At 68.3% G+C, this 57,671-nt stretch carries 44 protein-coding genes, 1 tRNA gene and 2 pseudogenes (1 of these 47 running past the window's edge); 11 read left to right on the top strand and 36 right to left on the bottom strand.

From position 1 onward, the window contains the following. On the top strand, positions 1-85 hold the end of the coding sequence (locus RN02_RS29735) for an SDR family NAD(P)-dependent oxidoreductase (protein ID WP_043318941.1). The gene continues 659 nt to the left of window position 1, outside the view; the window shows 85 of its 744 coding nt (coding positions 660-744); its start codon lies beyond the left edge, outside the window; its stop codon occupies positions 83-85. A gap of 89 nt (positions 86-174) precedes the next feature. Here the strand turns inward: RN02_RS29735 and RN02_RS29730 are convergent, their stop codons facing one another. Genes RN02_RS29730 through RN02_RS29715 form a run of 4 tightly spaced genes read right to left on the bottom strand, consistent with a single transcriptional unit; the run spans position 175 to position 5,307 of the window. Further along, positions 175-396 carry a formate dehydrogenase subunit delta gene (locus tag RN02_RS29730; RefSeq protein ID WP_043266557.1) on the bottom strand — a complete coding sequence of 74 codons (222 nt, stop codon included), beginning with the start codon at positions 394-396 and terminating at the stop codon, positions 175-177. Then, complete coding sequence (fdhF, locus tag RN02_RS29725) at positions 393-3,272, bottom strand: formate dehydrogenase subunit alpha (RefSeq protein ID WP_043318939.1); 2,880 nt, start codon at positions 3,270-3,272, stop codon at positions 393-395. Before fdhF ends, RN02_RS29730 begins: the two co-directional genes overlap by 4 nt. Continuing rightward, entirely contained in the window at positions 3,269-4,831 is a 1,563-nt protein-coding gene (locus tag RN02_RS29720; protein WP_043318937.1) for an NADH-ubiquinone oxidoreductase-F iron-sulfur binding region domain-containing protein, read from the bottom strand. The genes fdhF and RN02_RS29720 overlap by 4 nt, the downstream gene beginning before the upstream one ends. Continuing rightward, a complete protein-coding gene (locus RN02_RS29715) occupies positions 4,825-5,307 on the bottom strand; it encodes a formate dehydrogenase subunit gamma (RefSeq protein ID WP_009619595.1) in 483 nt (160 codons plus the stop codon). The genes RN02_RS29720 and RN02_RS29715 overlap by 7 nt, the downstream gene beginning before the upstream one ends. A 518-nt stretch (positions 5,308-5,825) precedes the next feature. On the opposite strand from RN02_RS29715, the gene RN02_RS29710 reads away from it, so the two are divergent. Together RN02_RS29710 and RN02_RS29705 are read left to right on the top strand one after the other, a co-directional pair. Then, entirely contained in the window at positions 5,826-7,013 is a 1,188-nt protein-coding gene (locus RN02_RS29710) for an acyl-CoA dehydrogenase family protein (protein WP_043318935.1), read from the top strand. A gap of 8 nt (positions 7,014-7,021) precedes the next feature. Beyond that, positions 7,022-8,119, top strand: a complete 1,098-nt coding sequence (locus tag RN02_RS29705) for a sigma-54 interaction domain-containing protein (protein WP_043318933.1) — start codon at positions 7,022-7,024, stop codon at positions 8,117-8,119. Positions 8,120-8,837: 718 nt separating this feature from the next. Here the strand turns inward: RN02_RS29705 and RN02_RS29700 are convergent. From RN02_RS29700 to RN02_RS29620, 18 genes are all read right to left on the bottom strand, one after another. After that, positions 8,838-9,851: an aldo/keto reductase gene (locus RN02_RS29700; RefSeq protein ID WP_043318931.1), complete on the bottom strand. Its 1,014-nt coding sequence runs from the start codon at positions 9,849-9,851 to the stop codon at positions 8,838-8,840. Positions 9,852-9,872: 21 nt separating this feature from the next. Then, on the bottom strand, positions 9,873-11,690 hold the full coding sequence (locus RN02_RS29695) for an ABC transporter ATP-binding protein (RefSeq protein ID WP_043318929.1): 1,818 nt from the start codon (positions 11,688-11,690) through the stop codon (positions 9,873-9,875). A gap of 15 nt (positions 11,691-11,705) precedes the next feature. Continuing rightward, complete coding sequence (locus RN02_RS34505) at positions 11,706-11,837, bottom strand: hypothetical protein (protein ID WP_256204820.1); 132 nt, start codon at positions 11,835-11,837, stop codon at positions 11,706-11,708. Continuing rightward, positions 11,830-13,293 carry an MFS transporter gene (locus RN02_RS29690; RefSeq protein ID WP_052267944.1) on the bottom strand — a complete coding sequence of 488 codons (1,464 nt, stop codon included), beginning with the start codon at positions 13,291-13,293 and terminating at the stop codon, positions 11,830-11,832. The genes RN02_RS34505 and RN02_RS29690 overlap by 8 nt, the downstream gene beginning before the upstream one ends. 11 nt (positions 13,294-13,304) lie before the next feature. Next, the gene (locus RN02_RS29685; RefSeq protein WP_043318985.1) at positions 13,305-14,507 is read right to left on the bottom strand and encodes an acyl-CoA dehydrogenase family protein; all 1,203 of its coding nucleotides are present in this window, start codon (positions 14,505-14,507) and stop codon (positions 13,305-13,307) included. Between the two features lie 26 nt (positions 14,508-14,533). Then, entirely contained in the window at positions 14,534-15,937 is a 1,404-nt protein-coding gene (locus RN02_RS29680) for an LLM class flavin-dependent oxidoreductase (protein ID WP_043318928.1), read from the bottom strand. After that, the gene (locus tag RN02_RS29675) at positions 15,915-17,576 is read right to left on the bottom strand and encodes a dipeptide ABC transporter ATP-binding protein (RefSeq protein WP_043318926.1); all 1,662 of its coding nucleotides are present in this window, start codon (positions 17,574-17,576) and stop codon (positions 15,915-15,917) included. The genes RN02_RS29680 and RN02_RS29675 overlap by 23 nt, the downstream gene beginning before the upstream one ends. Next, a complete protein-coding gene (locus RN02_RS29670; protein ID WP_043318923.1) occupies positions 17,573-18,460 on the bottom strand; it encodes an ABC transporter permease in 888 nt (295 codons plus the stop codon). The genes RN02_RS29675 and RN02_RS29670 overlap by 4 nt, the downstream gene beginning before the upstream one ends. 13 nt (positions 18,461-18,473) lie before the next feature. After that, positions 18,474-19,532: an NADP(H)-dependent aldo-keto reductase gene (locus tag RN02_RS29665; RefSeq protein ID WP_043318921.1), complete on the bottom strand. Its 1,059-nt coding sequence runs from the start codon at positions 19,530-19,532 to the stop codon at positions 18,474-18,476. Positions 19,533-19,552: 20 nt separating this feature from the next. Continuing rightward, the gene (locus RN02_RS29660; protein ID WP_043318920.1) at positions 19,553-20,899 is read right to left on the bottom strand and encodes an LLM class flavin-dependent oxidoreductase; all 1,347 of its coding nucleotides are present in this window, start codon (positions 20,897-20,899) and stop codon (positions 19,553-19,555) included. Next, positions 20,896-22,272, bottom strand: coding sequence for an acyl-CoA dehydrogenase family protein (locus tag RN02_RS29655; RefSeq protein ID WP_152623844.1), 1,377 nt, complete (start codon positions 22,270-22,272; stop codon positions 20,896-20,898). Before RN02_RS29655 ends, RN02_RS29660 begins: the two co-directional genes overlap by 4 nt. A gap of 2 nt (positions 22,273-22,274) precedes the next feature. Continuing rightward, positions 22,275-23,207: an ABC transporter permease gene (locus RN02_RS29650; RefSeq protein ID WP_009619626.1), complete on the bottom strand. Its 933-nt coding sequence runs from the start codon at positions 23,205-23,207 to the stop codon at positions 22,275-22,277. Then, positions 23,204-24,925, bottom strand: a complete 1,722-nt coding sequence (locus tag RN02_RS29645; protein WP_043318917.1) for an ABC transporter substrate-binding protein — start codon at positions 24,923-24,925, stop codon at positions 23,204-23,206. The genes RN02_RS29650 and RN02_RS29645 overlap by 4 nt, the downstream gene beginning before the upstream one ends. Positions 24,926-25,055: 130 nt before the next feature. After that, complete coding sequence (locus RN02_RS29640) at positions 25,056-27,119, bottom strand: TonB-dependent receptor family protein (RefSeq protein ID WP_082033923.1); 2,064 nt, start codon at positions 27,117-27,119, stop codon at positions 25,056-25,058. Positions 27,120-27,806: 687 nt separating this feature from the next. After that, positions 27,807-29,519, bottom strand: a complete 1,713-nt coding sequence (locus RN02_RS29635; RefSeq protein WP_043318916.1) for a dipeptide ABC transporter ATP-binding protein — start codon at positions 29,517-29,519, stop codon at positions 27,807-27,809. Continuing rightward, positions 29,519-30,376, bottom strand: coding sequence for an ABC transporter permease (locus tag RN02_RS29630; RefSeq protein WP_043318913.1), 858 nt, complete (start codon positions 30,374-30,376; stop codon positions 29,519-29,521). The genes RN02_RS29635 and RN02_RS29630 overlap by 1 nt, the downstream gene beginning before the upstream one ends. Then, positions 30,373-31,356: an ABC transporter permease gene (locus RN02_RS29625; RefSeq protein ID WP_043318912.1), complete on the bottom strand. Its 984-nt coding sequence runs from the start codon at positions 31,354-31,356 to the stop codon at positions 30,373-30,375. The genes RN02_RS29630 and RN02_RS29625 overlap by 4 nt, the downstream gene beginning before the upstream one ends. Then, entirely contained in the window at positions 31,353-32,942 is a 1,590-nt protein-coding gene (locus tag RN02_RS29620; RefSeq protein ID WP_043318979.1) for an ABC transporter substrate-binding protein, read from the bottom strand. The genes RN02_RS29625 and RN02_RS29620 overlap by 4 nt, the downstream gene beginning before the upstream one ends. Positions 32,943-33,389: 447 nt before the next feature. On the opposite strand from RN02_RS29620, the gene RN02_RS29610 reads away from it, so the two are divergent. Continuing rightward, on the top strand, positions 33,390-35,489 hold the full coding sequence (locus RN02_RS29610; RefSeq protein ID WP_052267936.1) for a TonB-dependent receptor family protein: 2,100 nt from the start codon (positions 33,390-33,392) through the stop codon (positions 35,487-35,489). 37 nt (positions 35,490-35,526) lie between these two features. Here the strand turns inward: RN02_RS29610 and RN02_RS29605 are convergent, their stop codons facing one another. Together RN02_RS29605 and RN02_RS29600 are read right to left on the bottom strand one after the other, a co-directional pair. Continuing rightward, positions 35,527-36,087, bottom strand: coding sequence for a TetR/AcrR family transcriptional regulator (locus RN02_RS29605; RefSeq protein WP_009619641.1), 561 nt, complete (start codon positions 36,085-36,087; stop codon positions 35,527-35,529). 113 nt (positions 36,088-36,200) lie between these two features. Continuing rightward, positions 36,201-37,385: an acetyl-CoA C-acyltransferase family protein gene (locus RN02_RS29600; RefSeq protein WP_043318908.1), complete on the bottom strand. Its 1,185-nt coding sequence runs from the start codon at positions 37,383-37,385 to the stop codon at positions 36,201-36,203. A 101-nt stretch (positions 37,386-37,486) separates the two neighbouring features. On the opposite strand from RN02_RS29600, the gene RN02_RS29595 reads away from it, so the two are divergent. Continuing rightward, complete coding sequence (locus tag RN02_RS29595; protein WP_052267933.1) at positions 37,487-38,545, top strand: AraC family transcriptional regulator; 1,059 nt, start codon at positions 37,487-37,489, stop codon at positions 38,543-38,545. A 29-nt stretch (positions 38,546-38,574) separates the two neighbouring features. Beyond that, positions 38,575-38,811: pseudogene (locus RN02_RS29590) on the top strand (CAP domain-containing protein); the annotation flags it as partial. Positions 38,812-39,234: 423 nt separating this feature from the next. Here the strand turns inward: RN02_RS29590 and RN02_RS29585 are convergent. From RN02_RS29585 to RN02_RS29560, 6 genes are all read right to left on the bottom strand, one after another. After that, positions 39,235-39,630 carry an NUDIX hydrolase gene (locus RN02_RS29585; protein WP_052267932.1) on the bottom strand — a complete coding sequence of 132 codons (396 nt, stop codon included), beginning with the start codon at positions 39,628-39,630 and terminating at the stop codon, positions 39,235-39,237. 403 nt (positions 39,631-40,033) lie between these two features. Continuing rightward, positions 40,034-41,650: a gamma-glutamyltransferase family protein gene (locus RN02_RS29580; protein WP_043318905.1), complete on the bottom strand. Its 1,617-nt coding sequence runs from the start codon at positions 41,648-41,650 to the stop codon at positions 40,034-40,036. Between the two features lie 16 nt (positions 41,651-41,666). Then, positions 41,667-42,446 (bottom strand): amino acid ABC transporter ATP-binding protein, encoded by a 780-nt coding sequence (locus tag RN02_RS29575; protein WP_043318903.1) that lies wholly within the window; start codon positions 42,444-42,446, stop codon positions 41,667-41,669. A 1-nt stretch (position 42,447) separates the two neighbouring features. Then, a complete protein-coding gene (locus RN02_RS29570) occupies positions 42,448-43,218 on the bottom strand; it encodes an amino acid ABC transporter permease (protein ID WP_009619669.1) in 771 nt (256 codons plus the stop codon). Between the two features lie 16 nt (positions 43,219-43,234). Continuing rightward, positions 43,235-44,044, bottom strand: a complete 810-nt coding sequence (locus RN02_RS29565; RefSeq protein ID WP_043318901.1) for an ABC transporter substrate-binding protein — start codon at positions 44,042-44,044, stop codon at positions 43,235-43,237. Positions 44,045-44,104: 60 nt separating this feature from the next. Beyond that, on the bottom strand, positions 44,105-44,773 hold the full coding sequence (locus RN02_RS29560) for a GntR family transcriptional regulator (protein WP_043318899.1): 669 nt from the start codon (positions 44,771-44,773) through the stop codon (positions 44,105-44,107). A gap of 538 nt (positions 44,774-45,311) precedes the next feature. Here RN02_RS29560 and gacA point away from each other — a divergent pair. From gacA to RN02_RS29535, 5 genes and pseudogenes are all read left to right on the top strand, one after another. Further along, on the top strand, positions 45,312-45,956 hold the full coding sequence (gene gacA / locus RN02_RS29555) for a response regulator transcription factor GacA (protein WP_009619673.1): 645 nt from the start codon (positions 45,312-45,314) through the stop codon (positions 45,954-45,956). Continuing rightward, complete coding sequence (gene uvrC, locus RN02_RS29550) at positions 45,957-47,783, top strand: excinuclease ABC subunit UvrC (protein ID WP_043318897.1); 1,827 nt, start codon at positions 45,957-45,959, stop codon at positions 47,781-47,783. It abuts the gene before it with no gap. Positions 47,784-47,817: 34 nt separating this feature from the next. After that, entirely contained in the window at positions 47,818-48,378 is a 561-nt protein-coding gene (gene pgsA, locus RN02_RS29545) for a CDP-diacylglycerol--glycerol-3-phosphate 3-phosphatidyltransferase (protein WP_009619678.1), read from the top strand. 65 nt (positions 48,379-48,443) lie between these two features. Then, positions 48,444-48,519 (top strand) — tRNA-Gly (locus tag RN02_RS29540). 226 nt (positions 48,520-48,745) lie between these two features. Then, positions 48,746-49,963, top strand: a pseudogene (locus RN02_RS29535) (tyrosine-type recombinase/integrase); the annotation flags it as partial. A gap of 206 nt (positions 49,964-50,169) precedes the next feature. Here RN02_RS29535 and RN02_RS29530 read toward each other — a convergent pair. The 6 genes from RN02_RS29530 to RN02_RS29510 form a co-directional block, all read right to left on the bottom strand. Continuing rightward, positions 50,170-50,835 carry a hypothetical protein gene (locus RN02_RS29530; protein ID WP_152623841.1) on the bottom strand — a complete coding sequence of 222 codons (666 nt, stop codon included), beginning with the start codon at positions 50,833-50,835 and terminating at the stop codon, positions 50,170-50,172. 106 nt (positions 50,836-50,941) lie between these two features. Further along, positions 50,942-52,144, bottom strand: coding sequence for a T6SS immunity protein Tli4 family protein (locus RN02_RS33595; RefSeq protein WP_152623840.1), 1,203 nt, complete (start codon positions 52,142-52,144; stop codon positions 50,942-50,944). A 101-nt stretch (positions 52,145-52,245) separates the two neighbouring features. Beyond that, positions 52,246-53,445 carry a T6SS immunity protein Tli4 family protein gene (locus RN02_RS32920; RefSeq protein WP_152623839.1) on the bottom strand — a complete coding sequence of 400 codons (1,200 nt, stop codon included), beginning with the start codon at positions 53,443-53,445 and terminating at the stop codon, positions 52,246-52,248. Between the two features lie 31 nt (positions 53,446-53,476). Continuing rightward, entirely contained in the window at positions 53,477-54,673 is a 1,197-nt protein-coding gene (locus tag RN02_RS33590; protein WP_152623838.1) for a T6SS immunity protein Tli4 family protein, read from the bottom strand. Continuing rightward, on the bottom strand, positions 54,673-56,382 hold the full coding sequence (locus RN02_RS32915; protein WP_082033921.1) for an esterase/lipase family protein: 1,710 nt from the start codon (positions 56,380-56,382) through the stop codon (positions 54,673-54,675). The genes RN02_RS33590 and RN02_RS32915 overlap by 1 nt, the downstream gene beginning before the upstream one ends. Next, positions 56,379-57,671 (bottom strand): DUF2345 domain-containing protein (locus tag RN02_RS29510; protein ID WP_152623837.1); only part of this gene is annotated, 1,293 nt, incomplete at its 5' end. The genes RN02_RS32915 and RN02_RS29510, both read right to left, overlap by 4 nt.

The following is a 57,671-nucleotide window of genomic DNA, read 5'->3' as shown; positions in this document are numbered from 1 at the left end:
TGCGATCCTCTTCATGCTCTCGGACCAGGCCCGCGGCATCCACGGCCAGGACCTGGTCGTCGACAATGGCTACACCCTGCGCTGAAACCCGGCTGCGCCGCCCCGCGCGGCGCAGGCCGCTCAGGGCTCCTGCGGCCAGCGGCCGGGGGCAGTATCGTAGTCTGGCCGTCTCCGCTAGGCGCTCTCCGCCGGCTCCTTCAGCGCTTCCTGCACCAGCGGGTGCAGGTCGGCCTCGGGATGCTGCGCCAGCCAGGCCGCCAGGTCGCGGCGCATGGCCGGCGTCCAGAAGCTCTGCAGGTGCTGGCGCACGCCGCGCACGGCCAGTTCGCGGTCGGCTTCGCTGGCGAAGTACTGGCCGATCTGGTTGGCCATCTTGACCAGGTTGTCGATGCTCATCGGCGCACCTCGGCTTTCTCGGCGTGGCGGCGTTCCTTCAGCAGGCGGCGCTGTTCGTCGCTGAACGCCTGGTAGCGCTTCTGCCATTCCGAGGGCTGGAAGACGCGCACCACTTCCACCGCGGTGACCTTGTATTCCGGGCAGTTGGTGGCCCAGTCGGAGTTGTCGGTGGTGATCACGTTGGCGCCGGACTCGGGGAAGTGGAAGGTGGTGTAGACCACCCCCGGCGCCACCCGCTCGCTGACCTTGGCGCGCAGCACCGTCTGCCCGGCGCGGCTACCCACGCCGACCCAGTCGCCGTCGGCGATGCCGCGGCTCTCGGCGTCGCTGGGGTGGATCTCCAGGCGGTCCTCGGGGTGCCAGGCGACGTTGCCGGTGCGCCGCGTCTGGGCGCCGACGTTGTACTGGCTGAGGATGCGTCCGGTGGTCAGCAGCAGCGGGTAGCGGTTGTTGACCTTCTCGTCGGTGGGCACGTAGCCGGTGAGCATGAAGCGCCCCTTGCCGCGCACGAACTGGTCGATGTGCATGGTCGGGGTGCCGTCGGGCGCGGCGTCGTTGCACGGCCACTGCAGGCTGCCGTGGCGGTCCAGCTCGGCGTAGCTGACGCGGGCGAAGGTGGGCGTCAGGCGAGCGATCTCGTCCATGATCTCGGACGGGTGGCGGTAGTTCATCGGGTAGCCCAGGGCGTTGGACAGCGCCATGGTCGCTTCCCAGTCGGCCTTGCCGCCCAGCGGCTCCATCACCTTGCGCACCCGCGAGATGCGCCGCTCGGCGTTGGTGAAGGTGCCGTCCTTTTCCAGGAAGGAGCTGCCCGGCAGGAACACGTGGGCGAACTTGGCGGTTTCGTTGAGGAAGATGTCCTGCACCACCACGCATTCCATGGCCGACAGGGCGGCGGTGACGTGCTGGGTGTTGGGGTCGCTCTGGGCGATGTCCTCGCCCTGGCAGTACAGTGCCTTGAAGCTGCCGTCCAGGGCCGCCTCGAACATGTTGGGGATGCGCAGGCCCGGGTCGGGCTGCAGGGTGACGTTCCAGGCCTGCTCGAACTGGCTGCGCACCTCGGCGTTGGAGATGTGCCGGTAGCCGGGCAGCTCGTGGGGGAAGGAGCCCATGTCGCAGGAGCCCTGGACGTTGTTCTGCCCGCGCAGCGGGTTCACCCCCACGCCTTCGCGGCCGACGTTGCCGGTGGCCATTGCCAGGTTGGCGATGCCCATCACCGCGGTGCTGCCCTGGCTGTGCTCGGTGACGCCCAGGCCGTAGTAGATGGCTGCGTTGCCGCCGGTGGCGTAGAGCCGCGCGGCGGCGCGGATCAGTTCGGCGGGCACGCCGCACACCGGGCCGAGCGCCTCGGGGGCGTTCTGCAGCTGGCTGACGAAGTCGCGCCAGTGGGCGAAGTCCGCCGCCTCGCAGCGCTGCTCGACGAAGCGCTGGTTCACCAGGCCCTCGGTGACGATGACGTGGGCCAGGGCGTTGAGCATGGCCACGTTGGTGCCCGGGCGCAGCTGCAGGTGCAGTTCGGCGCGGGCGTGGGGCGAATCCACCAGGTCGATGCGCCGCGGGTCGATGACGATCAGCCGCGCGCCCTGGCGCAGGCGGCGCTTGAGCTGGGAGCCGAACACCGGGTGGGCGTCGGTGGGGTTGGCGCCCATCACCAGGATGACGTCGGCCTGCATCACCGAGTCGAAGCTCTGGGTGCCGGCGGACTCGCCGAGGGTCTGTTTCAGGCCGTAGCCGGTGGGCGAGTGGCAGACGCGGGCGCAGGTGTCGACGTTGTTGTTGCCGAAGGCGGCGCGCACCAGCTTCTGCACCAGGTAGGTCTCTTCGTTGGTGCAGCGGCTGGAGGTGATGCCGCCGATGGAGTCGCGCCCGTACTTGAGCTGGATGCGGCGGAATTCGCCGGCTGCGTGGTTGAGCGCTTCTTCCCAGCTGACCTCCTGCCAGGGATCGCTGATGCGCTGGCGGATCATCGGCTTGGTGATGCGCTCGGGGTGGGTGGCGTAGCCCCAGGCGAAGCGGCCCTTGACGCAGGCGTGGCCGTGGTTGGCCTGGCCGTTGCGGGCCGGGACCATGCGCACAAGTTGCTCGCCCTTGAGTTCGGCGCGGAACGAGCAGCCCACGCCGCAGTAGGCGCAGGTGGTGACGACGCTGCGCTCCGGCTGGCCCAGCTGCACCACGCTTTTTTCCATCAGCGTGGCGGTGGGGCAGGCCTGCACGCAGGCGCCGCAGGACACGCACTCGGAGTCGAGGAAGTCGTCGCCGCCGGCCGCCGCCACCCGCGAGTCGAAGCCGCGGCCGGCGATGGTCAGGGCGAAGGTGCCCTGGATTTCCTCGCAGGCGCGCACGCAGCGGTTGCAGACGATGCACTTGCTCGGGTCGTAGTCGAAGTAGGGGTTGGAGACGTCCTTGGCCTCGCTCAGGTGGTTGGCCCCGGTGTAGCCGTAGCGCACTTCGCGCAGGCCCACCTGGCCGGCCACGGTCTGCAGCTCGCAGTTGCCGTTGGCCGGGCAGGTCAGGCAGTCCAGCGGGTGGTCGGAGATGTACAGCTCCATGACGTTGCGCCGCAGCGTCGCCAGCTTCGGCGTCTGCGTGCGCACCACCATGCCCTCGGCCACCGGCGTGGTGCAGGAGGCGGGGTAGCCGCGCATGCCGTCGATTTCCACCAGGCACATGCGGCAGGAGCCGAAGGCTTCCAGGCTGTCGGTGGCGCAGAGCTTGGGAATGCTGGTGCCCAGCAGCGCGGCGGCGCGCATCACCGAGGTGCCGGCGGGCACGCTGATCTCGCGGCCGTCGATGCTCAGGCTGACCTGCGCCTCGCTGTCGCGGGGCGGGGTGCCGAGGTCGACGATGTCGGTGGAGGGATCGAAGAGGTTGATCACTGGTCGGCCTCCGTGTGCGCTAGACCGAAGTCGGCGGGGAAGTGCTTGAGGGCGCTGGTCACCGGGTAGGAAGTCATTCCGCCCAGGGCGCAGAGCGAGCCGTATTGCATGGTGTCGCAGAGGTCCACGAGCAGCCGCGCCTGTTCCTCGCGGGCGCCGAGGTCGGTGGCGGCGATCAGCCGGTCCACCACCTCCACGCCGCGGGTGGAGCCGAGCCGGCAGGGCGTGCACTTGCCGCAGGATTCCTCGGCGCAGAACTGCAGGGCGAAGCGGGCCATGCGCGCCATGTCCAGGCTGTCGTCGGCCACCACCACGCCGCCGTGGCCGAGCATGGCGCCCATGGCGGCGAAGGCCTCGTAGTCCAGCGGGGTGTCGAACTGCGCCGGCGGCACCCAGGCGCCCAGCGGGCCGCCCACCTGCGCCGCCTTCAGCGGGCGGCCGCTGGCGGTGCCGCCGCCGTAGCCTTCCACCAGCTCGCGCAGGCTCAGGCCGAAGGCGCGTTCCACCAGGCCGCCGTGGCGCACATTGCCGGCCAGCTGGAAGGGCATGGTGCCCAGCGAGCGGCCCATGCCGAAGTCGCGGTAGAACGGCGCGCCACGGGTCAGGATCACCGGCACCGAGGCCAGGGTGAGCACGTTGTGCACCAGCGTCGGCTGGCCGAACAGGCCCTGCAGGGCCGGCAGCGGCGGCTTGGCGCGGACCACGCCGCGCTTGCCCTCAAGTGAGTCGAGCAGGGCGGTTTCCTCGCCGCAGATGTAGGCGCCGGCGCCCACCCGCACCTGCAGGTCGAAGGCGCGGCCGCTGCCCAGCACGTCGGCGCCCAGGTAGCCGGCCTCGCGGGCGATGGCCAGGGCCTGCTCCAGGGTGTCGATGGCGTCCGGGTATTCCGAGCGCACGTAGATGTAGCCGAGGCTGGCGCCCACGGCGAGGCCGGCGATGGCCATGCCCTCGACCAGCAGGAAGGGGTCGCCCTCCATCAGCATGCGGTCGGCGAAGGTGCCGGAGTCGCCTTCGTCGGCGTTGCACACCACGTATTTCGGCGTGGCCGGGGCCTCGCGCACGGTGCGCCACTTGATGCCGGCGGGGAAGGCCGCGCCGCCGCGGCCGCGCAGGCCGGAGTCGAGCACCGCGGCGACCACCTCGGTGCCGTCCAGGGCGATGGCCCGCGCCAGGCCCTCGAAGCCGCCGTGGGCGCGGTAGTCCTCCAGGGACAGCGGCCGGGTGATGCCGGCGCGGGCGAACAGCAGGCGCTGCTGGCTCTTCAGGTAGGGGATGTCCTCCACCGGCCCCAGGGCCAGCGGGTGAGGGGTGGCGTCGGCGGCCAGGGCGTCGAGCAGGGCGGGCACGTCCTGCTCGCTGAGCGGGCCGAAGCCCAGGCGGCGGCCGTCGGCGTCTTCCACCTCCAGCAGCGGTTCCAGCCAGTAGAGGCCGCGGGAGCTGGTGCGGCGCAGTTCCAGCGGCAGTTGCCGGCGCTCGGCCTCGCGGGCCAGGGCGGCGGCCACTTGTTCCGCGCCCACGGCGCGGGCGACGGAGTCGCGGGGGAGGAAGAGCTTCAGCATGCGCCATCCTCCAGGCAGCCGTTGACCAGCTCGCGCAGGCGCTCGGCGGTGAGCCGCGCGTGCAGCCGGCCGTCCAGCTCCAGGGCCGGCGAGCAGGCGCAGGCGCCCAGGCAGTACACCGGGCGCAGGCTGATGTTGCCGTCGGCGCTGGTGCCGTGGTCGTCCAGCGCCAGCTGCTCGCGCAGCTGCGCGGCCAGGCGCTCGGCGCCCATGCTCTGGCAGGACTCGGCGCGGCACAGGCGCAGGGTATGGCGCGCCGGCGGCGCGGTGCGGAAGTCGTGGTAGAAGCTGATCACCCCGCGCACCTCGGCCTGGCTGAGGTTGAGGGCATGGGCGATTTCCGCGACGGCGAGGTCGGGAACGTACCCGCAGCCGTCCTGGATGGCGTGGAGGATCGGCAGCAGGGCGCCGGGGGTGTCCTTCTCGCGTGCCAGCACGTCGTGGATCAGGGGCAGGTGAAGCGTCTCATCAGGCATACAGCGTACCTCGGCATCGCGGACCGGCCTGCCTTGGCGGCAAACCTCCGGTGTCTTCGGCTGCGGCGTACCGTCCACGTCACGGCGGCGTGGTCACCCGGTCGCCCTCCCTGCCGCCGGCCGGGTGTCTTGACGCACCGGTCCGGGGGCATCCTGCAAGCTTGCCATCCTGCTCGCCCGGGGTTTGCACCCAAGCGACCCGGCGCATCCTGAAACCGACCTGCGCCCTGGCCCGGCGTCTTCCCTATTAGCGGGTTTAGCTGGTGTGCAGGCGCGGCGCCAGGGGTTGCCGATCGGCGGAAGCGCCGGGGCAACAGCGAATCAACAGTTGTTGCTCAGATAACAACAAGCCGCCCGCGCCAGGCCGCGCAAACCGGCCCGGCGGCCGCTGGAATGGTTATTGCTCGGCCCTGCGTGCAGTTCAATTTCGCCGGCCGGGCCCATGGCGGCCGCGGCCGAAGGTTCATTGCCGGGGCGGCGCCCGCCTGAAGGCCGCCCCGACCGACGAGGGATCCCGTGTGAGCGCCAACCAGCAAAGCCGCATCCTCAACCCTTTGCAGATCGCCCGCCAGCTGGCCGCCGGTTTTGCCGAGAACGCCGCCGAACGCGACGAGCGCGGCGGCACGCCCAAGGCCGAGCGCGACGCCATCCGCCACAGCGGCCTGCTGGCCCTGAGCATTCCCGGCGCCTTCGGCGGCCATGGCGCGGACTGGTCGCTGACCCTGGAGGTGGTCCGCGAGTTCGCCCGGGCCGACAGTTCGGTGGCCCACGTGTTCGGCTTCCACCACCTGATGCTGGCCACCGTGCGCCTGTTCTCGCGCCCGGAGCAGTGGCAGCCGTGGTTCGAGCTGACCGCGCGCAAGAACTGGTTCTGGGGCAATGCCCTGAACCCGCTGGACACCCGCACCCAGGTGAAGTGGTTCGACGGCTGGTGCGAGTTCTCCGGCAAGAAGAGCTTCTGTTCCGGCGCCAACGACTCGGAGATGCTGATCGCCTCGGCGGTGGACGAAAGCGCCGGCGGCAAGCTGCTGATCGCCGCGCTGCCCAGCGGCCGCAGCGGCATCGGCGTGCACGACGACTGGGACAACATGGGCCAGCGCCAGACCGACAGCGGCAGCGTGACCTTCGAGCGGGTGCGCGTGGAGCGCTCCGAGCTGCTGCTGGACCCGGGCCCGCTGAGCACGCCTTTCGCCTGCCTGCGCCCGCTGCTGGCGCAGCTGATCTTCGCCCACATGTTCCTCGGCATCGCCGAAGGCGCCTTCGAGGAATTCCGCGGCTACACCCTCAAGGAGGCGCGGCCCTGGTTCCGCTCCAGCGCCGAAAGCATCAGCGAGGACCCGTACGTGCTGCGCCACTACGGCGACTTCTGGGTCGGCCTGGAGGGCGTGCGCCTGCTGGTGGAGCGTGCCGCCGCACAGTTCGACGCGGCCTGGAGCAAGGAGCAGCGCCTGGGCGCCGAGGAGCGCGCGGAGCTGGCCATCGCCATCGGCACCGCCAAGGTCGCCGCCACCCGCGTGGGCCTGGAACTCTGTAGCCGCCTCTTCGAAGTCACCGGCGCCCGCGCCACCCACGCGGCGCTGCGGCTGGACCGGCACTGGCGCAACCTGCGCACCCAGAGCCTGCACGACCCCCTCGATTACCGCGTCCAGGAGCTTGGCGCCTGGGCGCTCAACCGGCAGCGACCTTCGCCCACGTTCTACTCGTAAGGAAGCCCATGCAACTGCTGACCCTCCCACCCAACCCGACACTGGCCACCTCGATCCGGGCAACCGCACAGGTCTTCGAAGACCCGAAATCGCAGGCGCTTCTCTCCCATTTGCAACAGGTCGCCCCCAGCGAGGCCAGCGTCCTGATCATCGGCGAGACCGGCACGGGAAAGGAGCTGGTCGCACGTCACATCCACAATTTGAGCGGCCGGCGCGACCGGCCCTTCGTCGCGGTGAACTGCGGGGCCTTCTCCGAATCCCTGGTGGAGGCCGAGCTGTTCGGCCACGAGAAGGGCGCCTTCACCGGCGCCCTCAGCGCCAAGCCCGGCTGGTTCGAGGCAGCCAACGGCGGCACCCTGTTCCTCGACGAGATCGGTGATTTGCCGATGCCCATCCAGGTCAAGCTGCTGCGCGTGCTGCAGGAGCGCGAAGTGGTGCGCCTGGGCTCGCGCAGGGGCATCCCGATCGACGTGCGGGTGCTGGCGGCCACCAACGTGCAACTGGAGAAGGCGATCAACGCCGGGCATTTCCGCGAGGACCTGTACTACCGCCTCAACGTCGTCACCCTGCAACTGCCTGCGCTGCGCGAACGGCGCGGTGACATCCTGCCGCTGGTGCGGCACTTCATCGGCACCTACGGGCGCAAGCTCGGCTTCGAGGCGGTCGACCTGAGCGACGCGGCGGCGCGCAAGCTGGCGGAGTACGATTGGCCGGGCAACATCCGCGAGCTGGAGAACGTCATCCACCACACCCTGCTAGTCTGCCAGGGCGGCCGCATCGAGGCCGACGACCTGCGCCTGCCGGGGCTGCGCCCGGAACGCCTGGAGGGCGCGGCCGGCGCCGACGAGCCGCTGGAAGCGCAGCTGGAACGCGCCTTCCTGCGCCTGTTCCGCGAGCGCGGCGGCGATGTGCACGGCCAGGTGGAAAGCCTGCTGGTGCGCGAGGCTTACCAGTTCTGCCATGCCAACCAGGTGCACACCTCCGACCTGCTGGGGCTCAGCCGCAACATCGTCAGGGCCCGGCTGATCGCCGCCGGCGAACTGGTGGTGAACAAGCGCCGCACGCCGGCGCCGTTGGCCAGCCGTATCGTGCGGCTGTCGATCTGAGCCGGGTGGGGGCGGGGAAGAGTCGCCGAGCGGACCTTGTCTGCGCCGTTCCCCTGTAGGAGCGAGCTTGCTCGCGAACGGGGCTTCCCGTGGCTTCGGTGCTAGGACCAAGAGCACCCTCTCCCCAGCCCTCGGCTGCGCGCCCCGCCCTGAAGGGAGAGGGGGCTTGTCCATGCCGAGAAAGGATTTGGTGTCAGCCGGCAACTCGGTACAAGCCGGCTAACGCGGAAATACCAGCGCACGCCGAACGGTCCCCTCTCCCTTCAGGGAGAGGGTTAGGGAGAGGGGCGGAGTCAGCCCGATGCACCGGCACAACCGGGAAACGCCTGTAGCGCTCTCCGTAGGATGGGTATTGCTTCGTGCGATACCCATCCTACGAAGCTACTCATACGGGCGGGCACGGCTCGTAGGAGCGAGCTTGCTCGCGAACGAGGCTTCCTGGGGCTTCGGTGCCAGCCAAGAGCGCCCTCTCCCCAGCCCTCTCCCTGAAGGGAGAGGGGGCTTGTCTGTGCCAGCGGAAAGCATGGCTTCAGCCGGAAACCACCGGCGTGTCCGGCTAACTCCAGACTACCCAGCTCTGCCGAACGGTCCCCTCTCCCTTCAGGGAGAGGGTTAGGGAGAGGGGCGGAGTCAGCCCGATACACCGGCACAACCGGGAAGCACCGTTCGCGAGCAAGCTCGCTCCTACGAAAAGCGCTTCGGCGCCGCTGGCGTCCCGTCATTCCCCGCGCGGGCGGCGGCCGGGGACGAAGTGGGTCGGGTCGTTGTAGCCCGGCGTGGAGGCGTGGCCGGGGGTGACCAGGGCGTCGACGAAGGCTTCGTCCTCGGCGTCCAGGCGCACGTCCAGCGCCTTCAGGTAGTCCTGCCACTGCTCCTCGGTGCGCGGACCGACGATGGCCGCGCTGACCAGGGCGTTGTTCAGCACCCAGGCGATGGCGAATTGCACCACGCCGACGCCACGCGCCTCGGCGTGGGCCTTCAGCTTCTGCGCGATCTCCAGGGACTCCGCGCGCCATTCGGTCTCCAGGATGCGCTTGTCCTGGCGCCCGGCGCGGCTGTCGGCGGCCGGCTCCACGCCCGGCAGGTACTTGCCGCTGAGCACGCCGCGGGCCAGCGGGCTGTAGGGCACCACGCCCAGGCCGTGGAATTCGGCGGCGGTGAACTGCTCGGTCTCGGCCTGGCGGTTCACCAGGTTGTACAGCGGCTGGCTGGCGATGGGCTGGGGCACGCCCAGGCGCTCGGCCAGGTGGACCACCTCGGCGATGCGCCAGCCGCGGTAGTTGGACAGCCCCCAGTGGCGCACCTTGCCCTGGGCGATGGCGTCGCCGATGGCCGCGACCGTTTCCTCCAGCGGCGTCTGCGGGTCCTCGCGGTGCAGGTAGTAGAGGTCCAGGTAGTCGGTGCCCAGGCGTTTCAGGCTGGCGTCCAGGGCCGCGGCGATGTGCTTGCGGCCCAGGCCGCGGCGGTTCGGCCAGGCGTCCGCCGGGCCCATGCCGACCTTGGAGGCCAGCACCCAGTCGTCGCGGCGCGCGGCGATGGCCTGGCCGACGATTTCCTCCGAGCGCCCGTCGTTGTACACGTCGGCGGTGTCGATGAAATTGATCCCGCGCTCCAGCGCCTGGTCGATGATGCGCCTCGAGGCGGCGACATCGGTCTGGCCGCCGAACATCATGCTGCCCAGCGCCAGGGGGGAGACCTGCAGGCCGGAGCGGCCCAGGGTTCGGTAGTTCATGTCGCTCTCCGGTTGGGAAATTCAGACCGCCTCGGCCTCTTCCTGGAACAGCCCGTCGGACTGCCGGCTCCACAGGCGGTAGTACTGGCCGCGCTTCTTCAGCAGCTCCTGGTGGCTGCCGTCCTCGACCACGCGGCCCTTGTCGAAGACGATGATGCGGTCAAGGTGCGCCACCGTCGACAGGCGGTGGGCCACCACGATCACGGTCTTGCCCTGCATGATGCTGTCCAACTGGTCCTGGATGAAGCGCTCGGTGATGGAATCCAGGCTGGAAGTGGCCTCGTCCATCACCAGGATGGGCGCGTTCTTCAGCAGTACCCGGGCGATGGCGATGCGTTGTCGCTGGCCGCCGGACAGCTTGACGCCGCGCTCGCCCACCAGGGAATCGTAGCCGTGCTCCATGCGTTCGATGAAGGCGCTGGCGCCGGCGCCGTGGATGGCCGCGGCCAGTTCCTCGGCGCTGGCCTCCAGGCGCCCGTAATGGATGTTCTCGCGGATGCTGCGGTGGAACAGCCCCGGCTCCTGGGGGATCAGGCCGATCTGCCGGTGCAGCGAGTGCTGCGTCACCTCGCGGATGTCCTGGCCGTCGATCAGCACCTGGCCGCCGTCGACGTCGTACAGGCGCAGCAGCAGGTTGAGCAGGGTGGACTTGCCGGAGCCGGAGAAGCCCACCAGGCCGACGCGCTGGCCGGCCGGGATGCGCAGGTCGAGCTGCTCGAAGATCGGCTGGCCGGGGTGGTAGCCGAAGCGCACGCCGCGGAACTCGACGTTGCCCTGGCGCACTTCCAGGCGGCGGGCGTCGGGGCGGTCGACCACCTCGTGGGGGCGGATCAGGGTGCGCACGCCGTTGGCGATGTTGCCGGTGGCCTCGAACAGCTCCAGGAAGCGCCGCGACAGGCTGGCCACGTCGTTGATGATCAGCAGCGCCATGCTGGTGGCCATGACGAAGGCGGCGATGCTGATGGCGCCGCTGCGCCACAGCCACAGGGTGAGCAGCAGCATGCCGATCTTCAGGGCCATGCCGCAGCTGTTCTGGAACCAGCGGATCTTCTCCATGTAGCCCAGCGAGCGGCCGGCCGCCGCCAGTTCGCGGTCCAGGTAGCCGGACAGGTAGTCCAGCTCGTGGGAATGCCGGGCGAACAGGCGCACGTTGCTCAGGTTAGTCACCGCGTCCACCACCTTGCCGGTGCTGATGCTGCGCGCCGCGGAGTACTGCTGCGCCAGCGGGTGGCTGCGCCGGGCGAGTAGGAAGGAGACGGCGATGAACAGCACCGACCAGCCCAGCATGAACGCCGCCAGCAGGCCCGAGGCGCTGGCCAGCACCAGGCTCGCCAGGCTCAGGGTGACCAGCAGCGGGATCAGGTCGAAGAGCAGGATGTTCATGGTCTGGTTCACCCCCATGGCGACTTCCGAGACCTTGTGCGCCAGGGCGCCGGCGAACTCGTTGCTGACGAAGCGGTGCGAGTGCTGCTGCAGGTAGGCGTAGACGGTGTGGGTGACGCGCGCCCGCTGGCGCGGCAGCACGCGGATGTTGATGGTGTTGGCGCTGCGGGTGAAGACCACCTCCAGGGCCACCAGCACGGCGAAGCCGGCCACCGGCCAGAACAGCGCGTCGGTCGTGCCGTTGGCGTTCACCAGGCGGGTGACCTGGCCCAGGCTCCAGGGGATCAGCACGGTGCAGACCACCGCGGTGATCTGCAGCAGCAGGATCGCCAGGTAGGCCCAGCGGTACTGGCTGACGAAGTGGATGACGAAAGGTACCGGCGCCTCCGGCAGGTAACGGATGTTCCAGGCGTGGGCCTGGCGTTCGCCGGCGGTGTCGTCCGGGGTGTGGCTCATGGCGGGTAAAGTCCTTCAGGCATGGGTCAGGGGCAGCAGGTAGCGGGTCACCGGGAAGGCCGTGCCGTCCTCCCCGAAGACCCGCGAGGCGTTGCTTTGCGGGGTGAAGCGAACAGCGTGGATCAGCGCGGGAATGGGCTCAGCCATGGGCGGTCTCCTTGGGGCATGCACTATCGGCGAGCGAGGGCCTGGCGCGGCCGCTGACCGAGGCTCCGGCGGCTTCGCCCAGGCGGCGGAACGACAGCGCCGAGGCGGCGCACAGCAGCGCCCCGGCGAGCATTGCCAGGGACAGGTCGGCGACCTGCGGCCGGGCATGGCCCTGGGCGTGCATGACCAGCCCCAGCAGGCTGGCGGCCAGGCCCACCGCCAGGCTCATGGCCAGTTGCATGGACATCGCCGACAGGCTGCTGGCGCGGCTGGCCAGCTCGCGCGGCACCTCGCAGAAGGTCAGCGCGCCCAGGGTGCTGAACTGCAGCGAGCGCAGCAGGCCGCTCAGGTACAGCAGCCCCAGCAGCAGCCACAGGGGTGTGTCGGCGCGCAGTAGGGCGCAGCCGACGATGGACAGGGCGCAGAGCAGCGCGTTGCCGACCAGGGTGCGGCGGAAACCCAGGCGCTGGACGATGCGCACCGAGAGGAACTTCACGCTCAGCGCGCCGGCGCCGCCGGCGAGGGTCAGCAGCCCGGCGTCCAGCGCCCCCAGGCCGAAGCCCAGCTGCAGCATCAGCACCATCAGGAACGGCTGCGCGGCGCTGCCCAGGCGGAACAGGTTGCCACCCCAGATCGCTGTGGCGAAGGTGGGGATGCGCAGCAGGCCGAGGTCGATCAGCGGCGCTGCGTGGCGCCGGGCATGGCGCCAGTAGGCCAGCGCGGCGCAGGTGCCGGCGGCCAGCAGCGCGGCCACCGCCGGCAGCGGCAGCAGGCGGTGGCCCAGGGCCTCGAAGCCGAACACCAGCGCCGCCAGGGCGCAGCCGCTGAGCAGGAAGCCGCGGCGGTCCAGGCGCCGCTGCGGATCGCCCGGGAAGTCGGGGACGAAGCGCAGGATCAGGACGATGCCCAGTGCGCCTATGGGCAGGTTGACCAGGAAGATCCAGTGCCACGACAGCAGGTCCACCAGCAGCCCGCCCAGTGGAGGGCCGAGCAACGGCCCGACCAGCGCGGGGATGGCCAGCGCGGCCATGTTGCGCAGCAGGGTGTCGGGCGTCGACCAGCGCAACAGCAGCACCTGGCCCACCGGCGCCATCAGCGCCCCGGCGGCGCCCTGGGCCAGGCGCGCCAGGGACAGCTGCAGCAGCGAGGTGGACGCCGCGCAGGCCAGCGAGGCGAGCATGAACAGGCCGATAGCCGCCAGCAGCACCCGGCGCGGGCCGAAGCGGTCGGCCACCCAGCCGCTGACCGGCACGAACAGCGCCACCGCCAGCAGGTACAGCGACACCACCAGGTTCATGCGCACCGCGGCCTCGCCGAAGTCGGCGGCCATCTGCGGTAGCGCGGTGAGCACCGCGGTGCTGTCCAGCAGCTCCATGAACAGCGCGGCGCCGGTGATCATCGGCACCAGGCGGCCGCCGCGCGCCGGGGCGTCGGTAGCGGGGAGCAGGGGGCGCATGGCTGCGCCCATCAGAACAGCCCCGAGGTCGGCGGCTCGCTGCCCTTCAGGCGCCAGGCGCCGACCACCGCGGCCTTCCAGTGGCGCGGGTTGTGGTTGGCCAGGGTGCGGGCGTTGCGCCAGTGGCGGTCGAGGTTGTGCTGGCGGCCGGTGGTGGAGGCGCCGCCGACGTCGAACAGCAGTTCGGCGGCCTTGAGCGCCGATTCCACGGCGATGTACTGGGCCTGGGCCACTTCCACCGCGGCGAGGTTCACCGCGTCGTGCTCCAGGCCCGCCGCCCAGGCTTCGTCGAGGCGCTCGGCGGCGCGCAGGATCACCGCCTCGGCGGCCAGGGCGCGGGCGGAAATCTCGCCCACGGCGAATTCCACGTAGGGGTCGTCCACCGAGCGTTGCGCGCTGCTGTGCTTGATCGGCCGGGCGTGGTCGCGGGCGAAGGCCACGGCGTCGGTCAGGGCGTTGCGGGCGATGCCGGCTTCCACCGCGCCGAGGAACAGCTGCAGGAAGGGTGTGACGATGGAGCGCTGGCCTTCCTCCACCACCCGCGGGCGGATTTCCCCCGGCTGCACCAGCAGGTCGTTCAGGCGCGTGGTGCCGCTGGCGGTGAGGCGCTGGCCCATGGCGTCGAAGTCGTCCAGCAGTTCCAGGCCCTCGCGGTCGCGCGGGACCACGAAGGACACCGGCCTGTCGTCCTCGTCCAGGGCCACCGCGCTGACCCAGTCGGCGTACAGCGAGCCGGTGCTGTAGAACTTGCTGCCGCTGGCGCGGAAGGCCTCGCCGTCGCGGCGCAGGCGCGCGCTCACCGCGCCGTTGGCGCCGCCGATCTCCCAGCCGGCGTTGCCGAACACCTCGCCGGCGAGGAAGCGCGGGAACCAGCGCTGCTGCTCGGCCTGGTCGCCGCGGGCGAGCAGGCCTTCGATGAAGGCGAAGCTGGGGCGCAGCGACTGGGCGACGTTGGAGTCCACCGCGGCCAGGTCGATGACGAACTGCACGGTGTCGCGCACGCTGGCGCCGGCGCCGCCGTACTCGGCGGGGATGCGGAAGCACAGCAGGCGGTCGGCGGCCAGGGCGCGCACCTGTTCGTGGGGCAGCTGGCGCAGGCGCTCGCGTTCGGCGGCGCCCTCGGCGATGGCGGCCAGGCGCGGCACGGCGCGGCGGCGCAGCTCGGCCAGGTCGAGGGTGGCGGGGGGCAGGGTAGTTGCGGCGGATGTGGGCATCTTCGGGTCCATCTCGGAAAAAGGGATCAGGCCGGCGCCTGGGCGAAGCGCAGCGGCGCGCTGGCCTGGCGCAGGGCGGCCGGGTCGCGGTAGCGGGCGCCATGGTGGTCGGCGGGCAGGCGCGCGTGGCCGGCGCCGAACAGCCGTTCGCGCAGGGTCTCGCCGTCGTTGTAGGCCTCGCGGAAGCGGCCGCGGCGGCGCATCTCGGGCACCACCAGCTCGATGAAGTCGCGCGCGGTGTGCGGGGTGAGGAACTGGCGCAGGTTGATGCCGTCGATGCCGTCCTCGTCGAGCCATTTCTCGATCTCGTCGGCCACCACCTTCGGCGTGCCGGCGACGAAGAAGCGGCCCTCGTCGAAGCCGCCCAGGCGCTTCACCAGCTGGCCCACGGTGGCCTGCGGGTCGCTGGCCAGCAGCGCCGCCCAGGGCCCGCCGCCGGGCAGCTCGGCCAGCGGCGTGTGCGCCGGGAAGGCGGCCAGGTCGACGCCCGACTGCATGTGCGCCAGGGCGCCGTCGAGGCTCTGCAGGCGCCGGTAGTCCTCCAGCTTGGCCTGCACTTCCAGGTCGTTGCGGCCGACGATCACCGCCGCCTGGACGATGAACTTGATGCCCGCCGGGTCGCGCCCGTGGGCGCGGGCGCGTTCGCGCATGTGGGCGATGTTGCGGCGCACCGCGGCCGGGGTGGGGCCGCCGGTGAACACCACTTCGGCGTGGCGCCCGGCGAACTCGGTGCCGGCCGGCGAGCCGGTGGCCTGGAACAGCACCGGGGTGCGCTGCCGCGAGGGCTGGCAGAGGTGCGGGCCGGCGACCCTGAAGTGCTCGCCGACGTGGTCGATGTAGCGCACCTTGGCCGGGTCGGTGTAGATGCGCCGCTGGCGGTCGGCGATCACCGCGTCGTCGTCCCAGGAGCCTTCCCAGAGCTTGTAGAGCACGTCCAGGTATTCGTCGGCGATCTCGTAGCGGCGGTCGTGGGGCACCTCGTCGTCCAGGCCGAAGTTGCGCGCGGCGTTGGGCAGGTAGGAGGTGACGATGTTCCAGCCGACGCGGCCGCGGGTCAGGTGGTCGAGGGTGCTCATGCGCCGGGCGAAGGCGAAGGGCGGCTCGTAGGTGGTGGAGAAGGTGGCGCCGAAGCCCAGGTTGCGGGTCACCGCGGCCATCGCCGGGATGACCAGCAGCGGGTCGTTGCTGGGCACCTGCACGGCTTCGCGCAGGGCCGTCTCGGGGCCGCCGCGGAAGCGGTCGTAGACGCCCACCACGTCGGCCAGGAAGACGCCGTCGAAGGTGCCGTGCTCCAGCAGTTGCGCCAGTTCCGTCCAGTAGTCGATGTCGTTGAAGCGGTGCCGCTGGTTTTCCGGGTGGGCCCAGAGGCCGTGGACGATGTGGCTGACGCAGTTCATCTCGAACAGGTTAACGTGCAATGGCTTCGACACGGATGCGGCGCTCCCGGGGTTGCGGCAGGTGGGGGATGGCGCCCAGCAGGGCGCGGGTGTAGTCGTGCTGCGGGCGGGCGAAGACCTCGCGCACCGGGCCGCTCTCGACGATGTGGCCGTCCTTCATCACCAGCACGCGGTCGCTGACGTGGCGCACCACGCCCAGGTCGTGGGAGATGAACAGGCAGGCCAGGCCCAGGCGCTGCTTGAGGTCGGCGAGCAGGTCGAGGATCTGCGCCTGCACCGAGACGTCCAGCGCCGACACCGGCTCGTCGCACACCAGGATTTCCGGCTGCGCCGCCAGGGCGCGGGCGATGGCGATGCGCTGGCGCTGGCCGCCGGACAGCTCGATGGGCCGGCGCTGCAGCATGCCCGCCGGCAGGCGCACCAGTTCCAGCAGTTCGCGCGCCCGCTGCTGGCGCTCGGCGCGGCTGCCGCCGGCCCGGGCCAGGGCCTCGTCGAGGACGCGGGCCACGCTGTAGCGCGGGTCGAAGGAGGCCAGCGGGTCCTGGAACACCACTTGGATGCGGCGTCTCTCGCGGCGCTGGGCGAGGGTGTCGAGGGCGCTCCAGGCCTGGCCGCGCAGGTACACCTCGCCGCTGTCGGGGCGCTCCAGGCCGAGGATCATGCGGGTGAGGGTGGTCTTGCCCGAGCCGGATTCGCCGACGATGCCGAGGGTCTCGCCGGCGCGCAGGGTGAAGGAGGCGTCGGCCACCGCCTGCTGCGCCGCGCCGTTCGGACCGCGGAAGTGCTTGGCCAGCTGCCGCGCCTCCAGCACCACCGGCTGGGCGCCGAGACTGGCCGGCGGCGGCTCGCTGGCGGCGGGCTGCGGCGCATGGCTGAGGTGCACCGCCGAGGCTGCGCGCAGCAGCGAGCGGGTGTAGGGGTGGCGCGGGTCTTCCAGCACCTGGTCGACCGGGCCTTCCTCGACTATCACGCCGTGCTGCATCACCGCCACGCGGTGCGCCAGGCGCGCCACCACCGCCAGGTCGTGGCTCACCACCAGCATGGCGCGGTTGCGCTGGCGCAGGCTTTCCAGCAGGTCGAGGACCTGCGCCTGGACGGTGGCGTCCAGCGCCGTGGTGGGTTCGTCGGCGATCAGCAGGTCGGGGTCGCAGGCGATGGACGAGGCGATCAGCGCGCGCTGGCGCAGCCCGCCGGAGAGCTGGTGCGGGTACTGGCGGGCGCGCAGTTCGGCCTCGGGCACGCCCACCGCGCGCAGCAGGTCGAGGACCTTCTGCTGGCGCCGCTCGCGGTCCAGACGGGTATGCAGGCGCAGCGGCTCGTCGATCTCGCGGCCCACCTGGCGTAGCGGGTCGAGCGAGCCGAGGGCGTCCTGCATCACGAAGCCGATGCGCGAGCCGCGCAGCTCGCGCCACTGGCGGCCGCCGAGGTTCAGCAGGTCCTGGCCGTCGAAGGCCAGGCGCCGCGCGCGGATCTGCGCGCCGGCGCCGGTGAGCCCGGCCAGGGTGCGCGAGGTGACGCTCTTGCCCGAGCCGGACTCGCCGACCAGGGCCAGGCATTCGCCGGGGTAGAGGCTGAAGGACACCTGCTGCAGCACCGGCTGGGCGCGGCCGAAGGCGACGTCCAGGCCGGCCACTTCCAGCAGCGGGCGGAACGGGTTGATCAGGGTGGTCATGGGCGTTTGCCCTCGCTGTAGCGCAGCAGGGCGCGGCCGAGCACGGTCACGGCGACCACGGTGAGGGTCACCGCCGTGCCCGGTGCCGCGACCAGCCACCAGGCGTTGGAGAGGAAGTTGCGGCCGACCGAGAGCATCGAGCCCCATTCGGGCGCCGGCGGCGGCGCGCCGAAGCCGAGGAAGCTCAGCGAGGCGCCGGCGGCGATGTTGGCGCCAATGCCCAGGGTGGCCAGGATCAGCACCGGGCGGATGGCGTTGGGCAGCAGGTGGCGCCAGATCACCGCCGGCCGCGACAGGCCCAGGGTGACCGCCGCCTCGACGTAGGCGGCGCCGCGCACCACCTTGGCCTGGGCCCGCACCAGGCGGGCGTAGCGCGGGATGCCGGCGATGCCCACGGCGAGCATGGCGTTGACCAGCCCCTGGCCCCAGAAGGTGATGATGACCAGGGCCAGCAGCAGTTCCGGGAAGGCCAGCAGCACGTCGATGCCGCGCATCGCCGCGGCGTCCAGCCAGCGCGGCCCGAGCCCGGCGGCCAGGCCCACGGCGATGCCGCCGAGCAGGCCGATGGCGGTGGCCGCCAGGCCCATCAGCAGCGATGGCCGGGCGCCGTGCACCAGGCGCGCGAGCACGTCGCGGCCGTTCTCGTCGGTGCCCAGCCAGTGCGCCGCGCTGGGCGCCTGGAAGGCGTGGCGGGCGCTGGCCAGCAGCGGGTCGGTGGCCACCAGCCAGGTCGGCGCCAGGCTGGCGAGCACCAGCAGCGCCAGGAACACCCCGGCCAGCGTCAGGCCCGGGCGGGCCAGGGCCGCGCCGAGGAAGGCGGGCAACTGGCGGCGCCGCGACGGCGCGGGCAGCAGGCGGGGTAGTGCGGTCGACGGACCGGCCATGGGCGTTCTCCTGTCAGGGCGCCGGGTTCGGCAGGCGCGCGTGGATGGCGTCGATGGCGGCGAGCGCCTCCGGCGTCAGCTGCAGCTCGGCGGCGTCGAGGTTCTGCGCCAGTTGCTCCAGGCTGGTGGCGCCGTTCAGCGCGCTGGCCACGAAGGGCTTGGCGATGACGAAGGCCAGGGCCAGTTGCGCCGGCGCCAGGCCCAGCTCGCGGGCCAGCTCGACATAGGCGCGGGTGGCTTGCTGCGCCTCGGCGCTGGCGTAGCGGGCGAAGCGGCCATAGGCGGAACCGGCGCTCAGGCGCGCGCCGGCCGGCTGGGCGCCGTCCAGGTACTTGCCGGTGAGCACGCCGAAGGCCAGCGGCGAGTAGGCCAGCAGGCCGATGCGCTCGCGGTGGCTGAACTCCGCCAGGCCCGTCTCGTACTGGCGGTTGAGCAGGCTGTAGGGGTTCTGCACGCTGAGGATGCGCGGCAGGCCCAGGCGCTCGGACTGCCTGAGGAACTCGGCCACGCCCCAGGGCGTTTCGTTGGACAGGCCGATGTGGCGCACCCGCCCGGACTTCACCAGTTCGGCCAGGGCGGTGAGGGTTTCGCCGATGTCGTCGCTCTGCTCGTCGTCCACCCAGGGGTAGTCGCGGGTGCCGAAGAAGTTGGTGCTGCGGCTGGGCCAGTGCAACTGGTAGAGGTCCAGGTAGTCGGTCTGCAGGCGGTCGAGGCTGCCGTCCAGGGCGCTGCGCAGGGTGGCCGGGTCGAAGCGCGTGGCGCCGCCGCGGATGTGCTGCATGTGCCCGCTCTGGCGCGGCGGGCCGACGATCTTGCTGGTCAGGACGATGTCCTGGCGGCGCTTGCTGCGCGCAAGCCAGGTGCCGATGAAGCGCTCGGTGTCGCCCCAGGTGTCGGCCCGGGACGGGGTGGGGTACATCTCGGCGGCGTCCACCAGGTTGACCCCGCGCGAGAGCGCGTAGTCGAGCTGGCGGTGGGCGTCGGCCTCGCTGTTCTGGTGGCCCCAGGTCATGCTGCCGAGGCCGATGACGCTGACCTTGAGGTCGCTGTTGCCGAGTGGGCGGTAGTTCATGCCGGTGGTCTCTCGCAGGTTCAGGCCGAGGCGGCCGCGGGTTGTTCGTAGCGGCTGGCCGGGTAGGGCAGGCCGAGGTGTTCGCGCAGGGTGCTGCCCTGGTATTCGTGGCGGAACAGCCCGCGCTTGCGCAGGCGCGGCACCACTTCGTCGACGAAGCTCTCCACGCCCGAGGGGAAGCTGTCGGGCATGATGTTGAAGCCGTCGGCGGCGCCGGCGAGGAACCATTCCTCCAGGCTGGCGGCGACCTGCTCGGGGGTGCCCACCAGCAGCCGGTGGCCGACCAGGATGCGCCGCGACAGCTGGCGCACGCTGAGGTTCTCGGCGCGGGCCAGGTTCAGCTGGGCTTCGAGGAAGCCGTGGGAGCCCTTCTCGAATTCGTTGACCGGGCCGATGCGCTGCCAGGGCAGCGGCGCGTCCGGGTCCAGCTCGCTGGCGTCGACGCCGATGCGCTGGGCGATCTGCCGCAGCAGGCCGCCTTCGCCCAGGTAGCTGTTCAGCCGCTCGAAGCGCTCCAGGGCCTCGGCCTCGGTGCTGCCGATCACCGTGGACAGGCCGGGCATGATCTTCAGGTGCTCGGGGTTGCGCCCCCACTGGCGGGCACGCTGCTTCATCTCGCGGTAGAAGGCCTGGCCGTCGGCGAGGGTGGTCTGGGTGGTGAAGATGGCGTCGGCGAAGCGCGAGCCCAGGGCCTTGCCGCCCTCCGAGGAGCCGGCCTGGAACAGCACCGGGCGGCCCTGGGGCGAGCGCGGCACGTTGAGCGGGCCCTTGACCGAGAAGTAGCGGCCGACGTGGTCGATGGCGTGCACCCGGGCCGGGTCGGCGAAGCGCCCGGAGGCGGCGTCGCCGAGGATGGCGCCGTCTTCCCAGCTGTCCCACAGCTTGAGGGTGACGTCGACGAACTCCTCGGCGCGGGCGTAGCGGTCCACGTGCAGCGGCGCGCCGGCCAGGCCGAAGTTCTGCGCGGCGGCGTCGCCGGCGTTGGTCACCACGTTCCAGGCCGCGCGGCCGCCGCTGATGTGGTCGACCGAGGCGATGCGCCGGGCCAGGTTGAAGGGTTCGTTGTAGGAGCTGGAGGCGGTGGAGATCACGCCGATGCGCTGGGTGGCCAGGGCCACCGCGGTGAGCAGCACGGTGGGCTCCAGGCGCCCGGCTGGCTGGCGGCCGACGTCGCCGGCTAGGGCCGGGCCGTCGGCGAGGAAGATGGCGTCCAGGGTGCCGCGCTCGGAGATGCGCGCGATGTTCTGGTAGTAGCCCACGTCCAGGTAGGCGGTGGGCGGCGCCTCGCCGGTGCGCCAGGCCGCGGCGTGGGCGCCGAAGCCGAGGATGTTCATGCCGATGCTCATTTGCCGCTGTGCGTTGCTCATGCCGGGGTCTCCTCGGTGCTAGGGGCTTGCTGTTGCGCGGCCTTGGCGGCGGCGAAACGCTCGCTCCAGGCCTCGCTGGGAAGGGTGCCGTTGAGGTGGTAGTCGCCCAGGTAGGCCTCGCGCAGGATCGCCGGGTTGTGCGAGGCCAGGGTGCGGGCGTTGCGCCAGTGCCGGTCCAGCCGGCGGCCGCTGCTGGTGGCCGAGGCGCCGCCGACCTCGAAGAGCAGGGTGGCGGCCTCCAGCACCTGGGGCAGGACGATCTGCTGCGCCTGGTAGGCGTGGATGTCGGCCTCGGCGTACAGCTCGCGGCTGGCGGTGCCCGCGCGGTGCGCCTGCCAGGTGCGTTCGAGGGTGGCCGAGACGGCTTCCACCAGCGCCTCGGCGGAGAACGCCAGGCTGCCCAGGCGGCCCACCACGCGCTGCACCAGCGGGTCCTGGCGCGGCTCGGAGCGGCCGGGAATGCCGAAGGCGCGGGTGCGGCCCTGGACGAAGGCGACGGCGTCGCGCAGCACCGCCCGGGCGATGCCGGCCAGGGTGGCCAGGTGCACCTGCTGGTAGAAGGCGGTGATGTAGCTGTCGCTGCGCCCTTCGCCGAGCTTGAAGCGGCGGAACAACTGGTGTTCCTCGACGCGGACCTTGTCGAAGCGGGTGGTGCCGCTGCCGGTCAGGCGCTGGCCGAAGCCGTCCCAGTCGTCCAGGCGGGTGACGCCGGGCGCGTCGGTGGCCACGGCCACGGCGACGTGTTCGTCGCCGTCGCTGGCCGACACGGCGATCCAGTCGGCGTAGAGGGTGCCGGTGCAGTAGTACTTCTCGCCGTCGAGCAGCCAGTGGTCGTCCTCGCGGGTAAGGGTGACGCTGTTGCCGGTGACTTCGCTGCGCTCGGCCATGGCCGCGCCGAACAGCTCGCCGCCGACGATGCGCGGGAACCAGTGCTGGCGGCTGGCTTCGTCGTCGTCGTTGAGGCGGCCTTCGACGAAGCCGAAGTGCGCGCGGAAGATCTGCGGCAGGTTGGAGTCGGCCTCGCCGAGGCGGCGGACCAGGCGGAACAGCTGCGGCAGGTTGGCGCCCAGGCCGCCGTAGGCCAGGGGGATGCGCAGCGCGCCGAAGCCGGCCGCGCGCAGCCAGGCCACCGGCTCGTAGGCCAGCTCGCGCTGCTGCTCGCGCTCGATGGCGCCGGCGGCGATGCGCTGGAACACCGCTTCGAAGCGTTGCAGCAGGCCGTTGTCGTCGGAGTGCGCCGGCGCACTCGCGGCGGCGGGAAGGTCGTCGGGGAAGATCATCGCGGTGTCCTCGGGGCGGGCGATGGAAGGGGGCGGCGCCTGGTGGGCGTCGAACAGTTGGCGCAGCTGGGCCAGGGCGATGCTCGCGGTCATGCTCATGCCTCGCTCACCCGCGGGTCGACCAGGGCGTTGAGCAGGTCCACGGCCAGGTTCACCAGCACGTAGATCGCCGCCGCCAGCAGGGTGATGCCGAGCACCACGGGCACGTCCTTGTCGTTCACCGCGTTGAGCATCAGTCGGCCGATGCCCTGGCGGGCGAACAGGTTCTCGGTGATCACCGCGCCGCCCAGCAGCGCGGCGAAGACGAAGCCGGACAGGGTGATCAGCGGCGTCAGCGCATGGCGCAGGGCGTGGCCCAGGCGCACGCCGGCCTCGGACAGGCCGCGGGCGCGGGCCATGGCGATGAAGGGCTGTTCGAGGATTTCCTCCAGCTCCTGGCGCAGCACCTGGGCCAGCACCGCGGCCACCGGCAGGGCCAGGGTTAGGATCGGCAGCACCAGGCTCTTCCAGCCGCGCGAGCCGGTGGGCGGCAGCCAGTGCAGCTGGAAGGAGAACACCAGCAGCAGGAGGATGCCGAGCACGAAGCTGGGCATGGACGACAGCAGCAGCTCGCCGCCGGAGGCCAGGCCGCGGGCCCAGGGCGCGCGGTTGGCGGTCAGCACCGCCGCGCTCACCGCCAGCAGCACCGCGGCCAGCGCCGCCCACAGGGCCAGCTGGGCGGTGGCGCCGACCTGCCCGGCGATGGCCTGGGCCACCGGGATGCGCAGGCGGTACGACTCGCCCAGGTCGCCCTGGACCAGGCGCCCCAGGTAGTGGGCGTATTGCACCGCCAGCGGCTGGTCCAGGCCGTAGTCGCGGCGCACCTGGGCGATGGCCTCGGCGGTGGGCATGGCGTCCGGTCCACCGAGGATGGCCAGGGCCGGGTCGCCGCCGCTGACGTTGAGGGCGACGAAGGTCAGGCTGGCGGCGCCCCAGAGCACCGCCAGGCCGCCGAGGAAACGCCAGAGGACGCGGCGCAGGGCATTCATGGTTGCGGCTCCCGGTCCAGCCAGACGCTGGTGAAGAAGGGCACGTTGTGCGAGCTGTCGAACACCACGCCCTTGACGTCTCGGCGGTAGGCGATGGTCAACTGGCTTTCGTACACCGGCACCGCCGGCACCACTTCGGTGAGGCGCTGCTGGGCGGCGCTGTACAGGCGCTGCTGCTCGGCCGCGTCGGTGCTGCGGCGGGCGCGGGCGAGCAGGTCGTCCAACTGGGCGTCGCGCAGGCGCGCGCTGTTCTGCCCGATCAGCTTCGGCGTGGCGATGGAGTTGCTGTGGTAGAGGATGTACAGCCCGTCCGGGGTGTTGGTGTGCCAGTAGCCGCCGACCAGCGCCTGGTAGTCGCCGGCGTAGCGCAGGTCGTTGACCTGGGCCTGGGGCAGCACGCGCAGGCCCAGGTCGATGCCGATTTTCTTCGCGTCGGCCTGCATGGCCACCGCCACGTTGGCCGGCAGCGCCGGGCTGTCGATCATCAGCAGGGTGGCGGCCAGGCGCCGGCCATCGCGGCTGCGGTAGCCCTCGGCGTCGCGCGCGGTCCAGCCGGCCTCGTCGAGCAGGGCGTTGGCCGCGGCCACGTCGTAGCTCAGCGCGTTGCGCCAGACCGGGTCGTAGAAGCGGGTGTTGGCGGCGAGGAAGTCGGCCTTGACCTGGAACTCGCCGAAGCCGCTGATCCAGGCCAGGCCCTCGCGGTCGATGGCGCGGGCCAGGGCCTTGCGCACGCGCACGTCGTCGAAGGGGAAGCGCTCGACGTTGAAGGTCAGGCTGCGCACCGGGTTGCCCTTGCGGATGCGGCTGCGCAGCACCAGTTGCGGGTCCTTGCGGATGGCCTGGGCGTTCTGCGTCGGCGCGTCCAGGGTGAAGTCGTACTGCCCGGAGACCAGCGAGCTGTAGCGGATCAGCGCCTCGGGCACGAAGCTCAGCTCCAGGCGCTCCAGGTAGGCCGGGCCCTGGTGGCGCAGCACCGGCGGCGCCCAGTGGTAGCCGGCGCGGCGCACGAAGCTGGCGCCCTGGTCGCGGGTGTAGCTTTCCAGCACGAAGGGCCCGGAGCCCACCGGATGGGCGGCGATGGATCTGGGGTCTTCGAGGATCTGCTTCGGCGAGATCATCCCCAGCCAGGACTGCGCCAGCACGTCGAGGAAGGGCGAGTAGGGCTCGCGCAGGGTGGCCTGGAAGGTGTACTCGTCGAGCACCTTGCCCGACTGGTAGGGCGCGATGTAGGCCGCGGCCAGCGGCGACTTGGTGGCCGGGTCGCGCATGTGTTCGAGGTTGACGCGCACGGCCTCGGCGTTGAACTTGCTGCCGTCGCTGAAGCTGACGTCGTCGCGCAGGTGGAAGGTGTAGGTCAGGCCGTCCGCGGAAATCTCCCAGGACCTGGCCAGCCAGGGCGAGACCTTACCCTGTTCGTCCTGGTACACCAGGCAGTCGTAGAGGATGCGCCCCAGCCACTGCACGTTGCCGTGGGACAGGGCGTGGATGTCGAAGGAATAGGTGTCCAGCGCGGCGCTGGCGCGCAGCGTGCCGCCGGGCTTGCCGGGGGCCTGCTCGTGGAAGTCCGCGGCGGGGTAGCTGAGCTGGCCGTCCTTGAGGGTGCCGGTGTCGAGGGCGGCGCCGCCGGCGCTGGGCCCTTCGTCGGCGGCCGGCGAGCAGCCGGCCAGCACGGCGGCCAGCAGGGCGCCGGCCGCCAGGGGCAGGAGTCTGTCGATCATGCCGGCCTCCGCGGGAGGGCCGGTGGGGTGTGCGGTGTCGATGGCATCTACGGTGTCCCTGTTGCCAGGCGGGCGGCGGATCGCGCCGCCCGCGTCAGTGCGCGCCGCCCCGGTCGGGCGGCGCGGCCGGTCAGTAGCGCAGTTCGAGGCCGACGTAGGCGCCGATGCCGTCGCCCGGGTAGAGGGCGGCGACGTCCTTGCCCTTGGCGTCGTACTGCGGCGCCACGGCGGTCACGTACTTCTCGTTGGCGAGGTTCTTGAGGTCGAGGGAGACCTTCCAGTCCTTCTTCGGCGCCTCGTAGCCGACCCCCGCGCCGAAGATGGTGTAGGAGGGCGCGTAGAAGCTGTTGGCGTAGTCCACCGCGGTGCGCGAGGCGGAGGTGACGTTGACGCCGCCGTAGAAGCCGCTGGGGTGCTGGTACTGCAGTTCGCCCTGGTAGACGTGCTTGGGAATGCCCGGCAGCTGGTTGTCGCCGAAGGTGTCGTCGTGGCGGTAGTAGAAGTCGTTGTAGGTGTACGCCTGGCGCCAGCTGATCTTCTCGCCGATGCTGTTTTCCCAGAGCAGGGTGTTCAGCCCGGCCTCAATGCCCTGGTGGATGGTCGGGCTCTCGGCGTTGAAGGCCGAAGTGACCGCTGCGGTGGTGGCCGTGGCGGGAATGATCTGCACGTTCAGCAGCTCGTCGCGGATCCACGAGCGGTACAGCGCCAGGCTGCCGTCGAAGATGCCGTGGGAGCCCTTGATGCCGACCTCCAGGGTGTTGGCCTTCTGTTCCACCAGCGGCTTGACGAAGGGCGTGGCGGCCGCCGAGTTGGAGTACTGCCAGGACGCCGGCGGGTCGATGGAGCGGCTGAAGTTGCTGAACAGCTGCAGGTCCGGCGTCAGTTGGTAGCGCAGGCCGATGCGCGGCGCGGCGCTCCAGTTCTCGTAGGTGTCCTTGCTCGGGTAGCCGCTGGTGTTGCTGGTGTTCACGTACTTGATGTCGGTGCTGCGGCGCACGTTGATGAAGGACAGGCCGGTGGTCAGCCAGAGGTTCTCGGTCAGCTCCAGGTCGTTGCCGAAGGAGAAGACGTGATCGAAGGACGAACCGTAGTCCACCACCTTCACCGGCTGCTTGTTGGCCCGCGTCGAGTCGACTCCGCCCTTGATGTGCTCGGTGGAGGTGAAGGCCGCGCTGGAGCGGCTCTCGTGGCCGAACCACTGGTCGCTGCGCGCGTAGTTGAGGACGAAGCTCAGGTCGTGCCAGTCCCAGTAGCTGGGGTTGGTCGGGCTGTCCGGGCTGTTGTTGTGCGGGTAGTCGTAGTAGACCAGGCCGACGTCCAGCCTGGAGTCGTCGTCGAAGGTGTAGGTGGTCTTGCTGCCGACCCAGGTGCTGCCCGGCCGGCGGCTGCCGGCGCCGCTGCTGGCGGCGGTGGGGCTGGCCTTGTCCGGGTCGTGCTTGAGCTGCTTGAGGGTGATGGCGCTGGGGTCGTTGTGGTACTCGTCGCGGTAGCGCACCAGCAGGCGCGTCTCCAGCTTCGGGTTGAAGCGGTAGCCCAGGTTGAGCACCACGCCCTGGCTCTTCGACAGGCTGTAGTCGCGGTAGCCGTCGTTGCGGTAGTTGTCGACGTTGGCGTAGTAGTCGAAGCCGCCGACCACGCCGCCGGCGCTGAGCACTTCCTTCTGGTAGCCATAGCTGCCGGCCTCCAGCCGCAGGCGGGTGCCGGGCGCGCTGTAGCCGGTCTGGTTGACGAAGTTCACCGCGCCGCCGAGGGTCAGCGCGCCGTACTGGAAGGCGTTGGCGCCGCGCAGGATCTCGGTGTAGTTCACCCCCGAGCCGTTGAGGAACTCGTAGGGCGTACCGCCCGGGCCGGTCAGCGGCAGGCCGTCGAAGAGGAACTTGATGCCCTCGCGGAAGTAACCCGGCGAGGTGTTGGCGCCCGAGCCGCGGATGGAAATCTTCGCCGCGTCGTTGCCGCCGGTGGACTGCACGAACACGCCGGGCTGGTAGGCCAGGGTGTCCTGCAGGTTGGCGGTGCGCCCCTTGGAAAGCTGCTCGCTGTCCACCACGCTGACGCCGCCGGGCACGTCGGCGAGCTGGTTGCGCGCCGCTTCCACCGGGGTTTCCTTCTGCGCCTGCACCACTACCGTCTGCAGGCGGGTACCGCTGTTCTGCTTGCTGCTGTCGCTGGCATCGCTGCCTGCGGTTTCGGCCATTGCCTGGGTCCCCACCAGCAATACCGCCGAACCGAAACTTGCCGACCAGAATGTTGCCCGGCGAATAGCCACGGCAAGTTTCCCCCACTCACCCCCAGAATAATTAACCACCAACTTCGAATCCTCATGGAATAGATAAAGTAATTGGCTTTCTATTCGTATAGTCATGCTCCATCTGTACTTGAGCAGGACTCGTGCCAAGTAGTTAAGTCCTTTTAAATCAATGTATTGGTGGTTTTTATGGGTTTTTGTCTGCTTGCGTTGGATCAACAGGTGCTGATGTTCTGTTGGTTTGTGCGCAGTGTTTGGGTTATATGCAAATAACGGGGTGTTGGGTGGCGGGAAGTTGTATTGCGGGGGCGGGGGAAGTTGTGGTGTTTTTTTCGTAGGAGCGAGCTTGCTCGCGAACAGGGTCAGCCGGTCGGAGGTGGTGCCTGTCCTGAAGAGCGCCCTCTCCCTAACCCTCTCCCTGAAGGGAGAGGGGACCGTTCGGTGTGTTCGGGTGCTCTGGAGTTCGCCGGATGCTGTGGTACCCGGCTGAAACCTCGCTTTCAGTCGGCACGGACAAAGCCCCCTCTCCCTTCAGGGAGAGGGCTGGGGAGAGGGTACGGAGTCAACCTCCCACACCAGCCTCACCGGCTGACACCGTTCGCGAGCAAGCTCGCTCCTACAACAGCAGCGCCCCCCTCAAACCGCCAACCCCCACAACCAGCGCTCCTCGAACGGCGGCTCCAGGTCGACGCTGGCCGGTGCCAGTTGCGCCACCTTCGGTCGGCCCTCAGCCGGCAGTTGCGGCACCGAGGCCAGCAGGCGCTGGGTGTAGGGATGCTGCGGGTTCCGCAGCACCGCCTCGGTGGGGCCGGCCTCGACCACCTTGCCTTGCAGCATCACCAGCACTTCGTCGCTGAGGTGGCGGATCACCCCCAGGTCGTGGGAGATGAACAGGTAGGCCAGGCCCAGTTCGTCCTGCAGGTCGGCCAGCAGGTCGAGCACCTGGGCCTGCACCGAGACGTCCAGCGCCGACACCGGTTCGTCGCAGATGATCACCTTCGGCTGGCTGGCCAGGGCGCGGGCGATGGCCACGCGCTGCCGTTGCCCGCCGGAAAGCTGCAGCGGGCGACGTTGCGCCAGTTCCGCCGGCAGGCGCACCTGGCGCAGCAGCTCGGTGATGCGCGCCGGGCGCCGAGCGGCTTCCAGGCCGCCGGCCTGGAGGGCGTCGTCGAGCACCTGGCCGACGCTCCAGCGCGGGTCGAAGGAACTCAGCGGGTCCTGGTAGATCACGCTGATGTCGCGCCGCCGTGGGCGCCGTTCGCGCTCGGCGATGCGCTGCGCGGCGGCCGCGTTCCAGGGCTGGCCGGCGAACGCCACGCTGCCGGCGTCCGGCTCCAGCAGGCCGAGGGCGATGCGCGCGGCGGTGCTCTTGCCCGAACCGGATTCGCCGACGATGCCCAGGGTGCGTCCGGCGTGCAGGCGGAAGCTGACGTCGTCGAGCACCTGCCGCCATTGCTGGTCGGGGCCGCGGTAGCGCTTGCCGAGGCCGCGGGCTTCCAGCAGCACCTGTGGCTGTGCGACCTCCGCGCGGCGCACCGCGGGAGCCGCGCCGGGCGTCAGCCGCGTGCCGCGCGGGCGGTTGGCGGGGATCGCCTCCAGCAGGCTGCGGGTGTAGGGGTGGCGCGGCGCGTGGAGAATCTGTTCGATCGGCCCCTGTTCCACCACCTCGCCGTGGCGCAGCACCAGCACCTCGTCGGCGAGCTGGGCGACCACCGCCAGGTCGTGGCTGATCAGCAGCAGCGAGTCGCCGCGCGCCTTCACCTGCTGCAGCACGCCGAGAATCTGCGCCTGCACGGTGGCGTCCAGCGCGGTGGTCGGCTCGTCGGCGATCACCAGGCCCGGGTCCAGGGCCAGGGCGCTGGCGATCAATGCGCGTTGGCGCAGGCCGCCGGAGAGTTGTTCGGAGCGTTGCCGGGCCCGCAATGCCGGTTCCGGCACGCCGACCTTCTCCAGCAGCTCCAGCACGCGCTGCTGGCGGCTGTGGCGGTCGCCCCAGCGGTGGGTGGCGAGCACTTCGAGGATTTCCTGGCCCACCGGGCGCAGCGGGTCCAGGGACACCAGGGCGTCCTGCAGCACGAAGCCGATCTCGCGGCCGCGCAGTTCGCGCCAGCGCCGCTCGTCCAGGGCCAGCAGGTCGCGCCCGGCGTATTCCAGGCGCCGCGCCTGCACCCGCGCGCCGGCGCCGGCCAGGCCCACCAGGCTGCGCGCCAGCACGCTCTTGCCCGAGCCGGATTCGCCCACCAGCGCCAGCGCGCGGCCTGGCGGCAGGGTGAAGGACAGGCGGTCGAGCACGCGGTGCTCGCCGAAATGCACGGACAGGTCTTCGACTATCAGCGGTTGGCGCGGCATCAGCGGCGGCCCTCCAGGCGTTGTTGCAGGTAGCGCCCGGCGACCGTGGTCGACAGGGTGGTGAGGACGATGAACAGCCCGGGGAAGAAGGTCAGCCACCAGGCGTTGACGATGAAGTCGCGGCCCATGGAGAGCATGGTCCCCCATTCCGGCGCCGGCGGCCGCGCGCCCAGGCCGAGGAAGCTCAGCGCCGAGGCCCAGACGATGGCGTGGCCCACGCCCATGGTCAGGGTGACGATCAGCGGGCGCATGGCGTTGGGCAGTATCTGCCGGGCGATGGTGCGCCACGGGCCGTGGCCCAGGGCGCGGGCGGCCTCGATGTAGCCGGCGTGGCGCACCGCCAGGACCTGGCCGCGGACCATGCGCGCGTAGCCCGGCGCGCTGCCGATGCCGGTGGCGATGATCAGCGGGCCGATGCCGCTGCCGAAGATGGCGACGAAGAGCAGGGCGAGGATCAGGCTGGGGAAGGCGAACAGCACTTCCAGCAGCCAGCCGATGCCGCGGTCCACGGCGCCGCCGGCCAGGCCCGCGGCGAGCCCCAGGCCGATGGCGATGCTCATCGCCAGGGCGGTGGCGGCCAGGCCAATGGTCAGCGACTGGCGCGCGCCGTGGATGACCCGCGCGTAGATGTCGCGGCCGGACTGGTCGGTGCCGAACCAGTGGGCCCAGCCCGGCGCGCTGAACGCCTCGCGCGGCTGGATGGCCAGCGGGTCGCCGTGGGCGAACAGCTGCGGGAACAGCGCGGCGGCCACCAGCGCGGCCAGGAAGGTCGTCGCCAGCAGCGCCGGCCAGGGCAGCGCGCGGGCCTGCCGGCGCGGCGCCAGGGGCAGTTCGAGTGTGGGGGCGAGTTCGCTCATGCCGCGCTCCTTTGCAGGCGGGGGTCGACCAGTTCGTAGAGCAGGTCGACCAGGATGTTGGCCAGCACGTAGCCGGCGGCGACCACCAGGGTGATGCCCAGCACCAGCGGCAGGTCCTGGCTCTGCACGGCCTGGAACAGTTGGCGGCCCAGGCCCTTGCGGGAAAAGATCACCTCCACCACCACCGAGCCGCTGAGCAGCGCGCCCAGCGCCCAGCCCGACAGCGAGATGGCTGGCAGCACCGAGTGGCGCAGGGCGTGGCGGTAGCGCACGGCGCGGTCGCTGAGGCCGCGGGTGCGCGCGGAGAGGATGAAGGGCTGCTCCAGGGTGATCTCCAGGGCCTCGCGGGTGACCTGGCCGATGAAACCGGCCAGTGGCACCGCCAGCGCCAGGGCCGGCAGCGCCAGGCTGCGCAGGCCGTCGCTGCCGGCCGGCGGGAACAGCTGCAGGCCGAAGGCGAAGGCGGCCAGCAGCAGGATCGCCAGCCAGAACTGCGGCAGCGCCGCGGCGAGGGTCTCCAGCAGCGAGGCCAGGCCGCCGAACCAGTGGCGGCGGCCGGCGCTGAGCAGCGTCCAGCCCAGCACCATGAGCCAGGCCAGGACCAGGGCGGCGAGGGTCAGCTGCAGGGTGGGGCCGGTCTGCTCGGCGAGGATGCGCGTCACCGGCAGGTGCTGCGAGTAGGACACCCCGAGGTCGCCGCGCAGCAGGTGGCCCAGGTGGATGGCGTACTGCACCGCCAGCGGCCGGTCCAGGCCGTATTCGCGGGTGGCCTCGGCGATGGTTTCCGGGGTGGGGTTGCCGCTGGGGCCGCCGAGGATGGCCAGCACTGGGTCGCCGGGCATCAGGCGCAGGGCGAAGAAGGTCAGGCTGGCGGCGGCCCACAGCACCAGCAGGCCGCCGAGCAGGCGCCAGGCGGCGTGGCGGGCCAGGCGCAGCAGGCGTTCGCGGCGCGGGTCGGGAGCGGTAAGGGTCTGGCTCATGGGTTCACCCAGGCGTCGTAGAGGGAGGTGACCGCCAGCGACGGCTCCAGGCGCACGCCGTGGGCGCGCTTGTAGATGCCCAGGTGGGTGCTCTGCGGGTAGGTGGTCAGCTGCAGGTACTGGCTGGAGGCGAGGGCCTGGGCCTGGTGGTACAGCTCGCGGCGGCGCTCGCCGTCCTGGGTGGCCAGGGCCTGCTCCACCAGGGCGTCGAAGCGCGGGTCGTCGAAGCCGGCGGTGTTCTGGTGGTAGCCGCGCACCCCGGCCGGGCGCAGGAAGGCCGAGCCGAAGATGATCCGCAGCACGTCCGGGGTGTTGGTGTTCCAGTAGCCCAGGCGGATGTCGTAGTCCCAGTCGGCCTGGCGCTGCTGGGCGAGTACGTCGCTCATCTGCTCGATGATCACCTCGAAGCCGGCGCGGCGGGCGGTGGCCTGCACCTGCTCCCACAGGCTGAACTCCGAGGGCGGCGTGCGGTTGCCCATGATCACGTGGACCTGCAGGCGCTTGCCGCCGCGGCTGCGGTAGCCCTCGGCGTCGCGCCCGGTCCAGCCGGCGGCGTCGAGCAGTTGCTCGGCGCGCTGCGGGTCGTAGTCCTGGGCGTGCTCGAAGTCGGCGCTGTAGAAGGGCGTGGCCGCGCTTAGCGGGCCGCCGGCGCGGGGGAATTCGCCGAAGTACACGCTCTTCAGCGCCGCGTCTATGTCGGCCGAGCGGATGAAGGCCTCGCGCACGCGGAGGTCGTCGAAGGGCGCGCGGGTCATGTTGAGGGTGCCGTTGGTGGGGTTGCCGGGGCGCTGGGCGACCAGCAGCGACACCTCCGGGTTGGCCCGCGCCGCGGCGTGGGATTCCGGCGGCACGCTCTCGATCACGTCCACCTCGCCGGCCTGCAGCGAGGCGAAGCGCACCGAGGGCTCCTGGATGAACTTCCAGACGATGCGTTCCAGGTACGCCGGCCCCTGGTGCGCCGCGGTGGGCGGCGCCCAGTGGTAGTCGGGGTTGCGTTCCAGCAGCACCTGGCTCTGCCGGTCCCAGCGCACCACCTTGAACGGGCCGCTGCCCACCGGGCTCTCGCAGTTCTCGTCGCGCGGGCGGCGCAGCGCCGTGGGCGACTGGATGCCGAGGAAGCCCTGGGCCAGCACTTCGAGGAAGGCCGCGTAGGGCGTGGCCAGGTGCACCACCGCGGTGTGCGCGTCGGGCATGTCGGTGCCGCGGTACTGGCGCACGTAGCCGCCGGCGGTGCTGGACTGGGTGCGCGGGTCGACCATGTGGTCGAGGTTGGCCTTCACCGCGTTGGCGTCGAACGGCGTGCCGTCGCTGAAGCGCACGTCGTCGCGCAGGTGGAAGGTGTAGCTCAGGCCGTCGGCGGAGACTTCCCAGCTTTTCGCCAGCCAGGGGCCGATGCGGCCTCGTGCGTCCATGGACACCAGCGAGTCGAGGAACTGCCGGCCGAGGAATACCTGGGGCATGTCGCCGGCGACGTGGGGGTCGAGGCAGATGGGTTCGCGGTCGGTGGCGTAGGTGAGTGTGCCGCCGCTGACCGGGGTGTCGCTGTGGGCCTGGTGGTCCTGCGCGTCGCGGCAGCCGCCGAGCATTGCGGCGAGCAGCAAGGGCAGGGCGAGGGCCAGGGGCTGTGGGGGTGTTCGTCTGGGCTTCAAGCGTGGGCAGCCTTCTGCAGGTGGAAGACGGGGCGGCGTGCGCTCGCAGAGCGGCCGCCCAGGCTGCGTTGCACAAGCCATGCCCGGCCTGGAAGGCCCGTTTCAGCGGGTTGCGCCGCGATTCCGCGCTGCTGCGCGGGCAGTTTGTCGATTCGCTGTTGCTGGCTGAGCAGCGGGCGGTTGGCGGCGGGTTGTGAAGCGATCAACAGCGCGGCAACAGATGTTCCTTCGAGTACAGCGTGCCTTTTCTCAACTGATTGATTCATAAGGAATTAATGCTTGGCATGGATTCTGCGAAAGCGCTGTCGAGCACGACTATGCGCATAGAGGCTCATCCACTCATTGGAGGACCTAAGGAGCCTTGCCGTGCATTCGAAAAAACACATGACCCGTACAACCCGCGCCGGCCTGGGGGGCCGGCTGCTGAGCCTCGGCGCCGGCCTGTGCCTGGCCGGCGGCCCGCTGTGGGCGGCCCAGTCGGAGGACGGCGATACCCGCCTGGCCACCGTGGTGGTGGAGGGCGCCGCCCGCAGCGAGGCGCAGAAGGCCGAGGCGCGCTTGAAGAAGGTTCCCGGCGCGGCTGTGGTGGTGGACAACAAGGCAGTGGAGAAGGGCCGCGCGACCAACGCCGAGGACGTGTTCGCGCTGCAGCCGGGGATTTTCGCCCAGGCCACCAGCGGCAGCGGGGCGAACAAGATTTCCATCCGCGGCTCGGGCCTGAACACCTTCTACCAGGGCTACGCGCTGGGCATCAGATACCTGTTCGACGGCCTGCCCATCACCGGCCCGGGCGGCACCCAGGAAGACTACCTGAGCATGAACGGCATCGATCACACCGAGGTGCTCTACGGTGCCAACGCCTTCGACTACGCGGCCACCAGCCTGGGCGGCGCCATCAACTTCGTCACCCATAGCGGCTACACCGCGCCGGGCAACTACCTGCGCCTGGAGGCTGGCAGCTTCGGCTACCGCAAGCAGCAGCTGAGCACCGGCGGGGTGGTGGACGACAGCGACTACTACGTGTCGATCTTCCACAACGAGCGCGACGGCTACCAGCACGATACCCCGAACAAGGGCCAGGAGCTGGTGGCCAACCTCGGCCACCGCTTCAACGAGCGCCTGGATACCCGGCTGATCGTGCGCTACCGCGAGGAGACGCTGACCCAGGGCAACACCCTGACCCGCGAGCAGATCAAGCACGACTCCAATTCCAACAAGGTGCCCACCGGGCGCAAGAAGGACGGCTCCACCTGGGTCGGCAGCACCACCACCTACCGCTTCGACGACGACTCGCGGCTGCAGGTGGGCCTGAGCGTCAACGACTACCCGCTGCTCAACGGCTGGCGCTACTCGGCCACGCCGCAGGACTGGCGCTCCACCGACACCAACCTGACGCTGCGCTACCTGCGCAGCCAGGACCGCCTGTTCGGCCTGCCCAGCGATACCACCCTGACCTTCAGCAGCACCCGCTCGCAGTTCGCCGACGTGAAGTCCCACAGCCGCGCCACCGGCCAGCTGCTGCAGCACACCGACTACACCGGCTCGCGGGATACCGTGTTCGCCTTCGGCAACGAGCTGCAGCTGGACCCGCGCCTGTGGCTGGTGAGCGGGCTCTCGGCGATCAACATCGACCGAGACGTGAGCATCGAGTACAGCGCCAGCGCCAACACCAGCGAGTTCCCCAGCGCGGTCAGCTACAACAAGTGGTACGCCGCGCCGCGCATCGGCCTGCGCTACCAGCTGACGCCGGACATCCAGCTGTTCGGCAACGCCAGCCGCTCCATCGACCCGCCGGTGACCTGGCAACTGGGCAGCACCGGCGTGCCCTACATCCGCCCGCTCACCCCGCAGAAGGCCGACACCCTGGAGGTGGGCATCCGCGGCAGCGTCGGGGTGGTGGACGGCAGCCTGACGCTGTACCGCTCCTGGGTGAAGGACGAACTGCTCTCGGTGGTGGTGCGCCAGGCCACCGCCACGGCGGATGCGCTGGTGGCCAACTCCAACGCCAGCCCGACCATCCACCAGGGCATCGAGGCGGGGCTGGGCATCCAGCTCTGGGAAGGCGCCAACGGCGACCGCCTGGACCTGCGCCAGGCCTGGACGCTGAACGACTTCCACTACCGCGGCGACAGCACCTTCGGCGACAACGAACTGCCCAGCCTGCCGCGCCAGGTGTACCAGGCGCAGCTGAACTACCAGCGGCACGACGGCTACTATGCCGAGCTCAACGCGCGGGCGGCCTCCAGCTACTACGTGGACTACGCCAACAGCCTGGGCGCGCCTTCGTACACGCTGTGGGGCGCCAAGCTGGGCTACCAGGCGCCGGGCCGGCGCTGGGAGGTGTTCCTCGACCTGCGCAACCTGACCAACGAGCACTACGCCACCGCGGCCAACACCGCCTACGACGCCAAGGGCCGGGACTCGGCCAACTTCTACCCGGGCGATCCGTTCAACGTCACCGCCGGGGTGGCCGTGCGCTTCTGAGCCGCCGCGGGGCCGGCGCCGTGCCGGCCCCGCCGCTTCAGGCGCCAGGCGCCAGCGCGGCGGTCAGCGAGCGCAGCAGGGCGGCGCAGCGCTGCTGCTGGTCCAGCGGGTAGCGGGCCAGCCACAGGGGCAGGTGTTCGAACAGCTCCAGGGTGGGCTGGCAGGCCTGGCCGGGGCTGGCGTAGCCGGCGGCGCCCAGCTGCGCATCGAGCTTCTGGCCGAGCTGTCGGCGCAGCCGTTCGACGCACTGGCGCTGTTCGTCGTTGAGGCAGCCGGCGTCGCGGGTGGCCAGTTGGAAGTGCAGGGGATTGCTTTCGTACAACGCCACCAGGCCCTCGACCACTCGTTGCAGGGCGGCCTTGGGGCAGCCGCGCAGCCGGCGCTGGTCGAACAGCGAAAGCAGCGCCAGGTAGTGTTCCTCGATGAACTCCAGCAGCAGCTCTTCCTTGCTCGCGCAATGGCTGTAGAGCGAGCCCGCGGTCAGCTCCAGGTGGCGCGCCAGTTCGCGCAGGCTGACCTGGGCGAAGCCGCGCCGGGCGAAGAGCTCCAGGGCCTTGGGGCGGTTGCGCGCGAAACGCGAGCCGGGGGAGGCGGTCATTTGGGCACCTGTACGTCGTATCGGGCTGCTTGCCGGGAAGGCGCGCCGAAAGGGCGGCCGGCCGCGGCGCGCCCGTTTCGTGGGTTGGGCGCCTTCGGGGCCGGCCGGCCCGATCAGACGCGTTCGAAGATCACGGCGATGCCCTGGCCGCCGCCGATGCACATGGTGGCCAGCGCGTAGCGGCCCTGGATGCGCTGCAGCTCGTGGATGGCCTTGGTGGCGATGATCGCGCCGGAGGCGCCGATGGGGTGGCCCAGGGAGATGCCGGAGCCGTTGGGGTTGACCTTCTGCGGGTCGAAGCCCAGCTCGCGGCTGACCGCGCAGGCCTGGGCGGCGAAGGCCTCGTTGGACTCGATCACGTCCAGGTCGGCCACGCTCAGGCCGGCGCGTTGCAGGGCCAGGCGGGTGGCCGGGATCGGGCCAAGGCCCATCAGGGTGGGCTCGACGCCGGCGTGGGCATAGGCCACCACCCGCGCGATGGGCTGCAGGTTCTCGCTCTTCACCGCCTCGGCGCTGGCCAGCAGCAGGGCGCTGGCGCCGTCGTTCAGGCCCGAGGCGTTGCCGGCGGTGACGCTGCCGTCTTCGAGGAAGGCCGGTTTCATCTTGGCCAGTTGCTCGAGGCTGGCCTCGGCGCGCACGTGCTCGTCCACCTCGAACAGGCTGGTGCCTTTGCGGCTGCGGATCTCCACCGGCACGATCTGCCCGGCGAAACGCCCTTCGGCGATGGCGCGGGCGGCGCGCTGCTGGCTCTGCAGAGCCAGGGCGTCCTGGTCCTGGCGGGTGATGCCGTGCTGCTTGGCGATGTTCTCGGCGGTGATGCCCATGTGGATGCCGTGCAGCGGGTCCTGCAGGGCGCCGAGCATGTAGTCGAGCATCTTCACGTCGCCCATGCGCGCGCCCCAGCGGGCGCTGGGCACCAGGTAGCCGGACTGGCTCATGCACTCGGCGCCGCCGGCGATGGCGATGCGCGAGTCGCCCAGCATCAGGCCCTGGGCCGCGCTGACGATGGCCTGCAGGCCCGAGCCGCACAGGCGATTGACGGTGAAGGCCGGGGCCTCCTTGGGAATGCCCGCCTGCAGCGCCGCCACGCGGCTGATGTAGGCGTCCTTGGGCGTGGTGGGGATGACGTGGCCGAACACCACGTGCTCGACGCGCTGCGCGTCGCAGTTGGCGCGGGCCAGCGCGGCCTGGGTGACCAGGGTGGCGAGCTGGGCGGGCGGGGTGTCCTTGAGGGTGCCGCCGAAGGTACCGATGGCGGTGCGCACCGCGCTGACGACGAAGACTTCTGGTCTGTGCATGGGAAGGGCTCCTGGCAGAATGGCGAGCAGTCTAGAAGGCGATGCGGCGGCGTCCTATGCCAGAATTGCGCAGTCCCGGCCGACGAATTTGGACATATCGGATGATGAAACCCGCCCTGGGCCCCGAGGAACGGACGGCTGCCCCGCGCCGGCGCGACTCGGTGGCGGCCTATTTCGTGAAGGCCGCGCTGCACCGCCTGGCCGACCGCCCGCAGCGCGCCGCCGAACTGCTGGCGCAGGCCGGCATCGAGCCGCACTGGCTGGACGAGCCGCTGCACCGGGTGCCGGCGGAGGCGGTGACGCGCCTGTGGCTGCTGCTCACCGAGGAGCTGGGCGACGAGTTCTTCGCCTTCGATTCCGCCGGCCTGCCACGCGGCGCCTTCGCCATGGTCTGCCGCAGCGTGCTGCACGAGCCGGACCTGGGCCGCGCCCTGCGCCAGTGCCTGGCCGGCTTCAACCTGTTCCTGCGTGACATCCGCGCGCACCTGGAGCTGCGCGGCAACCGTGCGGCCATCGTGCTGCACACGCGCATCGACGACGCCACCCTGCGTTGCGTGGCAGAGGAAATCTACCTGAGCATGGTGATCGGCGTGGCCTGCTGGCTGGTGGGGCGGCGCATCAACCCCGACCGCGCCCGCTTCGGCCACCCGCAGCCGCCCCACGGCGCCGAGCCGCTGCTGTGGGGGCCGTGGATCCGCTTCGACGCCGACCACACCGAGCTGGAGTTCAACGCCCAGCAACTGGCGCTGCCGGTGATCCGCAACTTCGCCAGCCTCAAGCAGTTCCTGCGCCAGGCCCCGGAGGGCGTGGTGGTGCGCTTCCGCAACCGTTCCGGGCTGTCGGCCAAGGTCTACCGCCGCCTGAAGGCCGGCGGCGACCTCGACTGGCCATCCCAGGCGCAGATGGCCGCGCAGCTGGCGCTGAGCGAATCGGCCTTCCGCCGCCAACTGGAGCGCGAGGGCTTTTCCTACCAGATGATCAAGCACGAGGTGCGCCGGGCGCTGGCCTTCGAGTGCCTGGATGATGCCAGCCTGAGCATCGCCGAGATCGCCGCGCGCTGCGGCTTCCAGGAGCCCAGCGCGTTCCACCGCGCCTTCCGCCAGTGGACCGGCATGAGCCCCGGACGCTACCGCGCGGCCCGCGCCCAGGGCGGCGGCTGAGCGGCGCTGGGCGGCGCTGAACCTTGGCCGACGGCGACACCCCGGCCGACCGCGCCCGCGCCGCCGGCTACCGCGGCCGCCAGATCGGCGAGAACATCGCCGCCGGGCAGGGCTCGACGAGCCAGGCCATGGCCAGCTGGCTGGCCAGCCCCGGGCATTGCGCCAACCTGATGAACCCGCTGTTCACCCAGGTCGGCGGCGCATACGCCAGCGAGGCGCGCAGTGACCAGGGGGTGTACTGGACCCTGTTGTTCGGCGCGCCCTGAGGCGGCGGCCCTGCCCGCGAATCGCGCGCAGGGCGCGCTCCTACATGGGAATGGCGTGGATGGGGCTGCGTAGGAGCGGATCTTATCCGCGATAGCCGAAACCACCGGCGTCTTTCGTAGGATGGTGTTGAGCGAAGCGATACCCATCGCCGTGGCCGCATGGGTTTCGCCAAGGCTCAACCCATCCTACGAAAAGCGCCTCGGTGCAATCGGCAAGACAGTTGCTCCTACGAGAAGCCGGGCCTGGCCGTACGGTAGGAGCGGATTCATCCGCGATCCCGCCGGCAGGGCCGGCGACGGGGAGGGGCGATGGGTATCGCTTCGCTCCACCCATCCTACGAAGGGCGCTTCGGCGCGGCCTGTAGGCAGTTGCGCCCAACAGGGGCCGGATGTGCCGTATTTTCGCGAGCCGGCCTGGCGGCGTCAGGCGCTGGAGGACTGCTGCGCCTGCGGGTTGCGGTAGTCCTTGAGCAGGCGCTTGATGGCCTTGTTGACGTTGCGCTTGGCCAGTTCGTCCAGGGAGAACCAGCGGCAGTCGGCGATTTCGTTCTGCGGCTGGGGGTTCTGCGGCTCGGGCAGGGCCGTTTCGAACACGTAGTGGAGGGTCTGGTACAGCTCCAGCGGGGCGAGGTAGGCCATGGCCTCCACCTGCAGGCCGGTTTCTTCGGCCAGCTCGCGCTGGGCCGCCTGGCGCGGGGCCTCGTTGGCCTCGATGCGGCCACCGGGCAGGTTCCATTTGCGCCGGGCCTTGCGCACGAAAAGGATCTTGTCGTCCTGACGGCAGATCACTGTCGCCCGTTCCTTGATCGCACTACCCATGGGCACCCCCTGATACTGCTTGCCACATACATCTGTAATAGCAGACAACGCTTGTCATGAATTTGTCACAAAAAATAAGCAAGAACGGCGCCAGCCGGCGCGGCGCGCAGGATACGCAGGGGGGAAGGCAGCGTTCCATTTGAAACCGCTGATTCGGGCAATGGAAATTTCTGATCGGTCGGCGGGGGATGGGCGGTTTTGGGGTGCGGTGTTCCGGCTTGCGCCGAGGTGCCTTTCGTAGGATGGGTTGAGCTTGCGAAACCCATGTGGTGGCGGTGATGGGTATCGCTTCGCTCAACCCATCCTACGGGAATGACCGAGCGCCGGCCTTGCCGGCGAAATCGCGGATAAATCCGCTCCTACATGGAATGGCATGGCGCGTAGGAGCGGACTCCGTCCGCGATCAGCACACCGCGATATGCGAATCCGCCCGCGGTTCGGTGCCGCCGCAGAGCACGCCGGTCTGCGGGTCGCGGACGATGATCTGGCCGCGGCCGTAGTCGGTCAGGTCGCAGGCCACTTCCACCTCGTGGCCGCGGCGGGCCAGGGCGAAGGCGAGGTCGCGCGGGGCGCCCTGTTCGATGCCCACCTTCATCCCGCCCAGCCACTGCCAGCGTGGGGCGTCCAGCGCGGCTTGCGGGTTGAGGCCGAAGTCCACCAGGTTCATCACCACCTGCACGTGGCCCTGGGGCTGCATGTAGCCGCCCATCACGCCGAAGGGGCCGACCGCCACGCCGTCCTTGCTGAGGAAGCCGGGGATGATGGTGTGGAAGGTCTGCTTGCCCGGGGCCAGGGCGTTGGCGTGGCCGGGGTCGAGGCTGAATTCCGAGCCGCGGTTCTGCAGGGCGATGCCGCTGTCGGGCAGCACCACGCCGGAGCCGAAGCCGTGGTAGGCGCTCTGGATGAAGGAGACCATGTTGCCTTCGCCGTCGGCGGTGGCGATGTACACGGTGCCGCTGGCGTGCGGGTCGCCGTGTTGCGGTGCCTGGGCGCGCTCGCCGATCTCGGCGCGGCGGCGCGCGGCGTAGGCTTCGCTCAGCAGGGCGCTGGCGGCCACGCGCATGTGCTCGGGGTCGGTGATGTAGTGCAGGCCGTCGGCGTAGGCCTTCTTCATCGCTTCCAGCTGGCGGTGCCAGGTGAGCTGGCTGTCGCGCTGGTCGAAGTCGAAGCCCTGGAGGATGTTCAGTGTCATCAGGGCGATCAGGCCCTGGCCGCTGGGCGGGATTTCCCAGACGTCGTAGCCGCGGTAGTTGGCCTTGATCGGCTCGACCCATTTCGGCCGGTAGCCGGCCAGGTCCGCCGCGCCCAGGTGGCCGCCGCTAGCCGCGGAGTGCGCCGCCAGGCGCTGGGCGATGGCGCCGCGGTAGAAGCTCTCGCACTTGGTCTCGGCCAGTTCGGCCAGGGTCCGCGCCTGGGCCGGGTTGCGGAACAGCTGGCCGGCGCGCGGCGCTTCGCCGTCGAGGGTGAAGGTGTCGAACCAGGCTTGCAGCACCGGCTCAGCGGCGCGGCTGGCCTGGTATTCGCGGCGGGCGATTTCCCACTGGTGAGCCACCACCGGCGACACCGGGAAGCCGTCGCGGGCCAGGGCGATGGCCGGTTGCAGCAAATCGGCGAAGGGCAGCTTGCCGAAGCGCGCGGACAGCTCGGCCCAGGCCGAGGGTATGCCCGGCACCGTGACCGGCAGCCAGCCGTGCACCGGCATCTTCCCGTGGCCGGCGGCCTTCACCGCGTCGATGGACAGCGAGGCGGGGGCGTGGCCGCTGGCGTCCAGGCCGTGCAGCTGGTCCTTGACCCAGACCAGGGCGAAGGCGTCGCCGCCGATGGCGCAGCCGGTGGGCTCGACCACCGTCAGCGCCGCCGCGGTGGCGATGGCCGCGTCGATGGCGTTGCCGCCGGCGCGCAGCATGGCGATGCCGGCCTCGGCGGCCAGCGGCTGCGAGGCGGCGACCATGCCGTTGCGGGCGAAGACGCTCTGGCGCTGGGAGGCGTAGGGGTATTCGTGGGCGGAGAAACGCAGCATGGAGGGCGTCCTTGAATCAGAGTACGCGGCTGAGGAATTCCCGCGTGCGCGGGTGGTGGGGGTTGCCGAACACCTGGGCCGGCGGGCCTTCTTCGATGAGTTCGCCCTGGTGCAGCACCACCACGCGGTCGGCCACTTCGCGGGCGAAGCCCATCTCGTGGGTCACCACCACCATGGTCATGCCTTCCTCGGCCAGCTCCTTCATCACCTGCAGCACTTCGCCCACGGTTTCCGGGTCCAGCGCGCTGGTGGGTTCGTCGAAGAGCATCGCCTGGGGCTTCATCGCCAGGGCGCGGGCGATGGCCACGCGCTGCTGCTGGCCGCCGGAGAGCTGCGCCGGGTAGTGCTCGGCCTTGTCCGCCAGGCGCACCCGGGCGAGCAAGCGGCGCGCCTGTTCGAGGGCTTCGCCGCGGGGCACGCCGAGCACCTGCACCGGCGCCTCGATGATGTTCTCCAGCACCGTCATGTGCGGGAACAGGTTGAAGCGCTGGAACACCATGCCGATGTCGCGGCGGCGGCGGGCGATGTTGCTTTCCGAGTCGCGCACCAGTTTGCCGTCGGCGCGCTCGCGGTAGCCCATCAGCGCGCCGTTGACGCGGATGCTGCCGCCCTGGATGTCTTCCAGGTGGTTGATGCAGCGGATGAAGGTGGTCTTGCCCGAGCCGGAGGCGCCGATCAGCACCACCACCTCGCCGCGGTGCACGTCCAGGGACACGCCCTTGAGGATCTCCAGCTCGCCGAAGGCCTTGTGCACGTCGCGGGCCTGGATCACCACGTCTTTCGCGGTCGGAATCATCTCAGCGCCCCCTCAGCAGTTTCATGGCCTGCTGGCCGAACATCCGGCTCGGCGCCGCCGGGGTGTTGCCTTCGGACTTGCCGAAGCGTTTTTCCAGCCAGCGCTGGAAGAAGCCCCAGAGGGTGGTCAGCAGCAGGAAGTAGATGGCCACCACCAGGTACAGCTCGAACACGCGGAAGGTCGCCGAGGTGACCATCTGGGTGCTCAGCAGCAGCTCCTGCACGCCGATCACGCTGACCAGGGTGGTGTTCTTCAGCATCACGTTGAACTCGTTGCCCAGCGGCGGGACGATGACGCGGAAGGCCTGGGGCAGGACGATGCGCCGCATCAGCTTGGCGAAGGTCATGCCCAGGGATTTGCCGGCCTCGTACTGGCCCTTGTCCACTGCGCCGATGCCGGCGCGGATGATCTCGGCCATGTAGGCGCCCTCGTTGAGGCCCAGGGCGATGATCGCCGCCTGGATGTTGCCGGGCAGGACGAACAGCCCCAGGTCCAGGTCCTCGAAGCGGAACACCCCGCCGGCGGCCAGCGCCGTGTAGAGGAAGACGATCTGCACCAGCAGCGGGGTGCCGCGCATCAGCCACACGTAGAAGCGCACCGGGTATTGCAGCAGCGGGTTGGACGACAGCCGCATCAGCGCCGCCAGCAGCCCGAGCACGCAGCCCAGGAGCATGGCGCTGACGGCGATCACGCAGGTCAGCCAGAGCCCGTACAGGTAGATGTCGCTCGGCTTGAGCAGGTATTGCCAGAACACGTCCCAACTGAAGTTCATGGTCGGTCACCTCGGCTCAGTCGAGCTTGTCGCCTTCGATGTGCCACTTGGCGAGCAGCGCCTGGTAGCTGCCGTCGGCCTGCATGTCCTGGATGATCTGCTGCACCGCCGCGCTGAGCTGCTTGTCTTCCTTGCGGATGCCCAGGCCGGTGAGGATGCGGGCGAAGGCCGGCACGCCGGTCTCGAACAGGTCCGGCGCCATGCCCTGGTAGTAGCCGGCGGTTTCCACGGTGGTGCCGTAGGCGTCGGCCTGCTGGATGCGCAGGGCCTGGAAGGCGTCGGTGTCGGTGTTGTAGACGACGACTTTCATCGGCGCCTTGCCGGCCTGCTTCAGCTTCTCGTTGTGGGCGTCGAGCAGGGTGCGGATGGTCGAGCCGTTGAGCACCGCCACCTTCTTCCCGGACAGGTCGTCGAGGGTGTGGATGCCCTTGGGGTTGCCCTTGGCCACCACCACGGCCTGGCTGGAATACATGTAGTTGACCATGTCGATCACTTCGCGCCGCTCGGGCTTGTCGAACAGCTGGTCCACCAGCATGTCGCACTGCCGGGCCAGCAGCGCCGGGATCAGCCCGGAGAAGGGCGTCACCCGCCATTCGATCTTCTTGTCGCCCAGGCGCTTGGCGATGGCCTCGCCGAGGTCGACGGTGACCCCGGTGAGCTTCTGCGAGGCGTCGTAGAAGCCCATGGGCGGGGAGTCCATGCCGCCGCAGAAGACCACCTTGTCGGCGGTTTGCAGGCGATCGGGGATTTTCACCGCGTCGGCGTGGGCCAGCGGGGCGGCCAGGCAGAGGGCGAGAAGGCACTGCGGGATCCTGCGTACGAACATGTTCAGCTCCAGTGGGCGAGGTTGCCGGGGCAGTTCAACGGGACAGGCGAAGCGTGGGTCTCAGGCGCCCTTTGCTTCGAGGAACTTCAGCAGCGAGGGCACCGTGCCCTCGATGTGCTCGCAGAGCACCCGCTCGGCTTCGCGGGCGTCGCCGCTGCGCAGCGCATCGAGGATCACCGCGTGCTCCTCGCGGGCGCTCATGGGCTTGTCGACGTGCTGCAACCACAGGCGCATGTGCGGCTCGATCACCGAGTACAGGGCGTTGATCTGGCGCAGCAGGCGCGGGCGCTCGGCGAGGCTGCAGAGGTATTCGTGGAAGACGCGGTGGCGGCTGACCCACTCGGCGCTGTCGTCGCGGTAGTCGTCCATTTCGTCGAGCAGGCGTTCCAGGCGCGCCAGCTGGCGTTCGCCCAGCTTCGGCACGGCGAGGCGGATGGCCAGGCCTTCAAGGGCGCTGCGCATCTCGAAGACTTCGCGCATCTCCTCGATGTTCAGCCCGCTGACGATGGCGCCGCGGTTCGGCCGCAGCGTCACCAGGCCCTCGGCGGCCAGGCGGCGGAAGGCTTCGCGCACCGGCATGCGGCTCATGCCGATGTCGTTGGCGATGTCTTCGGCGATCAGGCGGTCGCCGGTGCGGTACTGGCCCTTGCAGATGGCGTCCAGCAGGTAGCTGTAGGCCTCTTCCTCGGCGGTTACGGGTTGGCGGTCGTAGTTGGGTACCAGGCGCATGGGGCGCTCCTTTTGGATTTATGTATCCAATTATCCATACATGCAATTAAGCAGATGCCGTGCCAGGATCGGTGATCGAGACACAAGCCGTTGATTCGCTGGCGATTTGGTTGGGATGGAGGCGGGCGGCGGGGTGCTGGATGGGCATCGAACGGTAACGTCCGGCGCTCGTCGTGCGTCATGTTGATGCACGGCGGGCACTTTTGTAACGCGGGCGGACGTCCGTCAGGGCGGCGCCGGGGGATGTGCCGTGGCCGCGGTGGCGTGCGTCGATGCCTGGGTTGGCACTGTCAGCCCCGCTTCGCCCCGCGACAACCGGTCTCAGCCGAAAGAATGGTCGTGATGCCCATCCTTGACGCTTCGCTCGGCGCCTGGTCAGCTTGGCGCGGGCGCTTCGGGGGTGCTTGCTGGTTCGTTGGCGCTTGCAATTTGACAGCTGTGTTCCAAGCTAGGTCAGGGCATCGCTTTCTGTTAAGGTTCGCGGATTCGATGGCGCGCACAGCGCCGGATTCCACTCTAGTTATGCATGAGGTGCTGTGTGATCAAGGTGCTGGTGGTCGATGACCACGATCTGGTGCGCACCGGAATTACCCGCATGCTGGCCGACATCGAGGGCCTGCAGGTGGTGGGGCAGGCCGAATCCGGCGAGGACGCCCTGCGCCTGGCCCGGGAACTCAAGCCCGACGTCGTCCTGATGGACGTGAAGATGCCCGGCATCGGCGGCCTCGAAGCCACCCGCAAGCTGATGCGCAGCCAGCCGGACGTGCGCGTGCTGGCCGTGACCGTCTGCGAGGAAGACCCGTTCCCCACCCGCCTCATGCAGGCCGGCGCCTCCGGCTACCTGACCAAGGGCGCGGCGCTTGAGGAAATGGTCCAGGCCATCCGCCAGGTCTTCGCCGGGCAGCGCTACATCAGCCCGCAGATCGCCCAGAGCCTGGCGCTGAAGTCCTTCGAGCCGGAGAAGGGCGGTTCGCCGTTCGACTCGCTGTCCGAGCGCGAAATCCAGATCGCCCTGATGATCGCCAACTGCCACAAGGTGCAGAGCATCTCCGACAAGCTCTGCCTGTCGCCCAAGACGGTGAACACCTACCGCTACCGCATCTACGAGAAGCTCTCCATCACCAGCGACGTCGAGCTGGCGCTGCTGGCGGTGCGCCACGGCATGGTGGATGCCAGCAACTAGATGAGCGCGGTGTTCGATCCGGCGGCCTTCCTCGCCACCTGCAGCGGCCGCCCCGGTGTCTACCGGATGTTCGACGAGCAGGCCAAGCTGCTCTACGTCGGCAAGGCAAAGAACCTCAAGAAGCGCCTGGCCAGCTACTTCCACAAGACCGGCCTGGCGCCCAAGACCGCCGCCTTGGTGGCGCGCATCGCCCAGGTCGAGACCACCATCACCGCCAACGAGACCGAGGCGCTGCTGCTGGAGCAGACGCTGATCAAGGAATGGCGGCCGCCGTACAACATCCTCCTGCGCGACGACAAGTCCTACCCCTACGTCTACCTGTCGAGCGAGGACGAATACCCGCGCCTGGCCCTGCACCGCGGCGCCAAGAAGGCCAAGGGCCGCTACTTCGGGCCCTACCCGAGCGCCGGCGCCATCCGCGAGAGCCTGGCCCTGCTGCAGAAGGCCTTCCTGGTACGGCAGTGCGAGGACAGCTACTTCCGCAACCGCACCCGGCCCTGCCTGCAGTACCAGATCAAGCGCTGCAAGGGGCCCTGCGTCGGCCTGGTCAGCCCCGAGGAATACGCCCAGGACGTGCGCCATTCGGTGATGTTCCTCGAAGGCCGCAGCAACCAGCTGGCCGATGAGCTGAGCGCCGACATGGAGCAAGCGGCCATGCGCCTGGAGTTCGAGCGCGCCGCCGAGCTGCGCGACCAGGTGGCCATCCTGCGCCGCGTGCAGGACCAGCAGAGCATGGAGGGCGGCAACGGCGACGTCGACGTCATCGCCGCCATGGTCAACCCCGGCGGCGCCTGCGTGCACCTGATCAGCGTGCGCGGCGGGCGCGTGCTGGGCAGCAAGAACTTCTTCCCCCAGGTGGGCATAGAAGAGGAGGTCGACGAGGTGCTGCTGGCCTTCCTCGGCCAGTACTACCTGAGCCACCACGAGCGCGAGCTGCCGGCGGAACTGATCGTCAACGCCGTACACGAGGACTTCCCGGTGCTGATCGAGGCCATCGCCAGCGCCCGTGGCCGCGAACTGGAGATCAGCCACCGGGTGCGCGGCACCCGCGCGCGCTGGCAGCAATTGGCGATCACCAACGCCGAGCAGGCCCTGGCCGCGCGCCTGGCCAACCGCCAGCACGTGGCCGCGCGCTTCGAGGCCCTGGCCGAGGCGCTGGACCTGGACGAGCCGCCGCAGCGCCTGGAGTGCTTCGACATCAGCCATTCCAGCGGCGAGGCCACGGTGGCCTCCTGCGTGGTGTTCGGTCCCGAGGGCCCGCTGAAGTCCGACTACCGGCGCTTCAACATCGAGGGCATCACCGGCGGCGACGACTACGCCGCCATGCACCAGGCCCTGACGCGGCGCTTCAGCCGCCTGAAGGAGGGGGAGGGTAAGATGCCCGACATCCTCCTGGTGGACGGCGGCAAGGGCCAACTGGCCATGGCCCGGGAAGTGCTCCAGGAGCTGGCGGTGAGCGGGCTGATCCTGCTCGGCGTGGCCAAGGGCGTGACGCGCAAGCCGGGCCTGGAGACCCTCTACCTCAACGATGCCGAGCACGAATTCACCCTGCCGGCGAATTCCCCGGCGCTGCACCTGATCCAGCAGATCCGCGACGAATCGCACCGCTTCGCCATCACCGGCCACCGGGCCCGTCGCGGCAAGGCCCGGCGCACCTCGAGCCTGGAAGAGGTGCCGGGGGTAGGGCCCAAGCGCCGCCGCGAGTTGCTCAAGCATTTCGGTGGGTTGCAGGAACTGGGCCGCGCCAGTATCGATGAGATCGCCAAAGCCCCGGGCATCAGCAAAAAGCTGGCCGAGCAGATTTATGCTGCCCTGCACAGCGAGTAGAATGCCGGGCTCAACTCACCGGCCAGTGGTCCCGATGAATATTCCGAATCTGCTCACTCTGCTCCGCGTCCTGCTCATCCCGATCTTCATCCTGCTGTTCTACATGCCGTTCCCGGGCAGCCACCTGGCCTCCAGCGCGGTATTCGCCCTGGCCGCGGCGACCGACTGGCTGGATGGGTATCTGGCGCGCAAGCTGGGGCAGAGCACGCCCTTCGGCGCCTTCCTCGACCCGGTGGCGGACAAGCTGATGGTGGCGGTGGCGCTGGTGCTGCTGGTGGAAGAGCACGCCAACCTCTGGCTGACGCTGCCGGCGGTGATCATCATCGGCCGCGAGATCGTGGTCTCGGCGCTGCGCGAATGGATGGCCGAACTGGGCGCCCGCGCCCACGTCGCCGTATCCAACCTGGGCAAGTGGAAGACCGCCGCGCAGATGGCCGCGCTGGTGATCCTGCTGGCCAACGCCCCGGTGTTCACCTTCTGGGTGCTGCTGGGCTATGGGCTGCTGATCGTCGCCGCGGCCCTGACGCTGTGGTCCATGCTGCACTACCTGCTGGCCGCCTGGCCGCACCTGAGCACCACCCCGAAAGAGAAATAACTTTTTTTGAATCAAAGGGTTGACGAGGCTCCAGAAAAAGATAGAATGGCGCCCGTCAACACGACGCGGGAATAGCTCAGTTGGTAGAGCACGACCTTGCCAAGGTCGGGGTCGCGAGTTCGAGTCTCGTTTCCCGCTCCAATTTTCGGTTTACGGAAGTCCATAGTCATCTATAGAACTCCGTAACTGGTTGAAACTAGGGACCTTTGGTCCCTTTTTTCGTCCATTGACTTCCACTGCCGTTCACCGCCAGCCACGATTTTTTAGTACATCAATCGGGGTAGGTTGCGGAGCGGTTTCTTGGTGGAGGCTCCCCATCGAAAAGGGTCATCTCCTCTCATCAGCCTGACGAGACTGGAGATGCACCATGCCCTTAACGGACACCGCAGTCCGGCAAGCCAAGCCTTCCGGTAAACCCTATGTGCTCAACGATCTGGATGGGCTCGCGCTCTTCGTGAGTGCCAAGGGCTCAAAAAGTTGGCACTTCCGCTTTTCCTGGTTCGGCAAGCAGCAGCGGCTCTCTCTTGGCAGTTACCCGGAAATCAGCCTCAGGGAGGCCCGGGGGCAGCGTGACACCGCTCGCAGTTGGCTTGCCAAAGGGATCGATCCCCGCGTCCAGCGGCGGCACCAGCGCATGCTGGCGCAGCATGCCTCTGACAACACCTTTGAAACACTTTTCAAGCGCTGGCGTGCCTTCCGTGCCCTCACGCTTAAGGAGGGGCGCCAGAGTACCCTCAGCCAGATTGACCGAATCTTCAAGAAGGATGTTCTTCCGTCGCTGAGGCATCGCGTCATCACGGAGATAACACGGCACGACCTGTTGGACGTGTTGCGTGGTATCGAGCGGCGCGGGGCAATGACCGCGGCCGAAAAGGTCCGGGGCTGGCTCAACAAGTTTTTCCGCTACGCCATGGTTGAGGCCGGGTTGGACAGGAATCCTGCGAGTGATTTGGACATTGTGGCCATGCCCAAACCACCTGTAACGCATAATCCGCATCTGACAATGAAGCGGTTGCCAGCGTTTCTGAGCAAGTTGAACAGTTACAAAGGGGAGCCGAAAACCCGCAAAGGATTGCGCCTGCTGCTGTTGACCGGGGTAAGGACAGGGGAGCTGAGGAAAGCTATGCCGGAACAATTCGATCTCCAGCGTGGCCTTTGGATCATCCCGCCGGAAAATGTAAAGCAGCTACAGCGGCGTGCAGGCAAGGATGTACGGGAGATTCCGCCGTATATCGTGCCCTTGTCACAGCAGGCCTTGGCAATCGTCACGGACCTGATTGCTGAAATGCTGCCGGCTCAGCGGTACCTGTTGGCCCATCGGAGCGATCTGAAGCGGGGTATCAGTGAGAACACGCTGAATAACGCGTTGCATCGCATGGGCTTCCAGAATGAGCTCACTGGCCATGGCATTCGCGGCACGATTTCCACGGCTCTCAACGAGTTGGGTTATCCCGGAGAATGGATTGAGGCGCAGCTGTCCCATGCCGATAAGAATCCAGTGCGTAAAGCCTACAACCATGCCCAGTATGTCGAGCAGAGGCGGGCGATGATGCAGAAATGGGCAAACCTAGTTGACCAGTGGGATGCCGGGATACACGCCACCGAATCTATCCTGTGGCGGTCGCAATATTTGCCTCGGAACGATAGCTTGCCTTCCTATCCGCCTTCAGCGCTTATGTCGAACGGACTCGCTTAGCGCCAGCAATCATCGAAGGAGGGAGCAAAGCCCCTCCTTCGTATGCCCTTGTTCCACCATGCCCATGAGAGGCCGTACCAAACCGGTCCTTGTTCTCAGAGCCGGTCGGCACGCACGATGGCAGGACCGAAGAACACCACTTTGCGTAGAGCTGCGCCAGGCCCGTAGTGCTGCATCTTGAAATAGGGGCGGCGCCAATGGCTGGAGACCTCCCGTCCGCCGCTGGCTGTCGTCTTGCTCTCCGGTTCCTCGTCGAGGATGGCCGGGCCAACGATATGGCGATCGTACAAGTGGTCAACTTGTACCTGGTACGCCTCACGTTTTCGGCGTCCCAGGCCAGAGGGGAGGCTCTTGGCGGCTTGGGTACGGGCGAGGTCTCGAGTGACATGCGCATCACGTACGGCCATGTACAGGAGCATTTTGATGGCGTAGTCGAGTGAATTGCGCCAGTGTTGGCGGATCTGGTCGTCACCTGGCTGTGGGGTTTGGAACGCCTCGTCTAGCAAGTCGCGGATGGTACGGTCCGATTCTTCGGTGGAAAGTGTCAGAACGTCCATCACGACGCTGCGCTCCATATCTGGACGGTGTGCCCAGGTGACGAAACACAATGAATGAGCCTGCTTGAACAGGACGATGCTCTCGTAGCCACCGGTCTTCCAGCGAGAGGGTTCAGGAATAATGCAGAGTGTGTCGGTGGGCAGCTGAACCACCCCAATGGGGACGTTATCGGCGATATACGTGCTGTCGAGCAATCGATGCAAGGCGGCACTGGGTTCGTAGAATATGCCCTCACGTGCATCGAATGCTGCCTACTACAGCATCCCAGACTTCGAAGAACTCTGCTTCGGTTGGACCATCTGGTGCCATTCAAATTCCGCGTAGTAGCCGCCAGGTCACCGCGTTACCCTCTACCGAGGGCATGGGTACGCCATGGGCAATGGTTTGCGCGCCTAGCTGCGGCGCTTCGTTGCACGTCCACAGGCCCGGCCAGGGGCAGGGAGTACCGGACGTGGCTCGCAAGCTGTGCTGACCTGTGTCAGGGACACCGTTTTGCGCTGAACTGGGGCCCGCAGCGCCAGGGCGTAGGCGAATACTGTCGATGATGGCGTCCCACAGCTCCAGTGCTTCCTGGTCGGAGCGAAAAGCTGGAGGCGGTGGATTGCCATGGCTGTCGGCATCGCGTTCCAGAACTCCCAGGCCGGCCGTAATATTGGGCTCTGAAAGTGAGCCGTCCTTCCCTTGCGATTCCCAGGCAAAGGAATAGGCGCGTTGCCCTTCAGCGCTGCCGGCAACGAGGTATTCCTGCGCGGAGATAGGCCCGATATTGCGCTGGCCTTTGCGCAAGGTTTCAAGGCCTGCAACCATTTTGGCTGCGCCTGCCAGGAATCCGCCGACCCGGTCGAGCAGTTGGTCTTCTTCGGCGCCGGTGTCGGTGCTGAAACTGAAGAAAGCACCAGGATGATTGGGGAAGGTGACACCGACATTGAAACCTTCACGCTGAAAGGTGCTGCCGGCGATGTAGGCTCCATCGATACAGAAGCCGGGGTCGCTGGGGATTTCCCGGTGTTGTAATGAGTGTAGATTTTTCGCGATTTTTTCCGATACAGCTAATGAGGAGATTTGTTTATCGGCAGAAAGCTCGCCAAAGTACTCATAGGCACGCCAATCCCCATGAGCCACAAGGTAGGTTTCTTTTGAAACGTACTTGGTGCTATTTGTGAGATTTGAATCCCAATGCAGTAAGGTCACTGATCCATTGCCATGTTCAACTCTGCGAATGAACAAACTCCCTTTGAGGGAATGAGGAAGTGAAATTAGTTCTTGTTCGCGGTGTTTGATTTTATTGGTTAATGATGTTGGGGTTTCATTGATTCGTTTTACAGAGGGACGCCATATTTGATAGCCAGCATTGATCTTTGCCTGTTGTGGCAAGTCGATAAGGAAACGACCAAAGCAATGGGTGACCCATTCAGTCTTGTCCACGGTGGTGTTTTGTGCAGAAGATTGAAAGGGGGTACAGCCAGCTATACCAACCAGGGCAGTGAGGGTGAGGTAGTGCCAAGGGTGCATCAGAAGTTCTCCGAATGCCCTGCCAATGTTCTGGGTTGGCTCGACGAAGCTGTAGAGTAGTCCTGCTGAACATGGATTTCCTTGGCCATTTTCCATGCCCTTCAAAGTCCGCGCAGTAGCCGCCATGTCACCGCGTTACCTTCTACCGAGGGCATGGGTACGCCATGGGCAATGGTTTGTGCACCTAGCTGCGGCGCTTCCTCGCACGTCCACACGCCCGGCCAGGGGCAAGGGGTACCGGATGTGACTCGCAAACCATGTTGGCTTGCGTTGGGGGTGTCGTTCTGCGCTGAACTGGGGCCCACGGCGCCAGGGCGCAGGCGGATGCTGTCGATGATGGCGTCCCACAACTCCAGTGCTTCCTGGTCGGAGCGAAAAGCTGGAGGCGGTGGATTGCCATGGCTGTCGGCATCGCGTTCCAGAACTCCCAGGCCGGCCGTAATATTGGGCTCTGAAAGTGAGCCGTCCTTCCCTTGCGATTCCCAGGCAAAGGAATAGGCGCGTTGCCCTTCGGCACTGCCGGCAACCAGGTACTCCTGCGCGGGGATAGGCCCGATATTGCGCTGGCCTTTGCGCAAGGTTTCAAGGCCGGCCACCATTTTGGCTGCGCCTGCCAGGAATCCGCCGGCCCGGTCGAGCAATTGGTCTTCTTCGGCGCCGGTGTCGGTGCTGAAACTGAAGAAGGCGCCGGGATGATTGGGGAAGGTGACACCGACATTGAAACCTTCATTCTGGAAGGTACTACCAGTGATGTACGCGCCGTCGATGCAGAAGCCCGCTCCCGTGGGGATTTCGTTGGTCTCGCGGGGGCGCAGGTTTTGGGCAAGGTTTTCTGCGAGTCCAAGAGCAGATGGCTGTTTACTGAGGATAAGACCACTGCTGTACTGGAAGGCGCGCCACTTATCTTTAGTAACAAGATAGACATCCATCCATTGGTATTCCTTGCTGTTGGGTAGGTCCGAGTCCCAAGAGAGTAAAGTGACGGCTCCGCTTGTATAGTTAATTCGTTGTATGAACACATTGCCGTAGACATTATGTCGTAATGCTTTGAGCTGATGTTCGCGCTGACTAATCTTGGTGGCCAATGAGTCGGGAGTTTCAGGCACGCGTTTAATGCTATCCCCCCAAATGTCATAGTCTGCCTTAAGCTGTGCTTGTGGTGGCAGATCGATAAGAAAACGACCGAGGCAGTAAGTGGTCCATCCGGCCTTATCCATGACAATGTTCTGTGCAGATGATGGGAAGGAGGTGCAGCCGGCTACACTCAGGAAGGCGGCGAGGGTAAGGCAGTGAGGGAGCATCAGAGGCTCTCCGTTAGCGTTCTGGGCTGGTTCAAAGCCCGCGCAGTAGCCGCCATGTCACCGCTTTACCCTCTACCGAGGGCATGGGTACGCCATGGGCAATGGTTTGCGCGCCTAGCTGCGGCGCTTCCTCGCACGTCCACACGCCCGGCCAGGGGCAGGGGGTACCGGATGTGACTCGCAAACCATGTTGGCTTGCGTTGGAGGGGGCGTTCTGCGCTGAACTGGGGCCCACGGCGCCAGGACGCAGGCGGATGCTGTCGATGATGGCGTCCCACAGCTCCAGTGCTTCCTGGTCGGAGCGAAAAGCTGGAGGCGGTGGATTGCCATGGCTGTCGGCATCGCGTTCCAGAACTCCCAGGCCGGCCGTAATATTGGGCTCTGAAAGTGAGCCGTCCTTCCCTTGCGATTCCCAGGCAAAGGAATAGGCGCGTTGCCCTTCGGCACTGCCGGCAACCAGGTACTCCTGCGCGGGGATAGGCCCGATATTGTGCTGGCCTTTGCGTAAGGTTTCAAGGCCGGCCACCATTTTGGCTGCGCCTGCCAGGAATCCACCGACCCGGTCGAGCAGTTGGTCTTCTTCGGCGCCGGTGTCGGTGCTGAAGCTGAAGAAGGCGCCGGGATGATCGGGAAAGGTGACACCGACATTGAAACCTTCACGTTGGAAGCTGCTGCCAGAGATGTATGCGCCATCGATACAGAATCCGGAGTCGCTGGGGACTTCCAGGGGAGCGAGTGAGCGTAGGTTTTGAGCTAGCGCATTGGAAAATGCAATTCCTCGCTTCTCACGACCAATACTTATCTTATTAGGATATTGGAAGAATTTTTTGCTCGGGGAGGCGACTAGAAAAGTGTCTAGGAGAAGTGTTTCCTGACTGGTGTCATGGAGCCAAGAAAGTAAGCCGGTGGCACCATTCTCAAGCTCTAATCGCTTAATGAAAAGATGGCCTTTGGTGTCATGCTTTTCTATCTTGAGTTCCTGCTCACGTAGATTGATCCGAGCGACTAGTGAGGATGATGTTTCATCTAGACGCTTTATACCGACGCCCCAAAGATCATAGCCTGCTCTGATCTGTGCTTGAGGCGGTAGGTCGATAAGGAAGCGGCCAAAGCAATGGGTGACCCATCCAGTCTTGTCCATGGTGGTGTTCCGTGCAGGGGAATAGGTATGTGTGCAGCCGGCCAGTCCGAGTAAGGTGACCAGGGCGAGATTGAGTAGGGCGCGCATCAGGTATCTCCCGGCACCCAGTTCGCGCGCTGTGCAAGTTTGATGATGCTGTAGATGGTGGCCCAGCGGGCACGGTTGTCGTTGTAGCTGGACTGGTGGTCGTAACCAGGCTTGGTATTTTGCGATCCTTTGCCCAGATTGCCATGGCGGAAGCTAGCTTTGATTCCAGCCAAGCCAGGAGCCTGGCCGGAGTCAGTGGGTACTGTGCCGTCACCGCCAGCGTCGATCTTTTCATGATCGCGCCAGAGTGGATTGGTGGGGCCTAGCTTGGGGGCGCGACTGCGCGTGCTAGTGTTGTACTTGCCCCGACCATTGTCTTTTACTTTGACGTCAGGCTGTTCCAATGCATTGATATCGCCTTTCCAGTTTACGTCGCGCCAGCTATGCGTATCCTGGCTGGCCTCAGCTCCATAGTGAGCATAGGTTTCGCAGTAATATCCTTCTTTAGCTAAGGCGCGATGAAACTTTGCAACAGCATTTATTGAATCGTTGAATGTTGATCTTGGACTTTGCATTGAATCATTGCTTTGAGGGGACTCTGACATATCCAAATACCGTTCATTCTGCTTTGGCACCAGGCCATACCAATCCGGGTTCTTGTAGATCTCATCATAAGGATCACGGTTTTGTGGATAGGCACGGGGTTTTCCATTTTTATCCCGAGAAATATTGCCTTGCTCGTCACGTAGGAATAGCCAAGGTCTGCCGCCGCGGTGGGTGGCACTGGGTGTCAACTCCAATGCACCGGGCGAGTTGGCCACCACGGCGGTGACTTCGCCAGCATTGGCTCCCAGCACGATTCTTTCGATGCCTTCGTAGCCACAGCGCATATGGTGATAAATGGCGGGTGCGCCGGTGGCCGGTTGTACGCCGTGGACCACACCGAGTACTCGGTCGTAGCCGAGCAGTTGAGTAAGGCTACGGCTGACCAGTCCCCCCATGGAGTGGGTGACCAGGATGACTTTCATCTTTTGCATCTGCTCAGCGGTGGTTTGGCCGCTGTCGCGGTAATGCGGCAGCACGGTGTTTTCGATGAAGTCGCGTACGGCCTGGGCGGAGTCGCGGTTGGAGCGCAGCCAATTGTAGCCACAGCACCACACATCGAACTGGTAGGCTGCGGCGTACTCAAGTTCTTCCTTGTTCAACGGTTGGGCTTGGCCGAGTTCCTCGCCATAGTCACTGGGCGAGGCCAGGGCCTCGTCGCTCCACCAGGGTTCCAGTTCGCCGAGCTTGAGGATGTTGTCCAGTCGTTGCTCCAGCACGGCCATGACTGGGTTGTAGGAGCTACGCATTACTGTGCCCCAGCCACGGAAGCGCGTGGCTTCCTTGGAAAGGCCGGACTTTCCAGGATCAATGGAACCGCTGTCGTCCACCTCAACTTGATCAGGGTTCAGTAGCTTCTGACGTTTCTTTGGCCCTCGTCGCCACCACGTGAATAATGCACCTATCGCACCCAGCACATCGCGGGGAGCAAGGCTTGCGTTCGGGGGCCGCCAGACGATTTCCTTGGATTCCTTGTTGCGCAGGTTGCTGCCCATGATGCCGGGCAAGAAGACGACAGGTAGAGGTGCTGGGCGGCTGGCGAGCAGTACCTTGGGGCGATTGTCACTGGCAGCAGTGAGATTTGTGCGGTAGACACGCTGACCTTGTTCGTCGCGGCCGCGAGGGATGACGACTTCGCTCGTGTTATCGGGGGAGTTTGAGGTCATGACGTGGACTCCATGTCGTTGCCGGAGGGCGGAGCGGCTGAAGCGAGACGAAGCTCCACGGCGTCCATGCGAAGGTCCTTCTGTTTGGGCAGGCGGCCTTGGGCGTCCGTGGTTAGCTTGAGCAGAGCACCGTCACTGCGGAGCAGTTCCACGGGAGTGTTGGCCAGAACTTTGCCGGTGCGCTCATCGCGAACGATGTACGAATCATCGAAGGGAGCATTGCTCCACTCGTTGAAGAGTGCGGAGGCATGAGCGCCACCCACGTGGGTGTGGTTGGCTGCCTTGACGATGAAGTTACCGGGCATGCCTAACTCGATGTTGCCACCTTGCATCTTTAGATAGGCGCCGCCGCACAGCAGGGTGATGTGCTCTTGGGCTTTGACCAGGATGTGCTCGTTGCTGGCGCTGATCTCCACGCTTTGGTCGGCTTCCAGGCGTGCGCTGTTGTGCTGCGCCTGCAGCAGCAGTTCGCCCTGGTGAGCGATGTGGCGCATGTCGCCGCTCTGGGCGAAGGTGCCCAGGCCCTGGCCGGCATTGAGCAGCATCTGCTCGCCGGCAGTCAGTTGCACCTGCTCGCGCGCGGCGGCATCGATGTGCTCGCCGGCGCCCAGGGCGATGCTGCGCGGGCTGGCCAGGGCGATGCCGGCCGGCGCGGAGAGGGCAATGATCGGTTCACTGCCATTGCCGCCGCCGTCGGCCTGGTCGTTGGCGCCATGGCCCATGGCGCGCACGGCCTCGGTCAGGTTTTCCTGGGGATTGGCCTGGTGGGCCAGGCCCTGGTGTTCACCGGCGTAGTCGCCCAGGGTCCTGGCCAACTCCAGCGCCGCCTCCAGGGTACTGACCAGTTGGGCGCGGTCGAGCAGGCCGCCGTTGGCGTTGGCTTGTGTCTCGGTGCTGAGCAGCATCCCCTGCGCCGCGCGCAAGGCGCCGTGCAGGTCGGTGCGCAGCTCGAAGCCCTCGCCGCGCGGCTGGCCGCCGTCGGGCCGTGGGTGGGTGAGGTAGCCCAGGTGGAGATGGCTTTGGCCATGGTCGTTCATCAGCGCGGCGCTGATTTCGCCGGTGGTGTCGTCCAGGCGCAGCTCGCTGGCGCGCTGGCCCTTGTGCTCCTTGCTCTTGAGGGTGCTGAGCACCTGGTGCCTGGGTAGTTCGTAGGGCGGGCGGTTGCCCACGCGGTAGCTGCGGCCCGTGACCACGGGTTGGTCCGGGTCGCCATCGAGGAAGTCGACGATGACCTCCTGGCCGATGCGCGGCAGGGTGATTTGCCCCCAGCCGCTGCCGGCCCAACCGTG

This window comes from Pseudomonas sp. PI1 (assembly GCF_000812405.1).
Lineage (GTDB): Bacteria > Pseudomonadota > Gammaproteobacteria > Pseudomonadales > Pseudomonadaceae > Pseudomonas > Pseudomonas citronellolis.
The sequence above is the reverse complement of the archived record's forward strand: the minus strand, read 5'-3'. Positions and strand labels throughout refer to the sequence as shown.

Coding starts and splice junctions, on each gene's coding strand:
- RN02_RS29730 (WP_043266557.1), bottom strand. CDS start 396: ATGAGCATCGACAACCTGGTCAAGATGGCCAACCAGATCGGCCAGTAC.
- RN02_RS29720 (WP_043318937.1), bottom strand. CDS start 4,831: ATGCTGAAGCTCTTCCTCCCCCGCGACTCCGTCGCCCGCGCCGTGGGC.
- RN02_RS29715 (WP_009619595.1), bottom strand. CDS start 5,307: ATGCCTGATGAGACGCTTCACCTGCCCCTGATCCACGACGTGCTGGCA.
- RN02_RS29705 (WP_043318933.1), top strand. CDS start 7,022: ATGCAACTGCTGACCCTCCCACCCAACCCGACACTGGCCACCTCGATC.
- RN02_RS29700 (WP_043318931.1), bottom strand. CDS start 9,851: ATGAACTACCGAACCCTGGGCCGCTCCGGCCTGCAGGTCTCCCCCCTG.
- RN02_RS29695 (WP_043318929.1), bottom strand. CDS start 11,690: ATGAGCCACACCCCGGACGACACCGCCGGCGAACGCCAGGCCCACGCC.
- RN02_RS34505 (WP_256204820.1), bottom strand. CDS start 11,837: ATGGCTGAGCCCATTCCCGCGCTGATCCACGCTGTTCGCTTCACCCCG.
- RN02_RS29690 (WP_052267944.1), bottom strand. CDS start 13,293: ATGCGCCCCCTGCTCCCCGCTACCGACGCCCCGGCGCGCGGCGGCCGC.
- RN02_RS29685 (WP_043318985.1), bottom strand. CDS start 14,507: ATGCCCACATCCGCCGCAACTACCCTGCCCCCCGCCACCCTCGACCTG.
- RN02_RS29675 (WP_043318926.1), bottom strand. CDS start 17,576: ATGACCACCCTGATCAACCCGTTCCGCCCGCTGCTGGAAGTGGCCGGC.
- RN02_RS29670 (WP_043318923.1), bottom strand. CDS start 18,460: ATGGCCGGTCCGTCGACCGCACTACCCCGCCTGCTGCCCGCGCCGTCG.
- RN02_RS29665 (WP_043318921.1), bottom strand. CDS start 19,532: ATGAACTACCGCCCACTCGGCAACAGCGACCTCAAGGTCAGCGTCATC.
- RN02_RS29660 (WP_043318920.1), bottom strand. CDS start 20,899: ATGAGCAACGCACAGCGGCAAATGAGCATCGGCATGAACATCCTCGGC.
- RN02_RS29655 (WP_152623844.1), bottom strand. CDS start 22,272: ATGACCGCGAGCATCGCCCTGGCCCAGCTGCGCCAACTGTTCGACGCC.
- RN02_RS29650 (WP_009619626.1), bottom strand. CDS start 23,207: ATGAATGCCCTGCGCCGCGTCCTCTGGCGTTTCCTCGGCGGCCTGGCG.
- RN02_RS29645 (WP_043318917.1), bottom strand. CDS start 24,925: ATGATCGACAGACTCCTGCCCCTGGCGGCCGGCGCCCTGCTGGCCGCC.
- RN02_RS29640 (WP_082033923.1), bottom strand. CDS start 27,119: ATGGCCGAAACCGCAGGCAGCGATGCCAGCGACAGCAGCAAGCAGAAC.
- RN02_RS29635 (WP_043318916.1), bottom strand. CDS start 29,519: ATGCCGCGCCAACCGCTGATAGTCGAAGACCTGTCCGTGCATTTCGGC.
- RN02_RS29630 (WP_043318913.1), bottom strand. CDS start 30,376: ATGAGCGAACTCGCCCCCACACTCGAACTGCCCCTGGCGCCGCGCCGG.
- RN02_RS29625 (WP_043318912.1), bottom strand. CDS start 31,356: ATGAGCCAGACCCTTACCGCTCCCGACCCGCGCCGCGAACGCCTGCTG.
- RN02_RS29620 (WP_043318979.1), bottom strand. CDS start 32,942: ATGCTCGGCGGCTGCCGCGACGCGCAGGACCACCAGGCCCACAGCGAC.
- RN02_RS29610 (WP_052267936.1), top strand. CDS start 33,390: ATGACCCGTACAACCCGCGCCGGCCTGGGGGGCCGGCTGCTGAGCCTC.
- RN02_RS29605 (WP_009619641.1), bottom strand. CDS start 36,087: ATGACCGCCTCCCCCGGCTCGCGTTTCGCGCGCAACCGCCCCAAGGCC.
- RN02_RS29600 (WP_043318908.1), bottom strand. CDS start 37,385: ATGCACAGACCAGAAGTCTTCGTCGTCAGCGCGGTGCGCACCGCCATC.
- RN02_RS29595 (WP_052267933.1), top strand. CDS start 37,487: ATGATGAAACCCGCCCTGGGCCCCGAGGAACGGACGGCTGCCCCGCGC.
- RN02_RS29585 (WP_052267932.1), bottom strand. CDS start 39,630: ATGGGTAGTGCGATCAAGGAACGGGCGACAGTGATCTGCCGTCAGGAC.
- RN02_RS29580 (WP_043318905.1), bottom strand. CDS start 41,650: ATGCTGCGTTTCTCCGCCCACGAATACCCCTACGCCTCCCAGCGCCAG.
- RN02_RS29575 (WP_043318903.1), bottom strand. CDS start 42,446: ATGATTCCGACCGCGAAAGACGTGGTGATCCAGGCCCGCGACGTGCAC.
- RN02_RS29570 (WP_009619669.1), bottom strand. CDS start 43,218: ATGAACTTCAGTTGGGACGTGTTCTGGCAATACCTGCTCAAGCCGAGC.
- RN02_RS29565 (WP_043318901.1), bottom strand. CDS start 44,044: ATGTTCGTACGCAGGATCCCGCAGTGCCTTCTCGCCCTCTGCCTGGCC.
- RN02_RS29560 (WP_043318899.1), bottom strand. CDS start 44,773: ATGCGCCTGGTACCCAACTACGACCGCCAACCCGTAACCGCCGAGGAA.
- uvrC (WP_043318897.1), top strand. CDS start 45,957: ATGAGCGCGGTGTTCGATCCGGCGGCCTTCCTCGCCACCTGCAGCGGC.
- pgsA (WP_009619678.1), top strand. CDS start 47,818: ATGAATATTCCGAATCTGCTCACTCTGCTCCGCGTCCTGCTCATCCCG.
- RN02_RS33595 (WP_152623840.1), bottom strand. CDS start 52,144: ATGCACCCTTGGCACTACCTCACCCTCACTGCCCTGGTTGGTATAGCT.
- RN02_RS32920 (WP_152623839.1), bottom strand. CDS start 53,445: ATGCTCCCTCACTGCCTTACCCTCGCCGCCTTCCTGAGTGTAGCCGGC.
- RN02_RS33590 (WP_152623838.1), bottom strand. CDS start 54,673: ATGCGCGCCCTACTCAATCTCGCCCTGGTCACCTTACTCGGACTGGCC.
- RN02_RS32915 (WP_082033921.1), bottom strand. CDS start 56,382: ATGACCTCAAACTCCCCCGATAACACGAGCGAAGTCGTCATCCCTCGC.